This window comes from Paraburkholderia sartisoli (assembly GCF_900107685.1).
GTDB lineage: Bacteria > Pseudomonadota > Gammaproteobacteria > Burkholderiales > Burkholderiaceae > Paraburkholderia > Paraburkholderia sartisoli.
Genome location: NZ_FNRQ01000001.1, coordinates 1,491,539 through 1,549,209, shown reverse-complemented (window position 1 = coordinate 1,549,209; position 57,671 = coordinate 1,491,539). Strand labels below are relative to the sequence as shown.

42 protein-coding genes (2 of these 42 running past the window's edge) are annotated in these 57,671 nt (G+C 61.2%); 11 read left to right on the top strand and 31 right to left on the bottom strand.

Annotated elements, in window-relative coordinates; genetic code table 11:
- Positions 1–1,356, top strand: the 3' portion of a protein-coding gene (locus tag BLV45_RS06965) for a DUF1254 domain-containing protein (protein ID WP_090530772.1). It extends 39 nt beyond the left edge of the window; the window shows 1,356 of its 1,395 coding nt (coding positions 40–1,395); its start codon lies beyond the left edge, outside the window; the stop codon is at positions 1,354–1,356.
- A 587-nt stretch (positions 1,357–1,943) separates the two neighbouring features.
- Complete coding sequence (locus BLV45_RS06960; protein WP_176954081.1) at positions 1,944–2,321, top strand: hypothetical protein; 378 nt, start codon at positions 1,944–1,946, stop codon at positions 2,319–2,321.
- A gap of 528 nt (positions 2,322–2,849) precedes the next feature.
- Here the strand turns inward: BLV45_RS06960 and BLV45_RS06955 are convergent.
- Positions 2,850–4,097, bottom strand: a complete 1,248-nt coding sequence (locus BLV45_RS06955; RefSeq protein ID WP_090530766.1) for a type II toxin-antitoxin system HipA family toxin — start codon at positions 4,095–4,097, stop codon at positions 2,850–2,852.
- Complete coding sequence (locus BLV45_RS27790) at positions 4,090–4,677, bottom strand: helix-turn-helix domain-containing protein (protein WP_245753130.1); 588 nt, start codon at positions 4,675–4,677, stop codon at positions 4,090–4,092. The genes BLV45_RS06955 and BLV45_RS27790 overlap by 8 nt, the downstream gene beginning before the upstream one ends.
- Before the next feature lie 1,040 nt (positions 4,678–5,717).
- Here BLV45_RS27790 and BLV45_RS06945 point away from each other — a divergent pair.
- The 3 genes from BLV45_RS06945 to BLV45_RS06935 all read left to right on the top strand — a co-directional run bounded on the left by BLV45_RS06945 (position 5,718) and on the right by BLV45_RS06935 (position 9,525).
- Positions 5,718–7,004, top strand: a complete 1,287-nt coding sequence (locus BLV45_RS06945) for an XRE family transcriptional regulator (protein WP_090530760.1) — start codon at positions 5,718–5,720, stop codon at positions 7,002–7,004.
- 13 nt (positions 7,005–7,017) lie between these two features.
- Positions 7,018–8,175, top strand: coding sequence for a beta family protein (locus BLV45_RS06940; protein ID WP_090530759.1), 1,158 nt, complete (start codon positions 7,018–7,020; stop codon positions 8,173–8,175).
- 198 nt (positions 8,176–8,373) lie between these two features.
- Positions 8,374–9,525 (top strand): hypothetical protein, encoded by a 1,152-nt coding sequence (locus BLV45_RS06935; RefSeq protein WP_176954080.1) that lies wholly within the window; start codon positions 8,374–8,376, stop codon positions 9,523–9,525.
- A 265-nt stretch (positions 9,526–9,790) separates the two neighbouring features.
- Here BLV45_RS06935 and BLV45_RS06930 read toward each other — a convergent pair whose 3' ends face one another.
- The 6 genes from BLV45_RS06930 to guaA form a co-directional block, all read right to left on the bottom strand.
- Positions 9,791–11,665, bottom strand: a complete 1,875-nt coding sequence (locus tag BLV45_RS06930; protein WP_090530753.1) for a UvrD-helicase domain-containing protein — start codon at positions 11,663–11,665, stop codon at positions 9,791–9,793.
- Positions 11,662–13,959, bottom strand: coding sequence for an ATP-dependent nuclease (locus BLV45_RS06925; RefSeq protein WP_090530751.1), 2,298 nt, complete (start codon positions 13,957–13,959; stop codon positions 11,662–11,664). The genes BLV45_RS06930 and BLV45_RS06925 overlap by 4 nt, the downstream gene beginning before the upstream one ends.
- Before the next feature lie 172 nt (positions 13,960–14,131).
- Positions 14,132–18,217, bottom strand: coding sequence for a P-loop NTPase fold protein (locus BLV45_RS06920; RefSeq protein ID WP_090530748.1), 4,086 nt, complete (start codon positions 18,215–18,217; stop codon positions 14,132–14,134).
- Positions 18,218–18,266: 49 nt separating this feature from the next.
- Positions 18,267–23,894 carry a DUF3320 domain-containing protein gene (locus BLV45_RS06915; RefSeq protein ID WP_090530745.1) on the bottom strand — a complete coding sequence of 1,876 codons (5,628 nt, stop codon included), beginning with the start codon at positions 23,892–23,894 and terminating at the stop codon, positions 18,267–18,269.
- Between the two features lie 515 nt (positions 23,895–24,409).
- On the bottom strand, positions 24,410–25,672 hold the full coding sequence (locus tag BLV45_RS06910) for a tyrosine-type recombinase/integrase (RefSeq protein WP_090530740.1): 1,263 nt from the start codon (positions 25,670–25,672) through the stop codon (positions 24,410–24,412).
- Between the two features lie 326 nt (positions 25,673–25,998).
- The gene (gene guaA, locus BLV45_RS06905; protein WP_090530737.1) at positions 25,999–27,582 is read right to left on the bottom strand and encodes a glutamine-hydrolyzing GMP synthase; all 1,584 of its coding nucleotides are present in this window, start codon (positions 27,580–27,582) and stop codon (positions 25,999–26,001) included.
- On the opposite strand from guaA, the gene BLV45_RS27435 reads away from it, so the two are divergent.
- A complete protein-coding gene (locus BLV45_RS27435) occupies positions 27,577–27,729 on the top strand; it encodes a hypothetical protein (protein ID WP_176954079.1) in 153 nt (50 codons plus the stop codon). The genes guaA and BLV45_RS27435 overlap by 6 nt on opposite strands.
- 71 nt (positions 27,730–27,800) lie before the next feature.
- Here BLV45_RS27435 and BLV45_RS06900 read toward each other — a convergent pair whose 3' ends face one another.
- Positions 27,801–28,520: a hypothetical protein gene (locus BLV45_RS06900; protein WP_090530734.1), complete on the bottom strand. Its 720-nt coding sequence runs from the start codon at positions 28,518–28,520 to the stop codon at positions 27,801–27,803.
- A 14-nt stretch (positions 28,521–28,534) separates the two neighbouring features.
- Positions 28,535–29,995, bottom strand: a complete 1,461-nt coding sequence (gene guaB / locus BLV45_RS06895) for an IMP dehydrogenase (protein ID WP_090530731.1) — start codon at positions 29,993–29,995, stop codon at positions 28,535–28,537.
- 318 nt (positions 29,996–30,313) lie between these two features.
- Here guaB and BLV45_RS06890 point away from each other — a divergent pair, with 318 nt between their 5' ends.
- Entirely contained in the window at positions 30,314–31,288 is a 975-nt protein-coding gene (locus tag BLV45_RS06890; RefSeq protein WP_090530728.1) for a DMT family transporter, read from the top strand.
- 107 nt (positions 31,289–31,395) lie between these two features.
- Here BLV45_RS06890 and BLV45_RS06885 read toward each other — a convergent pair whose 3' ends face one another.
- On the bottom strand, positions 31,396–31,719 hold the full coding sequence (locus tag BLV45_RS06885; RefSeq protein WP_176954096.1) for an RnfH family protein: 324 nt from the start codon (positions 31,717–31,719) through the stop codon (positions 31,396–31,398).
- A gap of 5 nt (positions 31,720–31,724) precedes the next feature.
- Positions 31,725–32,162 carry a type II toxin-antitoxin system RatA family toxin gene (locus BLV45_RS06880; RefSeq protein WP_090530722.1) on the bottom strand — a complete coding sequence of 146 codons (438 nt, stop codon included), beginning with the start codon at positions 32,160–32,162 and terminating at the stop codon, positions 31,725–31,727.
- A gap of 100 nt (positions 32,163–32,262) precedes the next feature.
- Between BLV45_RS06880 and smpB the strand changes: the two genes are divergently transcribed.
- A complete protein-coding gene (smpB, locus tag BLV45_RS06875; RefSeq protein WP_090530719.1) occupies positions 32,263–32,709 on the top strand; it encodes an SsrA-binding protein SmpB in 447 nt (148 codons plus the stop codon).
- 158 nt (positions 32,710–32,867) lie between these two features.
- On the opposite strand, the gene BLV45_RS06870 is transcribed toward smpB, so the two are convergent.
- The 3 genes from BLV45_RS06870 to ppsA form a co-directional block, all read right to left on the bottom strand.
- The gene (locus BLV45_RS06870; RefSeq protein WP_090530716.1) at positions 32,868–33,788 is read right to left on the bottom strand and encodes an SPFH domain-containing protein; all 921 of its coding nucleotides are present in this window, start codon (positions 33,786–33,788) and stop codon (positions 32,868–32,870) included.
- 61 nt (positions 33,789–33,849) lie between these two features.
- Positions 33,850–34,293: an NfeD family protein gene (locus BLV45_RS06865; protein ID WP_090530713.1), complete on the bottom strand. Its 444-nt coding sequence runs from the start codon at positions 34,291–34,293 to the stop codon at positions 33,850–33,852.
- Between the two features lie 87 nt (positions 34,294–34,380).
- A complete protein-coding gene (gene ppsA / locus BLV45_RS06860; RefSeq protein WP_090530710.1) occupies positions 34,381–36,786 on the bottom strand; it encodes a phosphoenolpyruvate synthase in 2,406 nt (801 codons plus the stop codon).
- 483 nt (positions 36,787–37,269) lie between these two features.
- Here ppsA and ppsR point away from each other — a divergent pair, with 483 nt between their 5' ends.
- On the top strand, positions 37,270–38,085 hold the full coding sequence (ppsR, locus tag BLV45_RS06855; protein WP_090530707.1) for a posphoenolpyruvate synthetase regulatory kinase/phosphorylase PpsR: 816 nt from the start codon (positions 37,270–37,272) through the stop codon (positions 38,083–38,085).
- Positions 38,086–38,134: 49 nt separating this feature from the next.
- On the opposite strand, the gene BLV45_RS06850 is transcribed toward ppsR, so the two are convergent.
- The 16 genes from BLV45_RS06850 to rpsB all read right to left on the bottom strand — a co-directional run bounded on the left by BLV45_RS06850 (position 38,135) and on the right by rpsB (position 54,188).
- Positions 38,135–38,917 carry a TrmH family RNA methyltransferase gene (locus tag BLV45_RS06850; protein ID WP_090530704.1) on the bottom strand — a complete coding sequence of 261 codons (783 nt, stop codon included), beginning with the start codon at positions 38,915–38,917 and terminating at the stop codon, positions 38,135–38,137.
- A 54-nt stretch (positions 38,918–38,971) separates the two neighbouring features.
- Positions 38,972–39,730: a ribonuclease HII gene (gene rnhB / locus BLV45_RS06845; protein WP_090530701.1), complete on the bottom strand. Its 759-nt coding sequence runs from the start codon at positions 39,728–39,730 to the stop codon at positions 38,972–38,974.
- Positions 39,727–40,896, bottom strand: a complete 1,170-nt coding sequence (lpxB, locus tag BLV45_RS06840; RefSeq protein WP_090530698.1) for a lipid-A-disaccharide synthase — start codon at positions 40,894–40,896, stop codon at positions 39,727–39,729. Before lpxB ends, rnhB begins: the two co-directional genes overlap by 4 nt.
- Before the next feature lie 3 nt (positions 40,897–40,899).
- Positions 40,900–41,688, bottom strand: a complete 789-nt coding sequence (gene lpxA, locus BLV45_RS06835; RefSeq protein WP_090530695.1) for an acyl-ACP--UDP-N-acetylglucosamine O-acyltransferase — start codon at positions 41,686–41,688, stop codon at positions 40,900–40,902.
- Between the two features lie 48 nt (positions 41,689–41,736).
- Positions 41,737–42,201, bottom strand: coding sequence for a 3-hydroxyacyl-ACP dehydratase FabZ (gene fabZ / locus BLV45_RS06830; RefSeq protein ID WP_090530692.1), 465 nt, complete (start codon positions 42,199–42,201; stop codon positions 41,737–41,739).
- 238 nt (positions 42,202–42,439) lie between these two features.
- Positions 42,440–43,516 (bottom strand): UDP-3-O-(3-hydroxymyristoyl)glucosamine N-acyltransferase, encoded by a 1,077-nt coding sequence (lpxD, locus tag BLV45_RS06825; protein WP_090530690.1) that lies wholly within the window; start codon positions 43,514–43,516, stop codon positions 42,440–42,442.
- 20 nt (positions 43,517–43,536) lie between these two features.
- Positions 43,537–44,064, bottom strand: coding sequence for an OmpH family outer membrane protein (locus BLV45_RS06820; protein ID WP_090531245.1), 528 nt, complete (start codon positions 44,062–44,064; stop codon positions 43,537–43,539).
- A 52-nt stretch (positions 44,065–44,116) separates the two neighbouring features.
- A complete protein-coding gene (gene bamA / locus BLV45_RS06815) occupies positions 44,117–46,429 on the bottom strand; it encodes an outer membrane protein assembly factor BamA (RefSeq protein ID WP_090530687.1) in 2,313 nt (770 codons plus the stop codon).
- Positions 46,430–46,496: 67 nt separating this feature from the next.
- Positions 46,497–47,885, bottom strand: coding sequence for an RIP metalloprotease RseP (gene rseP, locus BLV45_RS06810; protein WP_090530684.1), 1,389 nt, complete (start codon positions 47,883–47,885; stop codon positions 46,497–46,499).
- A 7-nt stretch (positions 47,886–47,892) separates the two neighbouring features.
- Positions 47,893–49,095: a 1-deoxy-D-xylulose-5-phosphate reductoisomerase gene (locus tag BLV45_RS06805; RefSeq protein WP_090530681.1), complete on the bottom strand. Its 1,203-nt coding sequence runs from the start codon at positions 49,093–49,095 to the stop codon at positions 47,893–47,895.
- A 10-nt stretch (positions 49,096–49,105) separates the two neighbouring features.
- Complete coding sequence (locus tag BLV45_RS06800) at positions 49,106–49,927, bottom strand: phosphatidate cytidylyltransferase (RefSeq protein ID WP_090530679.1); 822 nt, start codon at positions 49,925–49,927, stop codon at positions 49,106–49,108.
- Positions 49,921–50,703 (bottom strand): polyprenyl diphosphate synthase, encoded by a 783-nt coding sequence (gene uppS, locus BLV45_RS06795; protein WP_090530675.1) that lies wholly within the window; start codon positions 50,701–50,703, stop codon positions 49,921–49,923. The genes BLV45_RS06800 and uppS overlap by 7 nt, the downstream gene beginning before the upstream one ends.
- Before the next feature lie 64 nt (positions 50,704–50,767).
- Positions 50,768–51,328: a ribosome recycling factor gene (gene frr / locus BLV45_RS06790; RefSeq protein WP_090530672.1), complete on the bottom strand. Its 561-nt coding sequence runs from the start codon at positions 51,326–51,328 to the stop codon at positions 50,768–50,770.
- A 97-nt stretch (positions 51,329–51,425) separates the two neighbouring features.
- Positions 51,426–52,139 carry a UMP kinase gene (pyrH, locus tag BLV45_RS06785; protein ID WP_090530669.1) on the bottom strand — a complete coding sequence of 238 codons (714 nt, stop codon included), beginning with the start codon at positions 52,137–52,139 and terminating at the stop codon, positions 51,426–51,428.
- A 222-nt stretch (positions 52,140–52,361) separates the two neighbouring features.
- The gene (gene tsf, locus BLV45_RS06780) at positions 52,362–53,243 is read right to left on the bottom strand and encodes a translation elongation factor Ts (RefSeq protein ID WP_090530666.1); all 882 of its coding nucleotides are present in this window, start codon (positions 53,241–53,243) and stop codon (positions 52,362–52,364) included.
- A 192-nt stretch (positions 53,244–53,435) separates the two neighbouring features.
- Positions 53,436–54,188 (bottom strand): 30S ribosomal protein S2, encoded by a 753-nt coding sequence (rpsB, locus tag BLV45_RS06775; RefSeq protein WP_090530663.1) that lies wholly within the window; start codon positions 54,186–54,188, stop codon positions 53,436–53,438.
- A 416-nt stretch (positions 54,189–54,604) separates the two neighbouring features.
- On the opposite strand from rpsB, the gene map reads away from it, so the two are divergent.
- Entirely contained in the window at positions 54,605–55,414 is an 810-nt protein-coding gene (map, locus tag BLV45_RS06770) for a type I methionyl aminopeptidase (protein ID WP_090530660.1), read from the top strand.
- 31 nt (positions 55,415–55,445) lie between these two features.
- Positions 55,446–57,671: the 5' portion of a [protein-PII] uridylyltransferase gene (locus BLV45_RS06765; protein ID WP_090530657.1), read on the top strand. Its footprint extends 351 nt past the window's final position; 2,226 of the gene's 2,577 nt are visible here — the first part of the coding sequence; it begins with the start codon at positions 55,446–55,448; the stop codon falls past the right edge of the window.

Genomic DNA, 57,671 nt, shown 5'->3' with positions numbered 1-57,671 from the left:
AATTTCATGGCGGCCAGGGGCGAAACACAATCCGTTCAGGATCGTGTCGCGATCGGGCGCGCCGTGCAAGCTGTCGTCTGGGGCATGCCCGCGGTCAATACCGACCTCATGTTGCAGGCCGCTCTTAAGGCGGGCGCAAAGGAAAACGAAATTGTCTACTGGTCGCGCCCGGTGGACTGGCACAACCAGACTCTTACTCCTAATCCAGACGCGATTTACTTCATGCCTTTCTTCAATACGAAGCAAGGCCCGGTCGTGCTCGAAGTCCCGCCGGCTGGCCAGGACGGCTCGATCACCGGCAACATCGACGATCTCTGGCAGATGCCTCTCGAGGATGCCGGCCCTTCCGGGGCGGACAAGGGTGCGGGCGGCAAGTACCTGATACTGCCTCCCGCCTGGCACGGCCGCATTCCAGCCGGATACATCGTGCTCCGCTCGCCGACCTACAGTGGCTATGCATTGATCCGCTCCACCCTGCGTAGCCACAGTGACACCGATGTTGCGAAAGCCGTCGCCTATGGCAAGCGGCTCAAACTGTATGCATTCGCGAGCACGTCCTCACCGACCCGGTTTGTGGACGCCGCGGATGTCCTGTTTGATTCGACCATTCCCTACGACGTCCGCTATTTCCAGTCCCTCGACCGTATTGTTCAGCGCGAACCATGGCTCGAGCGGGACAAGGTCATGATCGACCAGCTCAAGTCAATCGGCATCGAGAAGGGAAAACCGTTCGCGCCCGACGCCAACAGCGTCGAGAAACTCAACGAGGGTGCTCGCGAGGCCCACGAATGGATCGAACATCGATCGGAGCGAGCCTACCCGCCGTATTTCCCCAATACGCATTGGGTCGTTCCCGCAGCGTCGGAATTGGTGCAAGACGCTTCGAAAGGCTATACAGCGCAGAATATCTACCCCGTCGATGCGCGCGCGATCGTCTATTCGATGGGCTATGTCGGCATCAAACGCCTTGGGGCGGGCCAGTTCTATCTGATGTCATGGCAGGACAGGAACGGAGATGCTCTTGACGGTGGCCAGCGCTATCGACTGACCGTACCGCCCAACGCGCCCATGCGCCAGTACTGGTCAGCCACGGCCTACAGCCGTGCGACGCATGCGCTGATCAAGGACTTGCCGCGTGCCAGCCGTTCGTCGCAGGCGGCGGATATGGAAAAGAATCCTGACGGTTCTGTCGATGTCTACTTTGGACCGGAATCTCCGGCTGGACACGAAAAAAACTGGGTACCGACCAGGACAGGGGAACGGTTTGAATTGCTGTTCCGGCTGTACGGTCCAACGCAGCCTCTTTTCGACAAAACATGGGCTCTACCTGACCTTGTGAAGATTACCGCTCAGTGAGCGTGGACTGGACGAATACGATTTCAGCACGGTCGCTTATATCGGGAATCCTGCTGCCAGGAAGCCAGATGGACTTCTGACTCGGGCTGGCAAATCACGGGAGTTCACGACGCGCTTCTTCGGTTCACAAAAAAACGTATTCGCCATGAGTGAGACGCTGTCGGAACCGAGCCAGGCAGCTGCAGAGCGGACGAGTTACGTGCTGAAGTTAAAGGACGTTCCTGTCGATGGATTCCGGTCGATCAATGTTTGCATACCGAAGGATATTTCGAAAACGAATTCCGGCGATTTCAGCAAAACGTAGAAGCTGCCGGCTAGCGAGACGCTCAAATAACCCATTTCCGCAGATTGCTAACGATAAGGAGTGGACTCGATGCTGAAACGTGACCGCATCACCATGGCGATTGCCCTTGCAATCACGGGCTCTGATCATCCATGCGCAACAGGTTCCGGCACTGCGGACGGCGTCGGAGGTAACGGGTACACCACCCGGAACAGTCATGACGAAGGAATACGTGGCCGCCGTCGGGCGCGTCGCGTATATCTGAGGCTGGCCGCTCGTCAATAATTTCAACCGGTCGCTGGGGATGAAGGATTTGCCTGAACCCGGAAGAGTAGACGGTGTCGTGCCAGCCTCGCCACCTGATCACATCTCGATGCTGACCCCGCGAGTCTTCCAGGACGACACGCCCGAGGACGGGGCGGTAATTCAGCCCTTGCTCCGGCAAATCACGGTGTATCCGTTGAACCCGTTCACAGGAAAGATGCAGACCACGAACTGGAAGAACACACCTTCCTTCCCCGCGCCCGATGCGGGCGGCAAAAGCGAGGTCAAATGGGTGGTTCCCGAGAAATTCTTCGACGAGTTGCCGGGCGTGATGAAGATGACCCCGCCGTTGTCTGGTGAAGAATCCCTTTATGACATGATCGATTCAGTACTGACGGCGGCGTGCAAAGACCCTTAGTTGAAGGCAGCGCTCACACAAGCTGCCGTGGTGACAGAGGCAGACGTCATCGCGCCGCTTTTCGAATTTCACGACAACGGCCGACCAGTGGGCCAGGGCTGGACGCCACCTCCAAACATCCGCTTTACCGTCAATGTGCGGCGCACACTCGGCTCACCGCCTCCGGAATCGTGGAAAATTCGTTTCTATATCAATGACTTACAACGAGAAGGATGGCAAAGAAAGTTTTCGGCGTCAATCGTAAGTCATTGATTTTATTTGAATTTTTTTATCGCCCATTCCACTCGATTGTCAATCGAGTGGCTGGAGCCTTTTGGGGACGGCGTTTCCGCCTGGTCATGTGGCGTCGATACCATCAGCGGTATCGAAAATCCTGCCCGGCAGGTGACGGTTGTCGTCGGAACGCATCGGCGGATCAGAGCCCGCCTTGTTTGAAAAATCGCGAACACTGGCCGTCTCAGAACGATTTGTGAGCGCGATACCGTCATTGATGCCGTCAGGCTCGTTCGAAAGCGACCCTCGATACCGTCACAACTGCAATGCCGCACCAAGATCGTCGTGCTCGAAGGCGCTTGCCATGCGTGCGATCTCTGCGCGCCTGCAACCGACTTCCTGAGCAACCGCCTGCCATGTCCGGGTCACGCCAGCCACCTCCCGGATCGTGGCGCGAGCCTGTTTCATGGACAAACCGAAAAACTCCGCCGCATTCTCAAGGAGCTTGACCGAACACGTTCCCTCGTCGAGATCGATGTTAGTCGTCAGGATGCGCGCCTTGACGTCGGTTGGCGTCGGATTGAGGTCATAGGCCGGTGACAACACCCAGCCATCGCGACCGGTCCAGAGGAAACCGTGGTTGCGCAAATGGTCATCGACATTGGAAACCAGCACGTTGAATGTCACGCGGCGATACAACTGTGCAGCATCGGCCCGTGCCTTCGCACCATGTTGTGTCAGTGCATCAACCAGTTCGGGGTAGCTGCCGCGTTGGCCGTCTCGCGATCCCGTCATCGACATGGCCGAGAGAAAAGGAATGCGAATGCTCCCCGCGCGATCGAAGCGACGCGACAACAGCACAGGCTTACCCGCTACCTGAAGCAGTTCGTGACGCGGGGTGGAAATGCCGGTGCGTTCAGCCAGGCGCAGGGCGACTTCCTCCCAGGCCTCGATGCTGTATTCGTCGGTCTCCTTCGGGAATTTGGCAATCGACAAATGCCCGTGCTGGTCGATGACCGATGCCTTCGGACGCGCGCCACCAAGTGACGATCCAGGAGCGAAGATCAGTTGCAGATCCTCATCGGTTTCCTCGTCCCGCAGGATGCGCTCGGTGATTTGAAGCAGCCGCCCCAATTCGATCAGCGCGGGGACACCGGCGGGCACGGGCGCCTGGAATTCGTCTTCTCCGCTCCAGCGGAATCGCAGCGCGCCCAGGCGCGTTTCATCCGCTACGCCCAGCAAATAATCCAGCTCACCAAGCGTGCAGACGCGCCGTCCTTCCCGTTCGGCTTGCCGACGCTCCGCGCGCTGCATGAGGCGGCGTCCCCAGGTATCCGGCGCCGAGTCGCCGATCGAACCAAAGATGGATTGATCTGGCGGTGGTGGGAAGACGCCGCGTGTCAACGCCAGCGCCGGCTCGATCGAAAAGCGCTCGTCGTGGTCCAGCCAGGTCTCGTCATATTCGAACGTGACCGTTTCTTCCCGTCGCGATGCATGGCGTCTGAGTAGCCCAACTGGACGTGGCGTGCCGTCGAGATCGATATGTACTTCCACATCAGCCATGGTCGCCCTTCCCTTTACCGCGGAGCAACCGGACACGTTGAGGCAACGCCGCGGCTGCAAGCGACTGCCCCACCGGATCGTGGGCAGCGTCAGCAACGTCCTGCAGTCTGCTCAAAAGTCCGAGCGCCAGCAGCACGGCGGCATAAATGCCCATACTCACGCCGGGATCCCCCGCCTCGACGCGCTGCAAAGTCGCTCTCGACGTGAAGGCCCGCTCGGCGATGACCGCCATGGTCAGCCGGCGGCGACGACGTGCGTCGTGAATATCGGCACCCAATTTGCGCAGTGCCCTACGGACGCCGGCAGACGGCGCATGGGGAGTCGGCATTTTGCTACCTTCATGATACGTTATAGCCTTTAATGTACCACGAAGATGGCATTTTTCATGATTGTCCACAGAACCGCTGAGCGCGACGCGGACACTGACGGAAATGACCTTGAATGAAATCGTATGATCATGAGCCACTGCACTGGGCTTGTTTGAAAATATAGAACTGTTCAAGACTACCGAGAGCTTGATCCAAAAAATCTTCGATTGGCATCTTACAATCCAGCGTTGGTTTGCCCACGCCTGCGGCAATAACTGAAAACTCCGTATCGTCCACCGCTCAAGGCTTGCAGCAATTCAATTCACACTTGCGGTCGCATCACCAACGGATGGTATCGACGCGAAATCGAGAGGCCAGAATTTCGATACCGTCCGCCATCCCATGAAAGTTGTTGCTTGCAGGCGGGTTTTGATGAAAACCGGCAGGCTTATTTATGATTCGCGTAGTGAATCGAAAACATGAAAAAAGCCCGCATATTGCGGGCTTAGGTGTCGTTACTGCCTGTCGGTTCCTGTCATTGCCACACAACGCACCCAAACAGGGACTACTCCCACTCGATTCTAAATCGGGGCCTTGGGGCCAACGTCGGCGGGGGGTTGGGACGATCCGTACACAGATGATACCGTAAAGCGTACGGTCACACGCCCTGCTCTGGCGGCTTACAGTATGGAAGCCATATCGAGCCGAAATACTCTCTCAGCGCGGCCCATCTGTCCAAGACGGTCTGTCAGCGTCCACGCATCGACCGATAAACCCATGCGTCGAACCTAACTGCACCGACAAAACACTTCCCGCTATCGTAAATGACGGTATCGCGAAGGGCAAATTGCCCCTAGAGACCGATACCGTCACCTGATACCGTCGAAGTAGTGAATCGGCCTTAGGGTGCCACGATGTGGACTGCTTCATCGACATTGTCGAAGTACGTCGCGTGGCCCAGCGGTTTCCGTAAAGCGCTCCGACAGCACCGCAGCGTACGCCGGAAAAGTGGACCGCGGCGGCGCTTCAGCCCAAGCCCAAGATCACTGGTTTTTCAATCGAGCCTGCCACGCCAAGCATTCTTAAACCCAGTGGACATTGGCTTTTACGGGTTCGTATGCGGTAGTTCCACCGCATATATCATCACCGCGCAACAGCGTTTCGAACCCATAGGCAGATTTACTCCTGATTCCCGCGCGGCGAGAATTCGACCACTTGCGCTCGCCGAGCGTGGCGATGTTCGTCGTCCTCTGCCAGATGCAACGAGCGAGGCACGATTGCACCCAACAAATTTGTTGGGTAAAATCCCTGCATGTCTTCGCAAGCTCTTATCACCAACGACCGCCATGCCCGGGAAGTCACGGGGCTCATCGAGGAGATGTCGCGCGCGACCTCGTCCGAGCAAGTCCTCAAGTCGGTGGTCAGCGGCCTCCCCCCAGAGGTGATGGCGGGTGTCCAGCGCGCCTTGACCGCGGAGCGTGCAGAGCTCACGGCGATGCTGGATGCTTACCTGGAAGCTAAACGTGGCAATCTGGCGCTCCTTAAGGCGCGGGCTCAAAACGATTTGGGCGAGATGCTTATTGTGGCCCGGATTGCCAAGGGCTGGTCCCAAAAGGATCTCGCGCGGCAGATTGGCCTACGCGAACAGGCCATCCAGCGCTACGAAGCGGATCGCTACCGCTCCATCAGCCTGGCCGGCTTCGTCCGTGTGGCCAGGGCTCTCAAACTGAATCTTTCCGCCGATATCTGTCCCGATGCTACCGCACCCTGGATGTCACTGCCTTCGCTGGATGTTTCTGCCGAACAGGCTCAGAAGGTGTTGAAACATGCGCGGGAGAATGGCTGGCTGGAAAACACCGACTCCGATGAGAACGCCCTGAGTCAATTGGTGCGCTATGTCGCAGAGCACGTGGGAAGCCATGGAAAGCCCTCGCTGTTCCGAACCGGCCTAGTTGTCGAGCACCACGCCGATGACTGGTCGCTGCTTTGCTGGAAGGCACAGGTCACACGTCGGGCCAAAGCGACTATCGACTCCCGGAAGCTCAAATACCGCCCCCTCGACATGTCATGGTTAAAAGACCTTCCCGGCTTGAGCGCAATCGAGGACGGTCCGCTTCTTGCCCGAGACCTGCTGCTGGCTCACGGCATCGTGGTCGTCGTCGAGCGCCACGTTCCAGGCATGAAGGTCGACGGGGCGGCGTTTCTGGTCGATGACATTCCGGTGATCGGCCTGACGCTTCGCCGAGACGCACTGGACAACTTCTGGTTCACGCTGTTGCACGAGGTAGCGCACGTGATCCTCCACTATCGAACAGGCCTAGCTGCTGGCTTTTTTGACAACATCGAAACACAGGAAGTCGACGAGATGGAGGCGGAAGCCGACCAGTTCGCCGGTAGCCTGCTCATCCCGCAGGAGCTCTGGTTGCGCTCGCCCGCGCGTATTGCCAAGACGGCCGACACCATCGAGCGCTTCGCACAACGCCTCGGCATCTCTCCCGCTGTGGTCTTTGGGCGTATCCGGATGGAACGGCAGAATTACGCAATATTTTCAGACAAGATTGGTTCAGGTCAGGTTCGTAAGCTGTTTTTCCAACAGTAGTCGGAGGTTCTGAATGCATGAGGGTTCGAAGGTCCTGTATTGCCCCGCATTGCGCCTAAAAGCTGGCGAACTGGCTGGCGTAAGGGAGCTTGACGACGGAGTCGCGCGGCACGTCCTGCCCCGCTTTATCGTCCCGCCAGCGGCCGATCGTGGCGATACGCCCCAGCAGCGGCTCTTCGACTCCGAGTGTTGCGTGCCGGACGTGGGTGGTCTCCTGAGCGGTCACTGGCTAGGCCGGCGGGCATTCATCGACTTCTCTTATCTCATTCCCGAATGCGGGGCTGCACAGAGCGAAGCATGGTTGCCTCCGATCTTCGCCCGCACCAAGTCGCTCCACGTCCGGGCGATTCCCTTCGTGCCGGCAGACAAGCTGGGCCCCGAACTGATCGCCGCCGTAAAGAGTGTTTTGCCCGCCGACGAGACGCTCAAGCTCGGGATAAGCGTGCGATCCGGCGACCTGGAAGATCCTCAGCTCGGGGAAACGTTCCGCACGATCCTCAGTGAACTGTCTCTGGATTTCCGCGAGTGTGCTGTCTTCGCCGACTTCACAGACGCGGACTTTTCCGAGTTCCAATTGGTGAGTCCGATTATCGGTTTTGCACTGGAGGCGTTGCAGGATCTCGGCCCCTGGCAGCTTATCGTCTTTCAGGGCACTCACTATCCTGAAAAAAACCCCGCCACCCAGGCTGGCCAGACGGTGGCGTGGCCCCGCAACGAATGGCATGCCTGGCACAACGCCGTGAAGTTCGACGCCAATACAGCCGAGCACCTGATCTTCGGCGATTACGCCGCAGACAGCGCAAAGATGAATTTCAAGAAAGCGCGTGCTCAAGCGATTCGCCACTATCGCTACGCGACGCCGACGGACTGGCTAATCGTGCGCGGCGGCAATGGTGGCGGCGATTCGCGCATCATGACCGACGTCTGCCAAAGGATCGTCGACAGCGGCCACTTCGCAGGGGCCGACTTTTCGTTGGTGGATCGGTACATCCGCGATAACGCCACTGATGGTACCAACCCGGGCAATCCGCAGATCTGGCGTCAGGTCAACACGACCCATCACATCACGCAAGTCGTAACCGACGTTGCGAAGGTCCGGGGCATTCATATCGCGCCGTTGCCCGCAGAGCCCACAATACTCCAGGCACCCTTGTTTGCGTCAGGCGAGTAAGTCAATTGGCGTGCGCGTCGTTAGACTTCTGCGCGCCCACAAGCACAAAGCGCCGTTCAACACTCACGCGTTCCACTGAGATCGCGGCTGGACCACACCAAGGTGATTCGACATGCGAAGAGGCGTTTGATGTCCAATGCCCCGATCCCACCCTCACCCAATCGCGACCAGCTATTTCAGGAGGTATGGACTACCCCCATGGTGCACGTCGGCAGTAAATACGGCATTTCGGGAACAGATGTGCGACGTGTATGTGACGCATTCCGGATACCCGTCCCACAGCCCGGACATTGGACACGCGTCGATCTCGGACATACGATTCAACGGCCTGAACTGCCTGCGATGTCAGAACAAGAAATCCTGGCTGCCATATCGGCAGTCAAAGCAATAATCGACCGGCCCAAACGGCTCGTCGAGGTGCGTGCCGACAAGCGAATTCAAAAGGACAACGAAGTCGCCGCCGACGCTGCCCCCAAGCAAAAAGATTGGCATCGTGCCATCAAACAGTTACGCGAGCAAATGGACAAAGGGGTCACTCGCGCTGACCATCTAAAAAAACGATATGACTGGGAACAGAGCCATCCCGGAAAGCAATACCAGCACAAAGGCGAAGTCGTCTACGGAAGCTGGGAATCCTTTTGTGATACGGGGCAGTTACTGGTGACCTCGCATCGCAAGCTCGCCGCGCGTTTATCCATGGACACCTATCAGCGAGGACTGTTGATTCTCAACATCATCTGCCACGGAGCAGAGCTTGAGGGATACACGGTTCAGATGGCAAAGAACAATGAACGCCTGGAACTGTCAAAGGGGGGAGCTCGCGTCGAAGTTCGCATTACCGAAAAATTAACTCAAGGTACCCGGTATCGCATCAATAGCTGGGACAAGTCTCGTGAGCCAGTGCGTACGCTAACACCAACCGGAACGCTCACACTGTTTGTTGAACAGCAAGGCCTGGGCCAAACCGAGTTGTCGGACACCAAAGACCGGCCGCTCGAACAGCAGTGGAAACGAATTCTTGCAGCCATCGAGCATCGGCACCAAGGCTCCCTGGCAAACGTCGCGGAATGGGCAGAGCAGAAGCAAAAATGGAGAGAGGCCGAAATCCAGCGCGAGGAGGCTGCAAAGAGCATTGCGGAGGAAAAACGGAAACAGGAATCCTTATTTTCCGAAATCGAAAACTGGCAGCGCGCGGAACTGATCCGAGCTTACCTCGCCTCCCTTGATAGCAAACTGGAAAGTCAAGCCCAATTAGACACCGGATACATCACCTGGAGAGCATGGGCTGCAGAAGTTGCAGACAAGCTCGACCCGGTACTTCATCGCATCGGCAAGGCGTCCAAGACATGACGCTCAACTGAGCTGCTCCCCAGCTTAACCGTATCCCAGAAGAAATGCGCCGAGGCAGGCATCGTTGGGAGAGCCTCCGGCCCGCTTTCATACAGTGTGACCGTCGGGCGCCGCCAGTGGTAGCCGCTTTGGCTTATCATTCGATAGCCCGCAGTCCAAGTCTGCTCTTGCCACGACCAGAGGTTGCGCCATTGGACAATCGGGCGACCGCATATCCAACAGTATCGTCCGCCGAAGACCGGGCAAGTCGAGTAATTCTAGGCGATTAACCGAGCTGCTCGACTCCATGAAGCGAAGCATCCGGAAACAGTCTAGCCTCGACCACGGCGGCGCGTGCCGCTGCCACGTCAGTGGCGAACAGCACGACCGCCAGGTCCTTCACCGCACGTGAGCAGCAGACATAAAATAACCGCCTCGTGCGGTCAAGCACCGACTCCTTTCTCTCGGCGATATTCGCTTCGTCGGTGTCGGACAGGGGCGTATAGCCGAGATATTTGCCGTAGGAGTATTGGTTGTAAGAGGCCTCCTCGTCGTCAAGTACCACGAGCACGCGCTCGAACTGCGCGCCCTTGACGCCATGATGGGTTGCGAATGGCGACTCTTCTAGGATATATCTACGATGCGCCCAGAGTTCGCCGACATTGCATTCAAGAAACGCGGCAACGTTGCCAAATCCTGCCGACCCGTCGTCGACCGGGTCATCCATGAGGTGCGCGGAGAAGCGGTCGTCGAGCCCCACCAGTTCGGTGCCCCGGACGTGCCGAAGGACGTCGCGGACCGTCGCCACTGATCCGTCGGCTACCAGTATGGCAAGTTGCTCGATTGCGTGCCGAAGAGCAGCGAGGACGGGAGCCACTGCCTGCCCTCGCAACCGTTCTGCTTCCAGGCGGGGACTGTCTGCGCGGAGGATCGAGATGATCGTGAACTGGTCATTTGCACGTGATGCGACGATCAGCGGCAGCAGTTGCTGAACGAACGGCCGAAGTGGCCAGGCTGAACCGTCGGCAATGCCTTCACTCAAGCTCTGTGGCGCGCGATCGTTTAGCGCCGAATAAAGCGCAGCAAAACCGAGCCGCCTAGCGGCCATGCGATGCACAAGCACCAGTAACCGGACATCGCCGTCGCGCATATCACTGGTCCACAGATCGTCGCCGGTCTGCGCGGCCAGCCATGCCCGTACTGCACCGAGACGTGCAGTCCTATGATCATCGCTTGGCAGGATGAATACGTTGACCGTGCCGACCACGGGCTGCTCCTGCTCATCGGCGATCACGGTGCGCCCACGGGTCTGGACGAGACCGTCGCCCGCCGCACGCACCGCGTTAACCACGCTCAGGACCGAGGTCGGACAGCGAAAGTTTTCCGGCTTGGTTATCTCGGCCCAGCCGGGTAGCGGCTCGATCGCACCGGCTCCGTGCCCGTAGATCTTCTGCATCGGATCGCCGAAGAAACCGACGCAGAGGGGGTGCTCGCCGGCGATCTGCCGAAGCGCTTCGATAACAACAGGCTGTGTGTCCTGACTCTCGTCGACGAAAATATAGGGAAACCTCCGCGCCACGATCTCGCGTAGCAAAGGATGCCTCTCGACGCAGGCCGGGGTCAATTTGAGGATGTCATCGTGGCCGAGGATGCCCTCGGAGTACCGGCTGCCCGTTCCATAGATGAATTTCTCGACCCGACCGACCTCCTCGCGTTCGGCTTCGAGGCTGGCGATCTCGTGATCAAGCTTCGTCTTGGTCGCGGCCCGTGTACCAGGTCTGTCGTAATGAACGCGCTTCTCGACGATCTTCTCCTCAATACGGCTGACGACCCAGGCAGCGATGTCTGACTGGAACGCGCGAACGACCGACCACAGGAAGCTGTGGATGGTCGAGATATGAAATAGCGGGGTCATACCGACGTCTGCGGAGATCTCACCAACCGCGACTTCAGTGTATGTGATGCAGGCGATCTGCTGGCCCGCGCGCCGCAGCGCCTTTCCGCGCGTTTCGCCGAGATGCGCGAGCGTCTTGATCAGCGATGTGGTCTTTCCCGACCCCGCGCCTGCCACCATCACGAATGAGCGCGGCGGCACTTGAGCGAGACAGTCGCGGACATCGATGTCGGCCTGAGTGTCGGGACTACCGATGCGGCTCGTCATGCCACCACCACGGCGATGACTGGATCACCAACCGTTTGCTGCCCGTGACCGTCGTCATCGGGCTCAGCCGGCGGGGCGATCTCGCCCTCGAGCCAGCGCAGCCCTTCAGCGATATAGGCCGGTACCGACCATTGCATCGGGTCCTCGGCCAACAGAGCCAGGGCAAAATCGGTCTTGCTGAAGCTCTTCGCCTGGACCCGCCGATGAATGCGTCGGGTTAGCTCAGTCAAGTCCTTGTTGTCGGGCCTGGCGATGCGAAGCTGCAGCGGCTTACGCGCGATATCCTGGCACCAGGCGAGATTCTCGAGGGCGAATGCCTCTTCGAGCGTGCGACCGGCCAAAGCTTGTGTCTCACCTGCCCAGGTCACGTTGGTGCGGCACTGATAGGCGACGCGCACGATCGCCTCGCTGTGCTCGCTCCGTGCCTGAGTCTTCTGGTCGTCTGTCGCCTCCCAAAGCATGGCCACCGTGTCGCATTTCGGCAACCATTGCTGAAGGGTCTGGTTCGAGGTCATAGCGCCGGGATGACCCGCGATGCATACCTTGCCGGGCTTGCCTTCCGCGCCAGCTTCAGCGTCCTCGTCGTCATCCTCTTCCTCGGGCTCAGCCCCTTGATCCCCCGCCTCCACCGGGGCCATGGCGTTCGCGCCGTTCTCTTCGACGTCAGCAGCGGGCGCCGGTGGCCCGAAGACGCTGTCCAGGTCCGTGATGATGAGTGTCGTGAGTCCGAGGAACTCGATCAATGCCTGAAAGCGATAGCCGAAGGCGCCGCCGATCTCGAGAACAGTCAGATATGTCGACTGCAGACGCGGCGCCGAATTGGCGATCATCTGGGGCAGCAGCAGTCGTTCGACATTGCCTTCCACGAGCACCGCACCATCTGCGAAGAACAGGTCGCAGTGGGTAAGTTTGAGATAGCGCTCGAGGAACGTCCGGACATCCCGGTCGGTAGCGTCGTAGAACACCGACATGTTCAGCACGGTCGAGGTCGAAACATGCTCGGCGCGGCTGCGGCGGAAGTAGCGAATTGGCCGGAAGCCGCGCTCGTACAGAATGTGCGTCGAATGGGTCGTGACAACGACCTGGCTTGTGTAGTGTGTACGATCCTCCATGCCCAAGGCGAGGATGGACATCACCTTGCGGATGAAGGCCTGCTGAAGCTGGGCGTGCAGATGGGCTTCAGGCTCCTCAATGAAGATGAGGTGCACAGGCGGCCTGTTATCCTCGATCGCAAGCCATTGGGCATGAAGGTCAAGGAGTTCGACCACCATGAAGATCAGGTTCTTGAAGCCGAGACCGTTGTAGCTGTCGGGCAGCGTCGGCGGCTCCGGTGCACCGTCGTCCGGGCCAAGCGCATAGTGCACCCGCGCGCCGTGCGGGCTGCTCATGATGGACGCCGGATCGAGCGCCGAGCGGATCACGAGCCGCGGATTGCTGAGACCGGGATAACCGAGTTGCGCCAGACGCTGCAGGGTCGGCTCAAACACCCGCTCGAGATGCTGGTTCAGCGAGACCTCAGACTCGGCGAGCGCCCGCAGCGCCACAAGATCCTCGCCCTTCTGCTCGAGGTTGCGTTCATAGAAGCGGCTCAGCACGCGCGAGAGGGTCTCGGCCCGCGCGCTGCCCGGCGCGTCAGCAAGATGCCGCTGCGCATGGAGGAAGTCGATGCGCAGCAGGCCATTGAGAATGTCGCGCCCGCTGCGATCACGCCCGGTGAGAGGCACCGGGGCATAATCCTGCTGCGCGACCATGTTCGCGTCAAACCGGATGGGGTCGAGCACGTAGTGGCGAAGCGCATATTCGTCGTTCAACCGATCGCGCAGATAGTCCCGCAAATTGCGCGGCGAGGGATCAAATTCGAGACCCTCTCCTCCCGCAACAGCCTCGAGTGCACGTCGCCGCGCCTCGGCATACCGCGCGCGGGTCGCCTCGGAATCGATGGGTGCGAACACCACCCGCATCCCCACCAGCGAACCTTCCCATGCCAGGCTGGGCAGCAGATCAACCACCCGGTGGATGTCGTCAGCATTGATCTCAAACCAGATATCGGCCTCGATCGTTGGCAGGGCCGCATTGGCATCACCCTCGCCATACGCCACGATCTGCGACCACCGATCAGCGCTGAAATCATGGACGCTGAATTTCCCCCGCTCAGTGAAGAGCTGCAGCGCATGGCCGACAGACGTCTTTCCACTGTTATTCGCGCCGACAAAAATCGAGATGTCCGAAGCGAGATCAATTACGACGTTGCGCAGACGTCGAAAATTGCGCAAGGCTAGCTTCTTTAGGTGCATCCTACCCCCTAGTTAAACGCACGCCATGTTTTTGTCTTGCGTAAGACCTCATGTTATCGGTGAAAGCACGAATTTGCGACTAGGCGCGCATCTGCCATCTCTAGCAACGCGTCCCAACTCCACCGGGCGCAGATATCCTCGACATCATCACAGGCGTACTCGGTCAGGTTCTTCAGGCATCGACCGCAACCAGCTTCTCAAGGCGTTTCAGGTCCTTTGCCTGCCCAAACGCGGCCTTGATGATGTCGAACTCGTCCCTAGTTAAAGCAGCAGGCCTGAAGTCGGACAAGGCGGCCTGCCCAATCAAATTCTCGCAATACCGGCAGATATTGCCCTGAATCGCATTGCTGCTTGCCGCGCTGAAACTCCTCATGAGTCTGTGTGCCAATTTCGACCGAGCATCGGCGTCCTGCAGCGTCTTCGATATCACATCGACGTCGTCGAATATCATGCCCGCGGTCTTCTCCACGTTCGGAAGTGCAATCACCTTTGGCACGACATCGATAAAAAATCCGGCGTGTAACTGCAGGGCGCTTCGTGCCGCCTGTCGCCACAGCCGACTGCGTTGCTCATCTGGCAGATCCGCTGCCTCTAGTTGGGCCGACAACAACGCAGCCCCCGCATCGCCCTGCACTTCGAGCCAAATCCTTAACCCGACGTCCGCCTCGCTGGCTGAGTTCAGCGAGCCGCCAGACAACAGCAGCCGCAAGGTCTCGGTGCAAGCCGATGCCGACATACCCGTTGACACCGACGTCCAGACATGCGCCAGTGCATCGAGATGCTCTGAGTTGTTAGCATCCAACGTCACCGCCAGCGCATGTGCCTGGACGGGCGTCAGCTCCGGATACTCTCGGAAGAAGTGGGGACCCTGCAGGGGAGCCTGCTTCCACACCACGCACATCGTTTCAATAAAACGTGGTTTCTGGCCGTCCGGCACAACGCTCCGTCGAAACATATCGGACAGAGACTCCAGAATATCGACGTTGGTCGCAGCAGGGTAGCTCACCACAAACGCGCAAGCATCATTGAAAATCGACGCAGGATCGTACGGATTCGTTTCGTCTGCCCGCAATGTCCAATTCCCGGTCATCGCCTTGTGGAGCATGGCGTAGTGCGCGGGCTGCGTTTTTGCCTGATTGAAAAGTTGCTGCAGTTGGCCGCCGAAGGTGGCGGCCGACGCATACCTCAGGACCGGAGCGATGATCGGGAAAACGGCCACCAGATAACCGTTTGGATTAGCGAATCGCGCTGCCAGTTGAGGCAAGAGGCTGTTCAGATAGCCCTGCAACGGCCCAGCGCTCCAAGCATGCTCAGGGGTCGATTCAACGACGAGTGCGAGCCGATGACAGGCATTGTCATCAATACGATCAGAACTGACCGTCACATTCATAGCAGCAATCATCGCGCTTTGCACCGCGCCGGTCTGGGACTCAAACCGGGACGCAAGAAGACGCACGCAAGGCTCCGGCAACGTCGACAGCACGCGCGACGCCCACTTCGACATCACCCGCTCTTCCACCACATCAGCTCGAGGCAACACGATTCTTACGACCTCGCAGGCAGCTTCGGCAGAATCAGGGGTGGCACTCCAATGCTCGATCAATACCGCAACCGCGCTCAACGCACTCTCGTCGAGCGACTGCAGTTTCGCCCCAATCGCCGTACAAACGGGTTGCAGCACATCGGCCGATGCGATGGGCGGTACGTCATTGCCCGACGCAATCAGTCGGTTCGCCCATGCAGCAATGAAACTCGACGCCTGCGCATCACTCGCCCGATGAAGCTCAGTTACGCCGAGCATCCACGCCACCTGGACGATGGTGATCTCTGACATGCCAATATAACGAGTAAGAACGCCCCATAACGTTTGGCGCGACTCCTCTCCGGCCATCATCAGCGCACCTGCAATCGATTTCACGCGCTCCAGCGCCGCATTCAGATCGAATGATGCGCTACCCGCCCGCTCCAGTTCATCGGCCAATACGGTGAGATACCGGATACCCAAAAGTTTGGCGATCTGACCGCCATCGGCAGATAGCCATGCCTCCAGTTCGGCATAGGGCAGTTGGATCGACTTCTCACCACTCACCCGTATAACGCGCTCAAGCAACCAATCACACAACCGCCGCTCTGCGTCAGATTCAAGACCGTGTGCGGCCCGAACGGATAGTGCCAATGGCACAACTTGACGTGCCATCTCAACGGCCTCGTCAAGACTTGGCGTCTGCATGGACTCGAGTTGCAGCGAGACGGGCTGTTCCGACTTCAGCACATCCACGACCAAGCGCGATGCGATGGCCCGCTGATCCGAGCCGGTGGCATCCACAAGCAACTTCACAATCCGTTGAACGCCGACCCTTGAACGCAGATCGATACTGTCATCGAGATCACGACACAATTCACCCAGCAGTTGGCCTTTCGATGGCGCAGGGACACGCTCGATCAGGTCTGCGATTACTTTGGCGGCATTGTTGCGACGCGCCTCTGTCTCCAGTCGTGTCCCGTCTCGCATCTGATACAGGGTGCGTGCCTGATCTTGTGACAAGGCCGACGAATCGCCATTGCGCCTCATCGCCTCAAGGACACCGGCCGTATCACCCGACACAAATGCCCCGTAAATCGACGAGATCTTAGCTCCCAGCCGCCGGGTAATGGGGTCCTCGGACAGCAGGAGGAGGCTTTGCATCGGATCCGCCCATCGAATGCCGCCGAGACTCGCGATGAACTGCCGCAATGGGCGATGCTCTGATCTCAGTTCGATTTTTTCGCCCGCAGCATCCTGCCCGACGAGGTATTTTTCAATCAGCCGCGTTCTTGACGACGCTGGCAGATGATCGAGCGACCGCCCTCTCACGATGACATCCGTAAAGGCATCGAGAAATGTTGGATCTTCCTGAAGGTCACCATAAAACCCGGGGAAGCTGACCTTCATCGCACACAAGGCTCCCAAAGAAATCGGATGATTTGTGACGGCCCCATCGTGCAACCCGCCGGGACGATCGCTACCAACACCCTCGTGCTCGCGGCGCACAGCAATCCACCAGGCTTGCGCGAATGCATTCACGATTTGCAGCGCATTTCTTGGATCTTGCACGCCAACATGGATCATCCTATCAACCAAGGACTCCAAAGGCACGCCGCGGGCCTGGAGATCTCCAGTCACCTCAGTCAGGCTCTTCAGTTTCGATAGCGCGAATTCGCGCATGTCGTTGCGAGGCGGTGGCGGGATTTCCAACCGGAACTGGAAAATACGATCCAAGTAGCGTCGCGCGTCCGATTGATTAAACACAGTCGCCGGCAAATCGCCTGAGCGGCGCCCCCTCGCCAAGGCATCGGCTACACGTGATTCATCACAGGAAATCACAAATACCAGCCCGAGCCCCTTGGGTAATCTCCCCGCCGGGATTTCCATGAACGTGCGGATTGCATCGAGACCCAGCACCATCTCGTCGGCCGACAGCCGATCAAGGTCGTCCACAAAGATGATCAGTCGCTCGCAGGTTCGACCATTTGTGCCGTTAGGCATCCGGCTCTGGCCATCCTTATAGCGACCGAGTTGCTCGAGCAACATGTCTTCATACTGCTCCGACGTCGTGCTGGGTAACGCAATCCTAGTTTGTGCACGATTCGCTTTTACTTCGGCAGGTTTGACGTGGTGAATAACATATCCAGAAAGTGCGGTCGCGCACGCGACCAGGATTGTCTGCGCAGGGCCCTCCAGATGAAGCAGCCATTTCGCCAGAAACAATACGGCGAAAAGGAAGGCAAAAACAATGACGAGCGCGGGAAGCGGTATGAGCCATGCACGCAACGTTTCCCCGGTCACCGCGCGCCACGACTTCGGCTGCTCGGTGGTCTCGCTGATCTGCCGGAAGAGCCGATCCTGCAGGCTGTCCTCCTCCCCTCCGAGTTCCAAGAACACGTGCCGAAGCAATGCACGCTTGATGTCGTGGTCACGACCGCCGAAGCGCCATGCATTAAAAGTAATGCAATGGAAACGCTCAGAACGACGCCGACCATCCTGCTTCACCGCATCGCTCGCCAGATCCGCCCGATAAAGCTCCTTGATACTGCTCTTCCCTGTTCCCCAACCGCCAAGCAAACCGATGCTGAATGGCGTTTGATTCCGATCGGATTCGATCATGCTTCTCAGCGCCAAGGCAAAGTGCCGGTGCCCAAAAGCGTCCTGATCGTTCTGTGAAATTTCTCTATCGAGAATCGACGGCATAACGTCGTGAATGGGCAACCGGTCGTTCATGTCTTATTGAGGGGGCGGGTATTAGATGTATCGCTAGTTGTTCGGCAGGTCACACCGCCCGCCTCGATTCATCCGTGGCAGTCAACACTCCCGAGATTTCCTTCAATTGCCGTCGAGCGATCATGCTGTCGACGGCCTGCTCAAGGACGCTTCTAACCTGACCGCTTGTGTTGCGGATACCAAACCCACGTGACACCGCCTGAACGACCTGCTCCCGCGTGGCGCCAAAGCTCCTCTCAATCAGTTGAAGAGTGGCGACTTCGATTTCCGCCGGCGGTAGCATATCGGCTCGACGAAGGGCAATCGCATTGACCCCCGAACGATCACGAGGCACCGGGACATGGTTCGGCGTCGACAGGAACTCTCCGGAACGCGTAATACGGCCCATCGTTACCGCAACATCAATGGATCGCCCGACCACATCTTCAATCCGGACACCGGCCCGCTTCAAACCCCACGCTTCCCGCATCCGGGTAATGACGTGGTCGCGATGCACGGGCCCCTCCACCTGAACTGCCTGAACCACCAACTCCGTCAACGCGCCCTGTGGCGCTTCGTGCAACTCGCCGGTGAGATGGTGCGGCCGCAGCAAGGTCACTTCTTCGTAGGGTGCGAAACCGGCAGCGTCCTCCTTGTCCGTTACCGTCTCCCGCTCTACATAAGGTGCCTCGATATCCAGTTGCTCGGCGAGCGCAGCATCTTCCCGCAACTCATCGAACTCAGACTTGAGCGCTTCAATGCGACGAATCAGAACGTCCAATTGTTCGATCGGGCGCTGGAACCAGTCAGTGCTCCATATCCGGTGGATGGTCCAGCCGTGCTCCTCCAGGATGGCCTGCCGCAGCCGATCGCGATCCCGAGCCGAGCGGGCACTGTGGTATGCAGCACCATCGCATTCGATACCCAGTAGAAATCGCCCGGGGCGTTCGGCATCGACGACAGCCAGATCGATGAAGAAGCCAGCCAAACCTACTTGTGCCTGGACTTCGTAACCTCTCGCCCGCAATGCGTTGGCCACCTGCTCCTCAAACACGCTGTGATGATCGCGCCCCTTGACCTCCGCCATCGGCAGGCGCCCCGTGCGGGCATACTGGAGAAAAATCCGGAACGCATTAACCCCAGCCCGCTCCGACGCATAGGCCGGATCAATGTCTTCATCCGTCATGGACGCAAACACGTCGCATCGCTGCTTGGCGCGGCTAATCAAAACATTCAGGCGTCGCTCACCACCTGCCGTACCCAGTGGGCCAAACCGCATCGGCACTCGGCCGTTAGGCACGGATCGGCCATAGCCGACCGAGATAAAGATGACATCGCGCTCATCGCCCTGAACGTTTTCCAGATTCTTGACGAAGAACGGTTCTGAACGATGCGCCTTGAAGAACTCCTCAACGTCCGGTGACAGCTCGCGGCGCAGAAGTTCGAGTTCGTCAATGATGGCGCGGCGCTGGGCAGCGGAGAAAGCCGCTACTCCCAAGGAGAGCTTCGGATAGGTGTGCGCATGAGCAATGATCGCCCGTGCCACTGCTTTCGCCTCGATCAGGTTATTGCGCTTGTTGCCCGCATCGAACAAACCTTCGTGGACGTGATGGAATCGCAGGCCCCTACCACCCTGTGCCGTGTAAGGGCTAGGCACGATGTAAAGTTTGTTCTCATAGAACTGACGATTGCTGACCGCAATCAGTGACTGGTGACGGCTCCGATAGTGCCAGCGCAACATCCGGGCAGGCAGGCCACGAGCTGCAAACAGTCCAAGGATGCTCTCAATATCTGCGACTGCGGTCGCGCCTTCGTCATCCTCGTCTTCGTTGCTCGAGGTCATCTTGGCAAAGAAGGCGGTGGGCGGTAACTGCTTGGGGTCACCAACGACGACAACCTGCCTTGATCGCGCGATTGCACCCAAAGCATCAACGGGCTGAATCTGACTGGCTTCGTCCATCACCAGCAAGTCGAACTCCATACTTCCCGGCACGAGAAACTGCGCAACAGATAGCGGGCTCATCATGAAAACTGGCTTGAGCGCTCGTAAAGCTGGTCCAGCCCGCTCCACAAGCTTGCGCAACGAAATGTGCCCCTTCTTTTTCTGAATTTCGCCCCGAAGTACTCCAAGCGGCCCGAGCGCGCCACCATCGCGAGGTGGAACGCTCTGGTAATGCGCCTGTACCACTTCCGAGCTCGCGGCAATAATCCGCTGCCGATCCAGCGAGGCAAACTCCTGCACAAGACGTCCATGCGTAGCCCCATCGAACCGGGCGAGATCTGGTTGGAGACGAACCATGCGCGCATAAGTTGCCTCGAAATAGGCCATCTCAAATGCCGTGGCCAATGCTTCCGGCGCAAGTCGGCCGTCATCCAAACGAGCAACCAGATCACCGCAACCCTGAGTCCGGGCCCGTGCCGAGCGATCCCGATAGTTCACCCACCGGAAGAGCTGTTCGTGTTCCTCGCTCCAGCGCCGCAGGCGCCAAACAATAACTTCAAGCCGTGCATCCGGAATCGTGCCGCCAATGGACGCTTCCAGGTCCAATTGGAGTTCGTCAGCCAACGCCTTGAGGCTGCTTTGGATAAGCGCTTGGGATTCCGTCAGCACTCTGGCACGAGATACCAAATGCTCTCGCTCGCTGATCCGACCGGCTAGAGCCCGGATGTCTGGGTTCTGTGCGATCCAGTCCGCGGCGGATTTGAGCACGGTCCAGTTGGACTGTTCTGCCTGCCACGCACTGTCGAAGGCTGCCTGCCCCAAAGTTAAACCTTCGCGCACGGCCTGACGATCGCGTTGACCAGCGGCCAGAGTTTCCAGTAGAGAACGGGTTTTACCGGCATCAGAGACTGACACGGAGAATAGCGCGCCGGCGGCTAAATGCGCGCTCGTATATCGCACTGCGAGTTGGAGCAGGCAACTCAAATCGGCACGCTCCACCGCTGCCACGTCGCCGAATACCGGCCCTCGAACCGCCCCCAAGTCTTCCCAGACTTCTCTTAGTCCGTGTTCGATCTGCAGGCAAACGGACGACAGTTGCTTGGCGCGCGCCGCCACTTCCGTTTTTTCCGGGCTGCGCGCGGCGATCAGCCGGGGCTCGGCACCTAACCCTTTCAGAGACCGCATCCACTCGACCAACGCCAATAGCGGTGCTGACTGCGATCTGGCACCACGCCAATCGTCGCCAAACGCGCTGCGTCCAAAAGCATCTTCGGCGTCGATGATCTTCTTCGCGTCCTGTCCCTTGGCCAAGGTATCCAGCAATCCCAGCACCATGGGTAGGGGCTGATTTGGGGTTGCCAGAACCGATTCGACCAACCGACGGGCTGCACGCCATTCACCGCTTAAATGACGGAAGACGCTTGTGCCGCGTGATGCCAAGGTTGCACGCGCGGGAGCTAAGCTGAGGGACCACGCCATCTCGGTCAACTGCGCCCCAATGGCGATCTTGGCGGCATCGAGGTCGACCACGGCTTGCGCGAGTTCACCGGCCCGCTCAATCCCATCACTCCATAGGTCCGACGCGAAGGTTTCCGGGCTGGCGGGCGGCGCCGATCCCACACGCTCACCGATGCGCGCCAGCATCTGGAAGTCTTCAAACGAGGCCCCTGCCTCCCGCCCCAGTTGGCGAGCGAGCGCCGCCGCTTCGCCCAGCAAACGAGGAAGTTCTTCGGCTAGCCGGGCGAGGCGCTGGAACTGCTCCTCATTGAAGGTCTCGGGAAGCTCCGTGAAGGCACGGAGCGTGTCGCCCACGTCGATGTCCCATGCATTCCCGACAACTCGGCCAGCCAAAGCCTCTCGTCGTGCTGCATACCGTTGCCCAAGCTCGAGCAAATGCAGGATGGGATCGGGATTCTGCCAGGCATCCTGCCCCATGGCCGACGCGGAGAGAGTGGGTGCCACCGCGATGCGCTGGAGCAGTTCCACCATCGAAGGAATGTCAGACAGCCGAAGTGGCGGCGCGAGTTCCAGAAGCTCCGCTGCAACCGCGAACTGCTGCTGCTCCGCCACGACCCGATGCAGCAACTGCTGAACGCGTGCGACCAGACGCTCGGCATCCATCGGTGAAATCGCAGCCAGCCCCACACCCACCCAGGCGTGATCAGTTGGCCGACCAATTTCAATCACACGGCTAGCCAAATCAGCCAGCAAACTCTGGCGCGCCGCGAAACCATCTTTGCCCCACTCCTCCGGGGTCTCCAGTTGAATGTCGTTGGGACGTTCACCCTGTTCGCGAAGACGAACCAAATGCCCAATCACCTGGAACGGAGATAGCTCCGATTTCGAATCGACGGCGTGCAGATTCTTGGCATGGGCGTTGAGGCTGTCGCGCGCCTCGGTCAGACGTGCGAACAGGCTTCCCGGATCCGCAACCTTAGGAGCGCCCAATTCCCATGTTCGCCGAAGCTCGTCAAGCACCGCGCGCTTGTTGGCTTTGTTACTGTGCAGCTCCAGGCATGCGTCGCCGACGCCTTTATCATCGAGACGGCGTTTCACAACATCCAGTGCAGCCATTTTTTCGGCCACAAAGAGTACACTCTTCCCGTCCTTGACCGCAGCAGCAATGATGTTGGCGATCGTCTGACTTTTACCAGTACCCGGCGGCCCCTGGATGACCAGGTTCTTACCCCGTCGCACTTCATGGATTGCCAACGCCTGCGAACTGTCGCAATCAAGGATATGAAGCATTTCCGATGGCGGAATCAGCCCATCAATATTGGCGTCCTCATGCGCAAGGTCCTTGCCGTCGGCAAAACCATCTGCCAACAGTGAGCGAATCAGCGGACGGTCAGCGATCGTGGCACCCTTGGGCCAAACCGTTTGATCCAGGTCCCGGTACATCAAGAACTTGGCGAAGGAGAAAAAACCCACCGACATATGGTCGGGGAGCACTTCCCACGTGTCCTTGGTCTCAACGCTCTTTCGAACCAGCTCCATATAACTGAGTGGTTCAAACGTATCATTCGCCTCAAAAGCTGGCATGCGAAGCGCATGCACTCGATCGAGATAAGCTTCGAGCGACAGGTTCGACGCAAAGTCCTCCTGCCTGACCTTCAGATTGAAGCGTTCGCCCGCGTTGCCGCGATCCAGCTGAACGGGGATCAGTAGAAGCGGCGCATACCGGATGTTCTCCGCGTTATTCGGATCGACCCACTTCAGGGCACCGATCGCCAGGAAAAGCACGTTGACGCCTTGCTCTTCCTCCAACGTACGTGCATCCAGATAAAGTTCCAGCAGGCGCTTCTGGAGACCCTTGCTGGTCAAACGCGTTTGCAGACGCGTGTCGGCATGCCGGCGCAAAACACCCCGTTCGTCGGCGCTGTTATCTTCGGGCTGCGCCAATTCATCGATCTCGTCGAGCTCAGCGGGCGCCTTGTCCGAAGCGTCTTCTACTGAGGCTTCGTCAGCCCCCTCCCGCACCAGATCCCCGGTTTCCGCAGCGCGCCCTGCCAGGAACGTGAAAGTTTTCCCCTCTCGGACCAGCAGCCGAAAAATCTCACTCGCTTTCTCATCGATAATCTCGATGGAGCGACCTCCCCGAGCACCTCGGGGCATATTAAGTAGGCGATTGCGCGCTGATAAATCGAGTAACTCGATGCGGGCTCGCTCCAGTTTTTCAACAAGCGGCAAGTTACTCTGAAAAATGGACTGATCTTCACCGGCCGCAGACGCGGCTTGCCCCCGTACTGATTCCATGAATCCCCCGGTCCTTTTTGCCTTCTTGTTATTCGAAGGCCCCTTTTCGACGAAGACTATAACTCTTCTCTGAGAACGAAACGCCAGTGATCCCAGAAAAATTGCGACGGGGACATCTTGAACCATACGAATGAAGCGGGTACGGGTTCACACCGTCTCCGATTCATCCCCTCATGCTGATGCTCCGACTGGCATGATGAGTGTGAAGAAAAGCCGCAGCGTGCGGCTTTTCTTCACTTGGCCAACTTTCCGCTACTACTGAATTGTCCAAAATTTCCGTCGGTACACGCATCGTGGACAGCAGGAACTGTTGTACGAGCTTGCCCACGACCGAGAACCCGATTCTGGAAGCCCCGGCATGCAATTCCGACGCTGACGGGTAACGCTCAGAAAGGTCGGCCAGGGTTTAAGTCCTTGAGCGCGCGTATGGCGCCCCAAGGACTGAGCTCAACCCTGCTGATCAGCACGCGCCGGTAATTCGGCAATCTAACGGAGCATAGGAAGGACGCCCGGCGTCACAGCGCGCGGGCGATGACTGTCGGCATCGCCATATCAGAAGGCAGTAGATTCGGCCTATGTCCGCCTCCCTGCACCCACGCATCGACCATATCCGCCCACTCCTGGAGCATATGCCGACGCTGCACGGCGTACTCGGCCTTGTTGTACACAGCTCGCGAAGATCGCCCTTCTCCGCCATGCGCAAGAGACCGCTCAATCCAGTCGCCATTGAAACCTGCTTCATTAAGCAGCGTCGAGCCGGTTCGCCTCAAATCGTGAACGGTGAATGGCTCCAAAGGCAGTCCGGCTGTTTTTGCCCGTTCGGCAACGAGCTGCGTGACGCGATTTAACGTGGCCTTGGACATGCACCGATCCGCAGAATAGCGGGAAGGCAGCACATATCGGGAGCCTGCTGCGCAGGTATGCAACGCCACCATGATGTCGATCGACTGGCGGGACAAATATACGTTGTGGGCTCGGCGCGCTTTCATCCGGGACTTAGGTATAGTCCACACCGCGGCTTCGAAATCGACCTCATCCCACGTTGCCTCGATCAATTCGCTCTTGCGCACCATCGTCAGCAAAATGAGACGCAAGGCGAGCCGGATCGTCGGGTATGTCGCCACCTGCTCCAACTGTCGATGCATGAGCCGAATTTCCAACGGCGACAGGACCCGGTCCTTCGGCACAAACGTGGCGATCGACGCGATGCCAACGTCATCTGCCGGATTCTCGACTTTCTCGCCGTGCAGATTCGCGTAGGCATAAATCTGCTTGATGATATCGCGAAGCTGGACTGCGGTAGCCGGCGCTCCCCGCTCCTTGACCCGCATGCAAAGCGCCCGCAGATCATCCGCTGTGACCTCGCAAAGCAGCCTTCCCTTGAAGGCCGGCAGGACGTCGCGCACAACGATGCCCCTGCGCACGGACCGCGTCGTATCCGCCATTCGAGCTCCGTCAAGCCAGTTGTCGGCCCATTCACCCAAAGTCTTCGCCACCGCGCGCCGCTGCTTTTCCCGCTGTTTCTCCACTGCCGGCGACCTGCCCTCACGAACCGCACGACGGGCGTCCAGCAGCTTTTCCCGCGCCAACGCCAGCGAGATGCCCCCTCGACCATAGCGGCCGATGGTCAGCGTTTCCCGCCGCCCGTTAACGCGGTAGTCGTATCGAAAAGAAATGGTGCCCGCCGGAGAGACTGCGACATACATGCCGTCGCGGTCGGCAATCTTGTACAAGACTGTACAGGGCTTGAGGTTGCGAAGTGCAAATTCGGTGAGCATCGATTCTCGTTCTCGTGGTTGGTACAACTTTTACCGTCATCAACCACGAGCCCTAGATGTGCCCGCAAACCCGCACCACGCCTAGCTTTTTGGAAAAAAATCTACCGTCACGCCCGAATTGCGCTGTCGGTAGATTATCGAGTTCGGATAATGAATGAGATGGATACCGTCTGTTTTGCCGTCATCTTGTGACGCAGACATCCTTGGCTGCCTTTGGAATCGCCGAAAAATCCTTTTATATTCAACGACTTGAAATCCGCGCTCAAGCAAGTAAAGATTTCTCGCTAAATTTCAAGTCATTGATTTTATTTGGAATTTTTTACCGCCTACTCCCACTCGATCGTCGCCGGCGGCTTCCCTGAAATATCGTAAACAACCCGATTGATCCCGCGAACCTCATTGATGATCCGGTTCGAGACGTGCCCCAGCAGTTCATGCGGCAGATGCGCCCAGTGCGCGGTCATAAAATCCAGCGTCTGCACAGCGCGCAGCGCCACGACATACTCATAAGTCCGCCCGTCGCCCATCACGCCCACGCTCTTCACCGGCAGAAACACCGCGAACGCCTGGCTTGTCAGGTCGTACCACGACTTGCCCGTGTCCTTGTCGATGAACGTGCGCAGCGTTTCGATGAAAATCGCATCCGCGCGGCGCAGCAGGTCGGCGAAATCGCGGCGCACTTCACCGAGAATCCGCACGCCCAGACCCGGACCCGGGAACGGATGGCGATACACCATCGAAGCCGGCAGACCGAGTTTCACGCCCAGTTCCCGCACTTCGTCCTTGAAGAGTTCGCGCAGCGGCTCGAGCAGCTTCAAGTTGAGCGTTTCCGGCAGGCCGCCCACGTTGTGGTGGCTCTTGATCGTGTGCGCCGCCTTCTTGCCCTTGCCCGCTGATTCGATCACGTCCGGATAGATCGTGCCCTGCGCGAGCCATTTCGCGTCGGTGAGCTTGCCGGCTTCGGCCTGGAACACCTCGACGAACTCCGCGCCGATGATCTTGCGCTTCGCCTCCGGATCGGTCACGCCGGCCAGCTTCGACAGGAACGCTTCGCTCGCGTCGACGTGAATCACCTTCACGCCGAGGTGATCGGCAAACGTCGCCATCACCTGTTCGGCTTCGTTCAGACGCAGCAGACCGTGATCGACGAACACACAGGTCAGCTGGTCACCGATCGCACGATGCAGCAGCGCCGCGGCCACCGACGAGTCCACGCCACCCGACAACCCCAGGATCACATGCTCGCTGCCGACCTGCTCGCGGATTTTTTCGACGGCTTCGTCGACGTAGTGACCCATTTCCCAGTCCGGCTTCGCGTCGCAGATGCCAAGCACGAAACGCTCGAGCATCGCGCGCCCCTGCACTGTGTGCGTGACTTCCGGGTGCCATTGCAGGCCGTAGAAATGACGCGCCTCGTCGGCCATGGCGGCCACCGGACACGATTCCGTCGATGCCATCAGCTTGAATCCCGGCGGCATTTCAAGCACCTTGTCGCCGTGGCTCATCCAGACCTTGAGCATCCCGTGGCCTTCGGCCGTGCGGAAATCCTCGATGCCGTCCAGAAAGCTCGTATGGTTGCGCGCCCGCACTTCGGCGTAACCGAATTCGCGCAGATGGCCGTTGTCGACCTTGCCGCCGAGCTGTTCGGCCATCGTCTGCATGCCGTAACAGATGCCAAGCACCGGCACGCCCAGATCGAACACGGCTTGCGGCGCGCGGGGGGTGTCTTCATCGACGACCGAGTTCGGCCCGCCAGACAGGATCACGCCCTTCGGCGCGAATTCGCGGATGAATTCGTCGCTGACGTCGTAAGGATGGATTTCCGACAGCACGTGCGCCTCGCGGATACGTCGTGCGATCAGTTGAGTGACTTGCGAACCGAAGTCGAGGATCAGGATCTTGTCATGCATGGCAGCGGACTGAATCAAAAAGTGAACGGATACGGAACGCCGCACCGGAAAGTTTCCGGCGCGGCGGTGAATTCAATGCCAGCCGGTGAGCTGCGCGAAGCGAGCCGTCGCAGGTCATGGCGAAAAGACGTGGTGAAGCCGATGTGACGGTGAGCGGGACAGGCAGCCGCGATCCGTAAGCGTGAGCAGATGATGCGAGAGACGCAGGCGCTCGCACGTCAACCATGAAACGGTGGACGCGGCGCGCCTGGCGTATCGGCCGCGGCATCACGGGCTTCATCGCGGGCGGTCTCCGTGGTGCGGGTCTCAACCGTCGCTGAGCCGGGTTGATGTCCAGCCGTGAAAGACGGCTCAGTGGGCAAGCCGGTTGCGGGACTGACCGAACGCGACGTCGCCGTCGCCTGCTCCGTCCCGTACACGCGCGGCTCGCTATCCACGCCGCGATTCAGCTCGCGATCCGCCTGCCGCGTGTTCGCGGTTTCCTTGCCGATGCGTTTCTGCTCGCGCCCGGCAGCCGCGACTTCGGCCACTCGCGCCCGCTCACGCCGACGCACCACACCCGCAAGACGCACGCCGCCCAGACCGATGATCACCAGCACGAGCGCGACGACCGCCGACACCAGTTGACCAAACGCCGTCAGCGAAGGCTTGTGCAGGCCAACCAGCCAGACCAGCATCAGCACGCCAGTCAGCCAGTTGACGTGTCCGACGACACGCGCCACCGCACGCGTCATCGCACCATCGATCGCGGCGTGAAACGCGAGCCACGCGAGACCGAGAAGCGCCAGACCGAACGCCTGCCCGACGAGTGTGGGATCGACCTGCACCAGTTGCAGCGCGTTGTACAGCGAGGTCCACGGCGTGAGCAGAAACAGCAGCCCAAACGCCAGCAGCAACAACGCGTCGATGACGAGTACAGCGCGCAGCAATGGCTTCATCGGCGTCTGGTCCTTTAGTCCACGTGGTAGTTGGGTGCTTCCTTCGTGATCTGCACGTCGTGGACGTGCGATTCACGCATGCCCGCCGCCGTGATCTGGACGAACTCGGCCTTGTCGTGCAGCTCGCCGATCGTCTTGCAGCCGCAGTAACCCATGCTGGCGCGCACGCCGCCGATCAGCTGGAACAGGATCGCGTTGACCGAGCCCTTGTACGCGACGCGGCCTTCGATGCCTTCCGGCACGAGCTTGTCGATGTTCGCGGAGTTGTCCTGGAAGTAACGGTCTGCCGCACCGTCCTTCATCGCGCCGACCGAGCCCATGCCACGGTACGACTTGTACTGGCGACCCTGATACAGGAACACGTCGCCCGGCGATTCCTCGGTGCCGGCGAGCATGCTGCCCATCATGACCGCGTCCGCGCCTGCCGCGAGCGCCTTGCTGACGTCGCCCGAGAAGCGCACGCCGCCATCGGAGATGACCGGCACGCCCGTGCCGCGCAACGCTTCCGACACGTTCGAGACGGCCGAGATCTGCGGCACGCCCACGCCCGCGACGATCCGCGTCGTGCAGATCGAGCCCGGGCCGATGCCGACCTTGACGCCGTCCGCGCCGTATTCGACGAGCGCCTTCGCCGCTTCGGCGGTTGCGATGTTGCCGCCGATCACCTCGACGTGCGGGAAGTTCTTCTTGACCCAGCGAACGCGCTCCAGCACGCCCTTGCTGTGACCGTGCGCCGTATCGACGACGATCACGTCGACGCCCGCCGCCACCAGCAGCTGGACGCGCTCTTCGTTATCCGCGCCGACACCGACCGCCGCACCCGCGCGCAGCTTGCCGTGCTCGTCCTTGCAGGCGTCCGGGTGTTCGGTCTGCTTCGTGATGTCCTTGACGGTCATCAGGCCGCGCAGTTCGAACGAATCGTTGATCACCAGCACGCGTTCCAGGCGATGGCTGTGCATCAGCGCCTTCGCTTCGGCGAGCGGCGTGCCTTCCTTGACCGTGACGAGACGCTCGCGCGGCGTCATGATCGTGCGGACCGGCTCGTCGAGACGGGTTTCGAAACGCAGGTCGCGGTTCGTGACGATACCGATCAGCTGTGCGCCCTCGACCACCGGAAAGCCGGAAATACCATGCTGTTGCGACAGCGCGATCACGTCGCGCACCTGCATCTGCGGCGGCACGGTGATCGGATCGCGCACGACGCCGGATTCGAACCGCTTGACCTTCGCGACTTCGCGGGCCTGCTCGGCCGGCGTGAGATTCTTGTGAATGATGCCGACGCCACCCATCTGCGCCATCGCGATGGCAAGGCGGGCTTCGGTGACGGTGTCCATGGCGGCGGACACGAGCGGCATGTTCAGGGAGATGTTGCGGGTCAGCCGGGTTTTGAGGCTGGTGTCGCGCGGCAGAACGTCAGAGAAAGCCGGGACGAGGAGCACGTCATCGAACGTGAGTGCTTTTTGGATCAGACGCATGGCAAATCCTATGGGCGCAAAAGCGAATTATACGCGATACCTCCCTGGTTTTCACTGCGCGAACAGCAGCTTAGCGAATTTTCGGTGACTTTTTCCACCTTCGATGGCGCGCGGATTTCGGTTCGCCGTTCGGCTCGCGTTCGATCGGGTTTCGTTTGCTCGTTCGGCTACACCGGCTCCATTAAGTGCCCCAGTCCCGATTTCCCGGTTGACGGTTCCGGCCCCGTTCATACGGCCGGAATGCAGGATTGAACAAGACGACACCCCGCCTCGCCGTGTTAACCTGCGCGCCTTCCCAGTATTTCGTTTGAGGTAGCAATGCGGCGCGGTGTGGCATATGGCGTGATGGCCGGGGCGTTATGGGGCGTGGTTTTCCTCGCCCCAAGGCTGCTCGCGGATTTCTCCCCGCTCCTGCTGGGCGCGGGGCGCTACGTGATGTACGGCGTCGTTTCCGTGCTCGCGGCGCTGCCTTCCGCACGCTCGCTGCTGCGCCGCCTGACACGGCAGGACGTGCGGGCGCTCGTCACGCTCGCGCTGGTGGGCAACATCCTCTATTACGTGCTGCTGGCAAGCGCCGTGCATCTGGTCGGCATTTCACCCTCTTCGCTGATCGTCGGCGTGCTGCCGGTGACCGTCACGCTGCTGGGACGCGGCGATCACGGCGCCGTGCGGCTTTCGCGGCTCGTGCTGCCGCTCGCGATGGTCGTCGCGGGCATCGCGTGCATCAACGTCGACGTGTTTACCGTCGACGGCGACAGCACCCGCAGCGCGATGACGAAAGTCGCCGGCCTCGCCTGCGCGACCGGCGCGCTCGCGTGCTGGACCTGGTTTGCCGTCGAAAACACCCGTTATCTGCGCCGCAACCCGCATTTCAGCGGCAACGAATGGTCCGTGCTGTGGGGCGTGGTCACCGGCGCGCTCGCCGCGATCATGTGGGGCGTGATCGCCGCGCTGCCCGCGGGCGCCGCACCGACGCCGGTCGCCGACAGTCGCTGGCACCTCTTCTGGGGCATCAATCTGATGCTCGCAATCGGTGCGTCGTGGCTCGGTAACGGGCTGTGGAACGCCGCATCGAAGCGGTTGCCGCTCACGCTGTCGGGCCAGATGATCGTGTTCGAGACGCTCTTCGCGCTGCTCTACGGCTTTGTCTACGATCACCGCATGCCACGGCCGCTCGAGATGGCGGCCATTGCACTACTGGTGGCGGGCGTGAGCTGGTCGGTGCGCCAGCACGCCAGCGACGACCCGGATGACACGCCGATCGAGGAAAAGGCGCAGGTATCGGCGCATTGAAGGCGGCCGCCCGAGAGGAAAACAGACAGATCAGCCGTTATTCGCCGTTCTGCACGCGGAAAGTGGCTCGCGAAACACAGCAGCAGCAATACAGCTCAGGCCGTGCGTTACCGCGAATCCTTGTTGAGCCACCTGCGCCCTTCGATCGAACCTGCCTTGCGGGTTTTCTGCACGCGCCGCTGACGCGCTTCTTTCGGGTCGGCGATCAGCGGGCGGTAGATTTCCACGCGATCATGCTGTGCGAGCACGGTGTCGAGCGGCTTCAACCTGCCGAACACGCCCGTTTTCAGGGTACTGATATCGATTTCCGGATGGCGTTCGCGGATCCCGCTCGCGTCGATGGCCTCGCGCACCGTCGAGCCCTCGGGCAGATCCACCGCGATCAGCGTCTGCACACCGGGCAGCGCGTAGCAGACTTCGATCGACAGCATCGCGCTCATGCCTTACCGTAGCGCTGGTCGGCGCGCTTCACGAACGATTCGACGAACGTGTTCGCGATGTGACTGAACACCGGCCCGATGATTTTCTCGATGATGATGTTCGAGAATTCGTAGTGCAGCGCGAATTCGATCTTGCAGGCGTCCGCGCGCAATGGCGTGAAGCGCCAGAAACCGGTGAATTTCTTGAACGGGCCGTCCGCGAATTCCATATCGATGCGCGTGGGCCGCTGCTGGGTGTTGTGGGTGGCAAAATGCTGCTTGATGCCCTTGAAATTGATGTCGATTTTCGCCTCCATCCCGTTTTCGTCCTGGCGACGGATTTCGACACCACCGCACCACGGGAGGAAATTGGGGTAATCGGCCACGTCGGTGACGAGGTCGAACATCTGTTCCGCCGAATGGCGGATCAACACGGTTTTCTGGACATCTGCCATAAATTGCGCGACAAGTGGCAACGGTGGACAAGCGCCGCGGGCTTTCCTTGCCCCGCTTTGCTAAAATCGTGATTTTAAACGAGTTGGGCACTTTCCATTCATGAGCATTATCGACAACAGAAAAGCGTTCTTCGACTATTTCATCGAAGAACGCTACGAAGCGGGGCTCGTGCTCGAAGGATGGGAGGTCAAGTCGCTGCGCGCCGGGCGCGGCCAGATCAAGGAAGGCTACGTCGTGATCCGTAACGGCGAGCTCTTTTTGATCGGTGCGCACATCAGCCCGCTGCCGGAAGCTTCGACCCATATCAATCCCGATCCCGTCCGCACCCGCAAGCTGCTGCTGCACAGCGAGGAGATCAGCAAACTGATCGGCAAGGTCGAGCAGCGCGGCTTCACGCTCGTGCCGCTGAACTTCCATTACAAGGGCGGCCGCGTGAAGTGCGAGATTGGCCTCGCGAAGGGCAAGAAAATGCACGACAAACGCGACGTCGAGAAAAAGCGCGACTGGGAGCGCGAAAAAGCGCGACTGATGCGCACGCCGACCTGATTCGCTTCGGTCTCGCGTACAAAAAGAAAAGGCTCGCTGAAATCCCAGCGGGCCTTTTTTGATTCATCGCGGGTTTCAAGCCGCGATCGACGTCTGCAAGCTCGCTGCGACATCGCCGCCGGTGCGGCGAGGCCCAGCAAACAACCCATCGCGAGGTGTCAGCCAGCCTTGCCGCGATTCACGATCGTCAGCGCGGATGCGATCATCGTGCTCATATCCGACAGGTTGCCCGGCACGATCAGCGTGTTGCCCTGCTTCGCGAGGTTGCCGAACGCGCTCACGTACTGCTCGGCCACCTTCAGGTTCACCGCTTCCATGCCACCCGTCGACTGGATCGCCGCCGCGATCTTCTGGATCGCCTGCGCGTTCGCCTCGGCCACCGCCAGAATCGCGGCGGCCTGGCCCTGCGCCTGGTTGATCGCCGCCTGGCGCTCGCCTTCCGACTTCTGGATCGACGCCTCGCGCCCGCCGGATGCAATATTGATCTGCTCCTGCTTGCGCCCTTCGGACGCCGCGATCAGCGCGCGCTTTTCACGCTCGGCGGTGATCTGCGCCTGCATCGCGTGGAGAATTTCCTTGGGCGGCGTCAGGTCCTTGATTTCGTAGCGCAGCACTTTCACGCCCCAGTTGGCCGCGGCCTCGTCGAGCGAAGACACGATGCTGTGGTTGATGAAGTCGCGTTCCTCGAACGTCTTGTCCAGTTCGAGCTTGCCGATCACGGAGCGCAGCGTGGTCTGCGACAGCTGCGTGATCGCGAACACGAAGTTGCTCGACCCATACGACGCCTTCATCGGATCGGTCACCTGGAAGTACAGCACGCCGTCGACCTGCAACTGCGTGTTGTCACGCGTGATACAGACCTGGCTCGGCACTTCGAGCGGAATTTCCTTGAGGATGTGCTTGTACGCGATGCGGTCGACGAACGGCAGCACGATCGTCAAGCCGGGCGTGAGCGTCGCGTGATAGCGGCCGAGCCGCTCCAGCACCCACGCGTGCTGCTGCGGCACGATCTTGATGGTTTTCCCGGCGATCACAATCACGATCACCAGCAGGATTGCCCCGACGATAGTTACGTCCATCGTGTTACCCCTTCTTATGGTTCGATGCGTTATTCGTCCGTGCCCGTGTTCCTTGACGAACTCAGGCCTGCACGGACTGCTTTTTTGCCGCCACGATCAGGCAGCTTCCTCGCAGCGCGGTGATCTCGTAGAGCCGCGCGTCCTCGGGTTCGCCTGGCGCCAGCTCGACATCCCACTGCGCGCCGCGATAGTTCGTGCGCGCACGCCGGTCTTGCCAGCCGGACACGCTCAAGGTCTCGCCGATGTCCAGATTCACGTCGGGATTGTGCAGCGCGTCCTTGCGCACTTTCTTGCCAAAGCGCGAGCGGCGCAGGACAAACACGGCCGCCGCCGCGACAAGCGCCGCGATGGCAAGCTGCGAATCGAGTCCGAGCCCCGCCCAGTGCGCAAGACCGGCCGCGACGAAGCCCAGCGCGATCATCAGCATATAGAAGGTGCCACTGAACAACTCCAGCACGACGAGCACCCCCGCACCCACCCACCAGAACATTCCACCTGTTGTCACGTCGACCTCCAGAAAGCAAAACACCCCGGCTATACCGGGGTGTTTATAGCACGAACCTGGTGCGTTATTCCGTGCCTTGCAACATGTTTACTTTGCCGATGACTTCGCCAGCGCCTGCCACGTTTCGATGACCGTGTCCGGATTCAGCGATATCGACGCAATACCTTCGTCCGTCAGCCATTGCGCGAAGTCCGGGTGATCCGAAGGACCCTGGCCGCAAATGCCGACGTACTTGCCCAGACGCAGACAGGTTTCGATCGCGCGCTTCAGCATGAACTTGACCGCCGGGTCGCGTTCGTCGAAATCGACCGCCAGCAGTTCCATGCCGGAATCGCGGTCGAGGCCGAGCGTGAGCTGCGTCAGGTCGTTCGAGCCGATCGAGAAACCGTCGAAGAATTGCAGGAATTCCTCGGCGAGAATCGCGTTCGACGGCACTTCGCACATCATGATGAGACGCAGGTTCTTCTCACCCCGCTTCAGGCCGAACTTCGACAGCAGCCCGACCACGCGTTCCGCCTGCTTCAGCGTACGCACGAACGGCACCATGATCTCGACGTTGTCGAGGCCCATTTCCTCGCGCACCTTCTTGAGCGCGAAGCATTCCATCTGGAACGCTTCGGCGAAGTCTTCCGCGATGTAACGCGACGCGCCGCGGAAACCGAGCATCGGGTTTTCCTCGTCCGGCTCGTAGCGCGAACCGCCGATCAGCTTCTTGTACTCGTTCGACTTGAAGTCCGACAGACGCACGATGACGGGCTTCGGATAGAACGCCGCGGCGATCGTCGCAATGCCTTCGGTCAGCTTGTCGACGTAGAACGCGCGCGGCGACGCGTGACCGCGCGCGACGCTTTCCACGGCCTTCTTCAGATCCGTATCGATGTTCGGATATTCGAGGATCGCCTTCGGGTGCACGCCGATGTTGTTGTTGATGATGAATTCAAGCCGCGCCAGACCGACGCCGGCGTTCGGCAACTGCGAGAAATCGAACGCGAGCTGCGGGTTGCCGACGTTCATCATGATCTTGACCGGGATCTCAGGCAGCTCGCCGCGCTGGATTTCGGTCACTTCGGTTTCGAGCAGACCGTCGTAGATCTTGCCTTCGTCGCCTTCCGCGCACGACACCGTGACGAGCGCGCCGTCTTTCAGCAGGTCGGTTGCGTCGCCGCAGCCCACGACCGCCGGCACGCCGAGCTCACGCGCGATGATCGCCGCATGGCACGTACGTCCGCCGCGATTCGTCACGATCGCCGCCGCGCGCTTCATGACCGGCTCCCAGTTCGGGTCGGTCATGTCCGCGACGAGCACGTCGCCTGGCTGCACGCGTTCCATTTCCGACGGATCGTGAATCACGCGCACCGGACCCGCGCCGATCTTCTGGCCGATCGCGCGACCCGTCGCGATCACCTGCGACTGGCCCTTCAGCTTGAAGCGCTGCTCGACCTTGCCCGCGGCCTGGCTCTTCACCGTTTCCGGACGCGCCTGCAGGATGAATATCTTGCCGTCGCGGCCGTCCTTGCCCCACTCGATGTCCATCGGACGCTGGTAGTGCTTTTCGATGATGACGGCGTATTTCGCAAGCTCGATCACGTCTTCGTCGGTGATCGAGAAGCGGTTGCGCTGCTCGTGCGACACGTCGACGGTTTTCACGCGGCCCTGCTCGCCGGCCTTCGTGAATTCCATCTTGATCAGCTTCGAGCCGATCGAGCGGCGGATGATCGGATACTTGCCTTGCGCAAGCGTGGTCTTGAACACGTAGAACTCATCCGGGTTCACGGCGCCCTGCACGACCGTTTCGCCGAGACCGTAGCTCGACGTGATGAACACGGCGTCCTTGAAGCCCGATTCGGTGTCCAGCGTGAACATCACGCCCGCGGCGCCGACGTCCGAGCGCACCATGCGCTGCACACCCGCCGACAACGCGACTTCGGCGTGCGTGAAACCCTTGTGGACGCGATAGGAAATAGCGCGGTCGTTATACAGCGACGCGAACACGTGCTTCATGCGGTCGAGCACGTCGTCGATGCCGACCACGTTGAGGTAGCTTTCCTGCTGGCCGGCGAACGAAGCGTCCGGCAGGTCTTCCGCCGTCGCCGACGAGCGGACCGCGAACGAAAGCTCTTCGGGCGAGCTGTTCTGAAGGGTGTCGAAGCTCGCGCGGATTTCCGCCTCGAGACGCGGCTGCAGCGGCGCGTCGACGATCCATTGACGGATTTCCTTGCCTGCTTCAGCGAGGGCCTTCACGTCGTCGATGTCGAGCGTCTCCAGACGCTTTGCGATGCGTTCGGTGAGGCTGTTGTGATGCAGGAACTCGCGGAATGCGAGCGCCGTCGTGGCGAAACCGGTCGGCACACGCACACCGGCTTCGGCGAGCTGACTGATCATCTCGCCGAGCGAGGCGTTCTTGCCGCCCACGATCTCCACGTCGGTCATCCGCAACTGCTCGAACGGAACTACATACGCCTGATCCTTTGTGACATTAACTGCGTTAGTCATACAAGCCCCTAAGTGTGAAAGAAATTCACGGCTGTGCAAGTGGGCCCGGACGCGGCCGCCTGTAAGAAGCGGTGACGCGTCTTGCACAACCTGTTGGAGAAGCAATCGCACGAAGGATCACACGAAGGATCGTTGATGCGCGAGGAAGCAGAAATTTCCGCGAATTTGACGCCATTCAACGTGTAATGCAGACGAAATGCCCGGCATCGACACGGATTGGCTGCAATTGCTTATCCAACAGGTTGCCGCTATTCTACCGTGCCGACTCCTGAAATGTGACGGTCGGCGCAGAATAGCGCCTCGAACCGCGTCCCGGACTGCCCGGCGGGCCTTTACGAGGTCCGCACCCGCAGCCGGAATGCGTTTGGTGGCCATACGGCGCGCTGCTGCGACGCCGCCGCGCGAAGCCGAACCACGCGCGGTGAATCAGGCAGCGCTGTTTCTTTCGAGCGTGCTTCTCCGCTCACGTTCCCTCTTCCTGCGATGCCGCCCACCGTATTCATCGTCTCCGACGGTACCGGGATCACTGCCGAAACCTTCGCGCATTCGATCCTTTCCCAGTTCGACCAGAAATTCCGTCTGGTCCGCGTGCCTTTTGTCGATTCGGCGGAAAAAGCCTACGCCACGCTCGAAAAGATCAACGAGGCCGGCCAGCACGAAGGCCGCCGGCCGATCGTGTTCACGACGCTCGTCGACAGCGCGTCGAACGACATCGTCAAGGATTGCAATGCGCTCGTGCTCGACATGTTCCAGACCTTCGTCGAACCGCTCGAACAGGAACTGGAACTGAAGTCGAGCCACGCGATGGGCCGCGGGCACCAGAACGCCGACACCGAGGAATACAAGAACCGGATCGAGGCCATCAACTTCTCGCTCGCGCACGACGACGGCCAGTCGAACCGCAATCTCGTCGATGCCGACGTGATCCTGGTCGGCGTGTCGCGCAGCGGCAAGACGCCAACGAGCCTCTATCTCGCGATGCAATACGGCGTGAAAGCGGCGAACTATCCGCTGATCCCGGAAGACTTCGAGCGCGGCAAACTGCCTACGCCGCTACTCGAGCATCGTCAGAAGATGTTTGGGCTGTCGATCGATCCGCAGCGGCTGTCGGAGATCCGCAACGAGCGGCGTCCGGGCAGCAAGTACGCGGCGCTCGCGAACTGCCGCTACGAAATCAACGAAGCAGAATCGATGATGCGGCGTGAGGGGATCAAGTGGCTGTCGTCGACACACAAGTCGATCGAGGAAATCGCGACGACGATCCTGCAGGAAATCAGGCTCGACCGTTCGTCGTATTGACTGCGGATTGTGGATGCCAGCGCGCGACGCGCGCTGGCCGCGAGCAGGATCACGCGCCGCGCTGCTGGCGGCACTGCTCGAAGAGACACACGGCGGCGGCCGCCGCCACGTTCAGCGACTCCATGCCGCCCGGCTGCGGAATCGTCACCCGATGCGTGACCACGTCGCGCCACGCCTGCGACACGCCGGCGCCTTCGTTGCCGAACACCCACGCATGCGGGCCAGACAGATCGCAATCGTAGATGGCCCGGGCGCCGTGCGAATCGGTGATCGTGACCGGCACGTCGAGCCGTTCGATCAGCGTACCGGCTTCGACGTCCTCGTGAATCTCCAGCAGAAAATGCGCGCCCATGCCTGAGCGCAATACCTTCGACGACCACGCGTACGCTGTTCCCGGCGCGCAGAACACGTGCGTCACGCCCGCGGCCGCGGCGCTGCGCAGGATCGAGCCGACGTTGCCCGCGTCCTGAACGCCGTCGAGCACGACGCAGGTCCGCGTGACCCTGTCCGGCAGCGGCACGTCGATCTTCTCGACGAGCAGCAGGATGCCCACGCCGTGCACCACGTTCGAAAGCTGGCCGAAGAGCGCATCCGGCAGCGTGACGACGCGCTGCGCGTCGATGCGCGAGACGATCGCCTGCGCTTCTTCATGACGCAACGCGCCTTCGGTGACGACGCACATCTCCGGCTGGCCCGCGACATCGAGATACGCGCTCGCGAGGTGAAAGCCCTCGAGCAACGCGTGCGCGCTGCGCCGCTGCTGGTGCGTCGAGCCGGCCAGCGCTTTCAGGCGTTTGTAGAGCGGGTTGTCCCGCGAGGTGATGGCTTTCACAGGGGGTTGCGAAGGTTCGGGTAGTCAGGGCGCCGCTTCGGCCGAAGCGTCTTTTCAGAACGCGGGAGCGCCGTCGCCGAAAGCGTTGCTGGAGGCGTCATCGAGCGGCGACGGCAACACGACGGGCACGTTGCCCGGCGGCTTGACCCGCAGGCCCAGCCGGGCATGCGCCTCGCGTACGGGCGCGAACGAGCGACGATGGTGTTCGCACGGACCGTGTTCGAAGAGCGCGGCCAGATGCTGTGGCGTGCCATAGCCGGAATGCGCGTCGAAGCCGTACACAGGATAGGCCTGATGCAAGTCGAGCAACAGGCGGTCACGGGTGACTTTCGCCAGAATCGACGCAGCCGAGATGCACTTCACGAGCGCGTCGCCACCGATGATCGCCTCGCTGCGGATGCTCAGCACCGGACAGCGGTTGCCGTCGATCTTGACGAGCGTCGGCGTCACGGCGAGCCCTTCGACGGCACGCTTCATCGCGAGCATGGTGGCGTGCAGGATGTTGATCGAATCGATTTCCTCGACCGAAGCCGATGCGACGCAGAACGCCAGCGCGCGATCGACGATCTTGTCGTACAGCTCCTCGCGCTTTTTTGCCGTGAGCGCCTTCGAATCGTCGAGGCCGCGGATCATCGGCTTTGCCGGATCGAAAATCACCGCCGCGGCCACCACGGGGCCCGCCAGCGGACCCCGGCCGGCTTCATCCACGCCGCAGATGATCTCGACGTCCGAATCGAAGTTCAACCCGCGCTGGCGCGCCGCCACGGACCCGCCCGCGGTCGGCTTCCGGCGCGGCGAGCGCGCGCCGGTCACCGCCGCTCCTTGCGGGTTTCGATGATGCCCGTCACCACTTCCGCGGCGCGCCGGGCCGTGTTCTGCTTCAGCACGTGATGCATTTCCGTGAAAATTTCCGTGAGCGTACGGCGGTTGGCTTCGTCGTTCAGCTGCGTCAGCGTGGCGTCGGCCAGCGCTTCAGGCGTCGCGAAATGCTGGAGAATCTCCGGCACCACGAAACGCCCTGCCAGAATGTTCGGCAGGCCGACGTACGGCAGATAACCCTGCCGCCGCATGATCTGTCCCGTCAGCCACGGCACCTTGTACGAGATCACCATCGGCTTCTTGAGCAGCGCGGCTTCCAGTGTCACCGTGCCGCTTTTGACGAGAATCGCATCGGCGGCGGTCATGACAGTCTGCGACTGGCCGTCGGTGATCGTCAAGGCGAGGTCCGGATGGGCGTCTACAAGCGGCTTCAGCAGTTCGCGCAGCGCCGGCGTCGCCGCCGGCATCACGAAACGCGCGCCGGGCTCGCGCTGCTGCATCAATTCCATTGCGTCGAAGAACGTCGGCCCGATCAGGTCGATCTCCGAGCGCCGGCTGCCCGGCAGCACGGCGATCACCGGCCCGCTTTCCGCGAGCCCCAGCGTGCGGCGCGCGCCCAGCGTGTCGGGCACGAGCGGAATCTCGTCCGCGAGCGGATGGCCCACGTACGACGCGGCGACGCCCGCCTTTTCAAGCAGCGCCGTCTCGAACGGAAACACGCACAGCATGTGGTCGACCGCTTTCGCGATCTTCTTGATCCGGCCGCCGCGCCACGCCCAGATCGACGGGCACACGAAATGGATGGTCGGAATGCCCGCGTCACGCAGCGGATGTTCGAGTCCGAAGTTGAAATCAGGGGCGTCGACACCGATGAACGCGTCGGGCGGATCGGCCAGCAACTGGCGCTTCAGCTCGTTGCGAATGCCGAGAATCTCGGGAATATGCCGGAGCGCCTCGACATAGCCGCGCACCGTGAGTTTTTCCATCGGCCAGTGCGCGTCGAAGCCCGTCGCGATCATGCGCGGGCCGCCAATCCCGTAATACTGCGTCGATTCGGGCAGACGCGCCGACAGGCCGTCTAGCAGCGACGCCGCGAGCAGATCGCCCGACGGCTCGCCGGTCACCATTGCAAGCCGCAGCGGGCGGGGTTGAAGCGCCATCGGCTAGCGGATGATGCCGCGTTGCGACGCTTCGACGAAGGCCACCAGCGCCTCGACCGGAGCGTCGCCGTCGCCGCCGGCGGTGGCGAGTTCACGCAACTGGATCTTCGCCTCTTCAAGCGAAAGACCGTTCTTGTACAGCACGCGATAGGCCGTGCGCAGCGCGGAGATCGCGTCGGCGGAAAAGCCGCGGCGACGCAGCCCCTCGACGTTGATGCCATGCGGCTCCGCCTTGTTGCCGGCCGCGATCACGAATGGCGGAATGTCCTGCACGAGCGCCGACGCGCCGCCGAGCATCGAATGCGCGCCGATGCGCACGAACTGATGCACGCCCGACATGCCGCCGATGATCGCGTGGTCGCCGATCGTCACGTGGCCGGCCATCTGCGCGTTGCTCGACAGGATGACGTTGCTGCCCACGCGGCAATCGTGGCCGATGTGGACGTACGCCATGATCCAGTTGTCGTCGCCAAGCGACGTGGTGCCGGTGTCCTGCACCGTGCCCGTATGGATCGTCGTGAACTCGCGGATCATGTTGCGGTTGCCGATCTCGAGCTTCGTCGGTTCGTCCTTGTACTTCATGTCCTGCGGACGGCCACCCACCGATGCGTAATGACCGATGCGGTTGTCTTCGCCGATGGTGGTGTGACCTTCGATCACACTGTGCGAACCGACCGTGGTCCGCGCGCCGATCGTCACGTGCGCGCCGACGACGGCATAGGGACCGATTTCAACTGACTCGTCGAGCTGCGCGCCCGGCTCGATGATCGCAGTAGGATGAATCCTGCTCATGCGCCCTCGCTTGTGATTCGTTGCGTTGTCGGGATGCTGCGCGGCCGCTTACTGGCCATCGTCCGTCGTGCGGACCGCACACATCAGGTCGGCTTCCGCCGCCACCTGACCCTCCACCTCGGCGCGCGCCTTGAACTTCCAGATGCCGCGCATGTGCCGCTCGAACGTGACGTTCAGGATCAGCTGGTCGCCCGGTTCGACCACGCGCTTGAAACGCGCGTTGTCGATGCCGACGAACAGATACAGCGTGTTGGCCGGATCATGCGGCTCTTCAGAGAAGGTCAGCAGCGCAGCCGTCTGCGCAAGCGCTTCCAGAATCAGCACACCCGGCATCACCGGACGACTCGGGAAGTGACCCATGAAGTACGGCTCGTTGATCGACACGTTCTTCAGCCCCTTGATGCTCTTGTGCGGCTCGAGTTCGAGCACCCGGTCGACCAGCAGGATCGGATAGCGATGCGGCAGCAGCGTGAGAATCTTGTGGATGTCGAGATTGATTTTTTCGGTGTTCATGGTGTTTCTGCTCACGCGTGGATGGCGCGATGATGACTGCGGATGCTTGCGCAGGCAGGTTGATAACGCGTGCGGCCGTCGTTTGATGTAACCGGCCGGACAGGGTCTCTCGCCGGCCGGTCACGACAACGGCGCTTACGCCGTGCTCGTACACTGTGTTGCCTGTGTGCTTCGTGCTGCACGGGCGTTTCCGCCCGTGCCCCGCGTAACGCGGTCCTCGTAACGAATCGGGGTGCTGCTATGCCTTCTCGCCTGCCGCTGCGCCCGCTCCGGCTTCCAGCGCCTTGATGCGGTCGCGCAGCTTGTCGATGTTGCGCAGCAGTGCGGCGCTTTTGTTCCATGACGCATGATCGACGGCCGGAAACGCGCTCGTGTACATGCCGGGCTTCAGCAGCGACTTCGACACGCCCGACTTCGCCGTAACGATCACGTAGTCGACCAGCGTCACGTGGCCGGCAATACCGACCGCGCCACCGATCATGCAGTGGCGCCCGATCGTCGTGCTGCCCGCGATGCCCGCGCAGCCCGCGATGACCGTATACGCGCCCACCTTGCAGTTATGGCCGATCTGGACGAGATTGTCGATCTTCACGCATTCTTCGATGATCGTATCGGCCATCGCGCCGCGATCGATCGTCGTATTCGCGCCGATTTCGACGTCCGGCCCGATCGACACGCCACCAACCTGCGGAATCTTCACCCAGTTGCCCGTGCGGGCATCGCCGTCGCCGGTGAAATCGGGGGCAAAGCCAAAACCGTCCGAGCCGATCACGGCTCCGGCATGAATGATGACGCGCGGGCCGATCCGGCAGCCATGGTAGACCGACACGTTCGGGTACAGATGCGAGCCGTCGCCGACCTGCGTACCGCGGCCAATCACCACATTGGCGTCGAGCCGCACGTTTTCGCCGATGACGGCACCCGCTTCCACCGTCACGTTCGGGCCGATCACGGCGCTTGCCGCGACTTTCGCCGAGGGATCGATCGTGGCGCTGGCGTGAACGCCCGGCGTGCGCTTCGGCGCGGCGAGGTCGATGAACGCCTGGGCGATGCGCGCGAAGTAAGCGTACGGGTTGGGCGTGACGATGAAGTTACGGTTCGAGCCGGGCGCGAGTTTCGCGAGGTCTTCGGCGTTGATCAGCACGGCGCCCGCGCGGGTCGTCTCGACCTGCGACAGATACTTCGGGTTCGCGAGGAACGCCAGCTGCTCCGGACCCGCCTGATCGAGCGGCGCGAGGCTGCCGACGCGATGCGCCGGGTCGCCGACTACCTTGCCGCCGAACTGCCGGGCGATATCCTCGAGCGTAAATGCCATGCGTGTACTGCTCCTGCTGTTCAGTTTGCGCTGGACGCCGCGAGCGCCTTCAGCACCTGATCCGTGATATCGATACGCGGGCTGACATACACCGCTTCCTGCACGATCAGGTCGTAGTGCTGCGCCTCGGCGATCTGCTTGATCACCTTGTTCGCGCGATCCAGCACCGCCGCCAGTTCCTCGTTACGACGCTGGTTCAGGTCTTCGCGGAATTCACGCTGCTTGCGCTGGAAATCCGTGTCGAGCTGCGACAGATCGCGCTGCTTCTGCGCGCGATCCGCCGGCGACAGCGACGAGCCGTTCTTGTCGAGCGAATCGGACATCGACTTCAGACGCGCCGCCATATCCTGCAGGTCCTTGTCGCGCTTCGCGAACTCGGCCTCGAGCTTGACCTGCGCCGCCTTTGCAGCCGTGGATTCGCGCAGGATACGATCGGAATTGACCGCCGCGATCCTTGCTTCCTGCGCGTGCGCCACGGCGCTCACGCCCAGCGACATGACCAGCGCCAGCGCGCACATCACACGTTTCGAAAACATACCGGTTAGCAAAGTCATCCTCTCGATACTGTAGGTAATCCAGGGTGGCGCCAGGACCGCGCGATCAGAACGCCGTCCCGATCTGGAACTGGAATTTCTGGTACTGGTCGCCTTCATGCTTCTGCAACGGGAAACCCAGACTCAGCTTGAGCGGCCCGATCGGCGAGATCCACGCGAGACCCACACCGTAGCCGTAACGCAGGCCGTTCGCGCCATTCGAGTTGGCGGCGTTGCTTGCGTCCGCCCAGACGTTGCCGGCGTCGAGGAACGTGAACACGCGCAGCGTGCGATCGTAGCCGGTACCCGGCAGCGGGAACGTCAATTCGATGTTGCCGACCACCATCTTCGAACCGCCGATCGGGTCGCCCGTCGTCTTGTCACGCGGACCCAGCGAACTCGGTTCATAACCCCGCACCGAGCCGATACCGCCCGCGTAGTAGTTCTTGAAGATCGGGTACGGCTTGCCGCCGAGGCCATTACCGTAGCCGCCCTGCAGGTTGAACCCAAGCACGAAACCGCGCGAGAACGAGTAATAGTACTGCGCCTGGAGGTCGGCCTTGTAATACTGCGTGCCGCCGATCGGCGTGCCGTACTCGGCGTTCGCCTGCGTGAAGTAGCCGCGGCTCGGGACAAGCGCGCTGTCGCGCGCGTCTCGCGACCAGCCGACCGTGAGCGGTACGTTGTTCGAAACGCGGCCGAAGTCGTTCACGTACTGCTGATACGACGCCGGCGTGTTCGCATCGACGTCGAGCGTGTTCTGTTCGAGGCCCGCGCCGAAGTAGACCGTATCCACTTCCGAGAACGGGATACCGAACTTCAGGTCACCGCCCATCGTGACGATCTTGAAGCTCGAATCCGTCGAGTAATACAGCGGCTCGTACGTACGGTAGTAGACGTCGGTGATGCGCTTGATGCCGTCGACCGTGAAGTACGGGTCAACCTGCGTGACTGTCAGCGTGCGGTACGTTTTTGCCGTGTTCACGTTGACCGAAAGACTCGTACCCGAACCGAACACGTTGTCCTGCGACACGCCGGCCGACAGCACGACCTTGTCGGTCGACGAGAAGCCCGCGCCCAGTGTGATCGCGCCGGTCGGCTTTTCGGCCACCTTGACGTCGACGTCCACCTGGTCGGGCGTGCCTTCCACCGGCGTCGTCGTGACGTCCACATCGGTGAAGTAGCCAAGACGGTTGATACGGTCTTTCGACAGCGCGAGGCGGTTCGAATCGAACCACGAGCTTTCGAGCTGACGCATTTCGCGACGCACGACTTCGTCGCGCGTACGCGTGTTGCCCACGACGTTGATCCGGCGCACATACACGCGGCGGCTCGGGTCGACCTGCAGCGTGAGGTCGACCTTGTGGTGTTCCTGGTCGATCTGCGGCAGCGCGTTCACCGTGGCGAACGCGTAGCCGTACTCGCCGAGCTTGTCGACGATCGCCTTCGTCGTGGCCTGCAGTTTTTCAGCCGAGAAACGGTCACCGGCCTTGATCTTGATCAGCTTGTTGAGCTCGGCTTCGCGGTCCAGCAGATTGCCCGCGAGCTTGATGCTCGAGATCGTGTACGGCTCGCCTTCGTGCAGCGCGACCGTCAGGTACATGTCCTTCTTGTCCGGCGAGATCGACACCTGGGTCGACTCGATGCTGAACTCGAGGTAGCCGCGATTCAGGTAATACGAGCGGACGTTTTCGAGGTCGCCGGTGAGCTTTTCCTTCGCGTACAGGTCGTTCTTCGTGTACCACGAGAACCAGTTCGGCGTGGACAGCTGCATTTCATCGCGCAGCGTACCGGTGCTGAACGCCTTGTTGCCGATGAAGTTGATCTGGCGGATCTTGGCGCTCGGACCTTCGACGACCGAGAACAGCACCGCGACGCGGTTGCGGTCGATCGGCGTGATCGTCGTGGTGACCTCGGCGGCGTAGAAACCGCGCGTCAGGTACTGGCGCTTCAGTTCCTGCTCGGCCTTGTCGACGAGCGCCTTGTCGTAATAGCGGCCCTGCGACAGCCCGACGGCGCGCAGCGCCTTCGCCAGGTTGTCCTTTTCGAATTCGTGAATACCGGAGAAATCGATCGTGCCGATGGCCGGACGCTCCACCACCTGCACGATGACGACGTTGCCCTCGGTGGCGATCTTCACGTCGTTGAAGAAGCCCGTTGCGTAGAGCGCGCGGATGGCTTCGGATGCCTTGTCGTCGTTGAACGTATCGCCCTGCTTGATCGGCAGATACGAAAACACGGTACCGGGTTCGACGCGCTGCAACCCCTCGATCCGAATGTCCTGCACCACGAAAGGTGTCGTCGCGTGAGCCACCAGCCCATGCGCGGCAAATGCCGCGGCTACAACTGTCTTTGGAACAAAGCGATGAGGTTTAAACAACGTGCTTCCCCAGTGTGTATAGCTGCATCAGGTCGGGCGGTCGCCATCGTGAACGCCACCAGACACTTTAAAAATGGATTAAACGAGCAAGATCGTTGAAGAGCGCGATCGCCGACAGTGCGACGATGCAAACCAGCCCCGCTCTCTGCAGAACAAGCTGCCAGCGATCGGATACCGCTTTGCCGGTTACAGCTTCAACCAAATAATATAACAGATGACCCCCGTCCAATACCGGAATTGGCAAGAGGTTTAACACGCCGAGACTGATGCTGACGAGCGCGAGGAACGACAAAAACGCAGTTGGACCAAGGCGCGCGCTCTTTCCCGCGTAGTCGGCGATCGTCACGGGACCGGACAGGTTCTTCAGCGACGCCTCGCCGGTGATCATCCTTCCGAACATGCGAAGCGAGTACACCGAGATGTCCCAGGTGCGGTGCGCGCCCAGTTTGACGCTCTCGAGCGGCCCATAGCGCACGTCGACGGACGGCACCTGCGTGGCGAGCGCCGCGCCGATGCGGCCAATGTTCTGGCCGGTGGCGTCGTCGCGCGTCAGCACCGGCACGACGCTCAGGTCGCGCCGCGCGCCCGTCGGGTTGCCCTGCGTGCCGTGCCCGATCTGCAGCGTGATCGACTTGCCCGCATGGGCCTTGACGTAAGCGATGAAAGCGGTCGCGCTGGCAACCCGCTTGCCGTCGGCTGCGAGAACCGTGTCGCCTGCCACCAGACCGGCTTTCTGCGCCGCGCTGCCCGGTTCGACACTCGCCACCGTCAGCGTGCCACCGCCCGGCTCGAAGCCGAGACGGGTCATGAAATCGTCGTCGACGTCGCTATCGGCAAAGTCCCGTAGATCCAGCGCGAAATCGAACGTGCCGCGCCCATCCTTCGCGCCCAGCACGACACGTCGGTGGTCGAACGCGGCGCCCAGCAGCTTCCAGCGCAAATCCGACCACGAGCGAACCGGATCGGTCTCGCTGCCGTTTTCGTCGCGAATCGATACGACTGTTTCGCCGCCATCGAAACCCGCGCGCGCGGCCAGCGTATTCGCCGCCGGCGCCGCGACGACCGCGGCGGGCTCGGTCACGCCGCTCGCGAACACCACCGCGAAGAGCACGATCGCCAGCAGGAAATTCGCGACGGGACCGGCCACGACAATCGCAAACCGCTTCGCGACGGATTGCCGGTTGAACGCTTGCGGCAGGTCTTCAGCCGGGATCGTGGCGCCTTCTTCACGCTCGTCGAGCATCTTCACGTAGCCGCCCAGCGGCAGCGCGGCGATCGTCCACTCGGTGCCCGTCTTTTTGCTGACCCACTGAACGAGCGGTTTGCCAAAGCCGATCGAGAATCGCAGCACCTTCACGCCGCACAGACGCGCGACGCTGTAGTGGCCGTATTCATGCACGACAACGAGCACGCCGATCGCAACGGCGAAAGCGACCAGTTCGATCAGCAGATTCATGAACGCCTCACTGGACGACGCGTTCCGGGTGGACGCCCGCGGGCAGCCGGTCGATAAAGGCCGTGGCGGCACGGCGCGCGGCGGCGTCGGCTTCGATCACGTCTTCGAGGGCGGCGGCGCTGCGGTTCGACAAGCCGTTCAGCACGGCGTCGACCACCTGCGCGATGGCCATGAAGCCGATCCGGCGCGACAGGAACGCGTCGACCGCGATCTCGTTCGCCGCGTTCAGCGCCGCACTCGCGATACCGCCTTCGGCCAGCGCCTTCATGGCAAGCGCGAGGCACGGGAAGCGCGCGTAATCCGGCCGCTCGAACGACAGCGACGCGACCTGCACGAGATCGAGTTGCGCGACGCCGGAATCGACCCGATCCGGGAACGCCAGCGCATGCGCGATCGGCGTGCGCATGTCGGGATTGCCGAGCTGGGCGAGCACCGAGCCGTCCGCGTACGACACCATCGAATGGATCACGCTTTGCGGGTGAATCAGCACCTCGATATGTTCGCCTGGCAGATTGAAGAGCCAGTGCGCCTCGATGACTTCGAGGCCCTTGTTCATCATCGTCGCCGAGTCGACCGAAATCTTCCGGCCCATGACCCAGTTCGGATGCGCGCAGGCTTCGTCCGGCGTGACGCCGACGAGCGTCGACGGTTCGCGCGTGCGGAACGGGCCGCCCGACGCGGTCAGGATGATCTTCGACACGCCGCCGTGCAGCGCCGCCTCACGCGGCAGGCACTGGAAAACCGCGTTGTGTTCGCTGTCGACCGGCAGCAGGATCGCGCCGTTGTCGCGCACCGCGTCCATGAAGATCGCGCCCGACATCACCAGCGCTTCCTTGTTGGCAAGCAGGATTCGCTTGCCGGCGCGCGCCGCCGCCAGACTCGGCGCGAGACCCGCCGCGCCGACGATCGCCGCGATCACCGTATCGCAGCCATCGCTCTTCGATACGTCGACGAGCGCCTGCGGGCCGTACGTGACTTCGGTCTTGCAGCCGGCCTCGCGCAGCTTCGTCGCGACGTGTGCGGCCGTGGCCGCATCGCCGACGACGGCCACTTCGGGCGAAAAACGCAGGCACTGCTCGACGAGCTTGTCGCCGTTGCGGTGCGCGCTCAGCGCGTAGACCGAGAAACGCCCGGGATGACGCGCAACGACGTCAAGCGTGCTGTCTCCAATCGAGCCCGTGGAACCGAGCAGAGTTAATCGTTTTTGCATGTCTCTTTCTCTAGCCGAGCAGCAGCATCGCAAGCGGCAGCACCGGCAATAATGCGTCGATGCGGTCGAGGACGCCGCCGTGTCCCGGCAGCAGGCCACTGGAATCCTTCACGCCAGCCTGGCGCTTCAGCATCGACTCGAACAGGTCGCCGACGACGCTGAATATCACCAGCACGGTCAGCGTAATGAGCGCCCGCAGGGCGCCGTGGCGCTCCAGCAGCGCCGAATACAGGGTCGGCTCGAACGCATGGACGGCGACGGCCGCGATGGCCACGACCAGCACGGCAACCCAGCCGCCCAGCGCGCCTTCCCAGGTCTTTCCCGGGCTGATGGCAGGTGCGAGTTTATGCCTGCCGAATGCCTTACCGGAGAAGTATGCGCCGATATCGGCCAGCCACACCACTAGCAGCAGGGAAAGCACGAACGGCACGCCGGCCATGCGGGCCGCGACCAGCGCATGCCAGCAGGCGACGAATACCAGCAGGCCCGCGACCAGCAGGAAACCGCGCCAGGCGCCCTGCGCGAGCGCCGGCTTGCGCAGCAGGACGAACGGCCCGACGAGCACCCAGAAAACCGAAGCCGCCTGAAACAGCGGCCGGGGCTGCTCGACACCCGTGCCGAGCTTCGTGCTCGCGACGAGCGCCACGGCGGCCACCAGCGCATAAACGACCGGACTGGCGCCGCCCAGCTTCAGGAGGCGCGCCCATTCCCAGGCGGCGAAGACGACGACGAACGCGATCAGCGCGCCAAACGCGCCCACCGGAGCAAGGAAGGTGACCGGCAGAAAGACAGCCAGCAGGACGATCGCCGTGATGACACGGGTTTTTAGCATGGAAGCGAATCGACGTTCTGCGATTGCGGTTCGAGCTGCGCGCTCGTGCGGCCGAAGCGGCGTTCGCGCTCCGTATAGGATTCGATGGCGTGACCGAGCGCGTCGGCATCGAAATCCGGCCAGAAAGTATCGGTGAAATAGAACTCGGTGTACGCGAGCTGCCACAGCAGGAAGTTGCTGATGCGCTGCTCGCCGCCGGTACGGATGAAGAGATCCGGTTCCGGCGCGTAGGCCATCGCCAGATGTTCGGCGAACGCTTCTTCGGTCACGTCAACAGCGCGACCCGCCGCGACCGACTGTTCGACGAGCTTGCGGGTGGCCTGCATGATGTCCCAACGCCCGCCGTAATTGGCGGCGATGGTCAGCGTCAGGCGGGTATTGCGGGCGGTTTTCGTCTCCGCGCGACGGATCAGGTCCTGAATGCGCGTATCGAACATCGTGAGGTCGCCGACCACGCGCAGACGGATGCCATTCGCGTGCAGTTTGCCGATTTCACGCTCCAGCGCGGTCACGAAGAGGCGCATCAGGAACGACACTTCGTCGTTCGGACGACGCCAGTTTTCGGAGCTGAACGCGAACAGCGTCAGATATTCGACGCCGCGGCGGGCACACGCCTCGACGGTGGCCCGCACCGCGTCGACGCCGCGGGTGTGGCCCGCCACGCGCGGCAGCCGGCGCTGCGTCGCCCAACGGCCATTGCCGTCCATGATGATCGCGATATGTCGCGGCACCGTCGCGACATCAGGCACGCGAACGGTAGAGCTGGTATAGGTCATGGCCGTCGGGACAAAGACTGCAAAAAATGAAGTAAGACCGTGAGGAGACTGGAGCCGGACGGCTTCAGACCGTCATGATCTCGGCTTCCTTGGTCGTCACGAGCTTGTCGATTTCCGCGACGAACCGGTCCGTCAGCTTCTGGACGTCGTCACCGGCACGACGCTCGTCGTCTTCGGAGATTTCCTTGTCTTTCACGAGCTTCTTCAACTGCTCGTTCGCGTCACGGCGCAGGTTGCGCACCGCGATCTTGGCTGTTTCCGCCTCGCTCTTGACGACCTTCGTCAGCTCGCGACGGCGTTCCTCGGTCAGCGCGGGCATCGGGACGCGGATCACGTCGCCCTGCGTGGCCGGGTTCAGGCCCAGGTCCGATTCGCGGATCGCCTTCTCGACGACCTGCACCATCTTCTTTTCCCACGGCTGCACGCCGATCGTACGCGCGTCGATCAGCGTCAGGTTCGCGACCTGCGAGATCGGCACCGGCGAGCCGTAATAATCGACCTGGATGTGGTCCAGCAGCCCCGTATGGGCGCGGCCCGTACGGACTTTCGACAGATCGTTCCTGAACGCTTCGATCGTACGCTGCATTTTCTGGTCAGCGCCCTTCTTGATGTCAGCCACAGACATGATTAAACCTCCGAACCTTTAAATCAGTGCAGGCCGGCCGGCACGCATGAGCGGCGACCAGGGCCCGCGTTCAAGCCCACTTTACGTGGAAGGGAGTTTACACGTGGACAAGTGTGCCTTCGTCCTCGCCTTGTACGATGCGCTTGAGCGCGCCCGGCTTGACGATCGAAAACACACGGATCGGCAGCTTCTGGTCGCGGCACAGCGCGAACGCAGTCGCGTCCATGACCTGCAGATTGCGGCCGATCGCCTCGTCGAAACTGATCGTGGTATAGCGGGTCGCGCTCGCATCCTTTTTCGGATCGGCCGAATAGACGCCGTCGACTTTCGTCGCCTTCAGCACGACTTCCGCGCCGATTTCCGAGCCGCGCAGCGCAGCGGCTGTGTCCGTCGTGAAGAACGGGTTGCCTGTGCCGGCCGCGAAAATCACGACCTTGCCCTCTTCCAGCTGCCGAATGGCGCGCGGGCGGATGTACGGTTCGACGACCTGGTCCATGCGCAGCGCGGACTGCACGCGCGCCTCGATACCGGCGTGACGCATTGCGTCCTGCAGCGCCAGCGCGTTCATCATCGTGGCGAGCATCCCCATGTAATCGGCCGTCGCACGGTCCATACCGGCCGCGCCGCCCGCGACGCCCCGGAAAATATTGCCGCCACCAATCACAACCGCCAGCTGCGTACCGAGTTGCACGACCTCGGCCACGTCCGCCACCATTCTTTCGATCGTCAGGCGGTTGATGCCGAACGCATCGTCGCCCATGAGAGCTTCGCCGGAGAGTTTGAGGAGGACGCGTTTATAGGCAGTGGGCATAGAGATATCCGGATCGCGCTGAAGAGGACGACAACAACATGGAACTGTAGGGGTGAAATGCTGATTCGGGCAAGCGCCGCCAGAATATCGGGCCCGAAGGCCCGGCCCGGGCGGCTGCCGTGCGGGGATCAACCCGCGAAACAGCCCGCGTCTGACCGCGTGGCGCTGCCGGCCGCGGCAGGGTCTTGCCCCGCCGCGGGTCAAACGTTACTGCGATACGGCTTATTGCTGCTTTGCAGCAGCGACCTGCGCGGCCACTTCGGCAGCGAAGTCGTCCTGCTTCTTCTCGATGCCTTCGCCGACGACGAACAGCGCGAACTTCTGCACGCTCGTGTTCGCGGCCTTCAGCATCTGTTCGATCGTCTGCTTGTCGTTCTTGACGAACGGCTGGTTCAGAAGCGAGACCTCCTTCAGATACTTCTGGACGCTGCCATCGACCATCTTCGCGACGATTTCAGCCGGCTTGCCCGATTCGGCGGCCTTCTGTTCGGCGATGCTGCGTTCCTTGGCGATCAGGTCGGCCGGCACTTCGTCCGACGACAGCGAGACCGGCTTCATCGCGGCGATGTGCATCGCGACGTCCTTGCCGACCTGCTCCTCGGCGCCCGTGTACTCGACCAGCACGCCGATGCGCGTGCCGTGCAGGTATGCGGCCAGCTTGTTAGCCGTTTCGAAGCGCACGAAACGGCGGATCGACAGGTTTTCACCGATCTTGCCGACCAGCGCGAGGCGCACCGCGTCGACCGTCGAGCCTTCCAGCGGCAGCGCCGACAGGGCGGCGACGTCAGCCGGGTTTTGCGTCGCGACCAGCTGGGCAACGGTGTTCGAGAAAGCGAGGAAGTCGTCGTTCTTCGAAACGAAGTCGGTTTCGCAGTTCAGTTCGACGATCGCGCCTGCGCCGCCGCCGATGAACGAAGCGATCACGCCTTCAGCCGTCACGCGCGATGCTGCCTTGCTGGCCTTGTTGCCGAGCTTCACGCGCAGCAGTTCTTCAGCACGGGCCATGTCGCCATCGGCTTCCGTCAGCGCCTTCTTGCATTCCATCATCGGCGCATCGGTCTTCGCGCGCAGTTCTGCAACCATGCTTGCGGTAATTGCCGCCATCATTCGCTCCTTGAGTCTGTCTTTCACACGCCGCCCGCATTTCGATGCCGGCGGCAAGAATTCGTTTCCGCTGCGGCGCGAAAAATTTGCCGCGCCGCGTGCCGGGCCCTCTGCCCGACCTGCATTCCCTGTCGCGGCTTAAAAAAAGGGGGCCTGTAGAAAGCCCCCTTTTTTGCCGGACACGGGGCAGTTTTACGCTTCCCCGTTGACCTCGACGAACTCGTCGCCTTCGCCACCGCGAGCGGCCTGCACCACTTCGTTGACCGCGTTCGCACGGCCTTCGAGGATCGCGTCAGCCACGCCTGCCGTGTACAGGACGACAGCCTTGCTGGCGTCGTCGTTACCCGGAATCACGTAGTCGATGCCTTCCGGCGAGTGGTTCGTGTCGACCACGGCGATGACCGGCACGCCAAGCTTGTTCGCTTCGGTGACAGCAATCTTGTGGTAGCCGACGTCGACGACGAAAATCGCGTCCGGAATGCCGCCCATGTCCTTCACGCCGCCAATCGACTTTTGCAGCTTCTGGATTTCGCGTTCGAACAGGAGCGCTTCTTTCTTGCTCATGCGCTCGGTTTCGCCCGCTTCAACGGCTGCTTCCATGTCCTTCAGGCGCTTGATCGACACCTTCAGCGTCTTGAAGTTGGTCAGCATGCCGCCGAGCCAGCGGGCGTTGACGTAAGGCATGCCAGCGCGCTTTGCCTCTTCCGCGATCGTGTCGCGCGATTGACGCTTCGTGCCGACAAACAGGATCGTGCCGCGATTCGCCGCCAGCTGACGCACGTACTTCAGTGCGTCGTTGTACATCGGCAGCGTCTTTTCGAGGTTGATGATGTGAATCTTGTTGCGATGGCCGAAAATGAAGGGGGCCATCTTCGGGTTCCAGAAGCGCGTCTGGTGACCAAAGTGGACACCGGCTTCCAGCATTTGACGCATGGTAACTGCCATGAAAATCTCCGCGAGGGTTAGGGTCTTAAGCCGGCCGCCGTATCCGCCGCGCCGCGCCCGCCTCTGCGGGAACCTGACGCCGCGAACACCCTGGGTGCGCCGGCTTGCGAGTCTGCTGCCTTTACTTCTCTCCTGCTTCTCTTCCACATCCATCGTCCGGGCCCAGTAGCAACACGGAAAACCCTGAACGACTTAGCCAAAGATTATAGCACGTGACTATCGGTCGACTCAACCCGCGCGGTTGCCCCTGAAACGCGCGAGCGGTTGCACCTTCCAGCGCCGGAGACCCCGCTGCCACACCAGCCGACACCCCCCGCCAGAACCTGGCCGGACGGCCGGAGCGCCGTCGCAAAAGGCTGCGGCAGGCCCCATATGGTGCGATAATCCCGCAATAAATTGCATTTCAGGCCCGACTCATGGCTATTACGCTCAAAAACGAAGACGATATCGCGCAGATGCGCATCGCCGGCAAGCTCGCAAGCGAGGTGCTCGACTACATCACGCCGTACGTCAAGGCAGGCGTGACAACGGGTGAGCTCGACCGCCTGTGCCACGAATACATGCTGAACACACAGGGCACGATTCCGGCGCCGCTCAACTATCAGCCGCCCGGCTATCCGCCCTACCCGAAAGCCACCTGCATTTCCGTCAACGACGTGATCTGTCACGGCATCCCGGGCGAAAAAACGCTCAAGAACGGCGACGCGCTCAATATCGACATCACCGTCATCAAGAACGGCTATTTCGGCGACACCAGCCGGATGTTCATCGTCGGCGAGGGGTCGATTCTCGCGAAGCGCCTCGTGCAGACCACGTTCGAATGCATGTGGCTCGGCATCGAGCAGGTTCGGCCCGGCGCGCATCTCGGCGATATCGGCCATGCGATCCAGCGGCACGCCGAGGCGCAGGGCTATAGCGTCGTGCGGGAATATTGCGGCCACGGCATCGGCCAGGTTTTCCACGACGACCCGCAGATCCTGCATTACGGACGCCCCGGCACCGGCATCGAACTGCAAAAAGGCATGATTTTCACGATCGAGCCGATGATCAACGCCGGTCGGCGCGACATCCGCACGATGCCTGACCAGTGGACCGTGAAAACGAAAGACCGCAGCCTGTCGGCACAATGGGAGCACACGATCCTCGTCACGGAAACCGGCTATGAGGTGCTGACGGTCTCCGCCGGCACGCCTGCCCGCCCCGCTCTCGCCGCCGCCACCGCCTGAGCGGTCCTTCGATCTCCTGCTCCGGTCGCCCATGAGTGTTCCCGCTGTCGTGCTAACCCATGCTTCGTCGCTACGGGCGGACTACAAGGTGGCCAAAGCTTTGTTACTGGAGCGTTTCCGGTCAGCGGCCAACGTCGATTCGCTGATGCGCGCGCTCGCGCGCCTCACCGACAGCGCGCTGGTCGGCGCCTGGAATGCCTGCGAGCTGCCCGGGTCGCTGGCGCTTGTCGCCGTGGGTGGCTTCGGTCGCGGCGAGCTGGCGCCTCATTCGGATATCGACATTCTCGTCCTCCTGCCGGACGAACCCATTGCGCATCTGGAAGCCCGCATCGAGCGCTTCATCGGACTCGCGTGGGACCTGGGCCTCGAACTCGGCAGCAGCGTGCGTACGGTTTCGCAATGCCTCGACGAAGCGGCCAACGACATCACGGTCCGCACCGCGCTGCTCGAAGCACGCCGGATTACGGGCAGCGCGGCGCTCTTCGAAGACTTCTCGCAGCGCTACCGCGCCGCCCTCGATCCGCTCGCGTTTTTCCAGGCGAAGGTGCTGGAGATGCGTCAGCGTCACGCCCGGTACCAGGACACGCCGTACGCACTCGAGCCGAACATCAAGGAAAGCCCCGGTGGCCTGCGCGACCTGCAACTGATCCTGTGGGTCACGCAGGCGGCGCAATTTGGCAGCAGCTGGCGCGAGCTGGATGCGCGCGGCCTGATCACCGGGCGCGAAGCACGCGAGCTGCGTCGTAACGAAGGTTTCCTGAAAACACTGCGGGCCCGTTTGCACATCATTGCCGGGCGTCGCCAGGACATCCTGGTGTTCGACCTGCAGAATCCGGTCGCGGAGAGCTTCGGTTACAAGGCGACAGCGACGAAGCGCGCCAGCGAGCAGTTGATGCGCCGCTACTACTGGGCGGCCAAGGCCGTCACGCAGCTTGCGACGATTCTGATCCAGAACATCGAGGCGCAGCTTTTTCCGAAAACAAGCAACGTCACCCGGGTTTTGTCCGATCGTTTCGTCGAGAAACAGGGCATGCTGGAAATTGCGACTGACGACGTCTTCGAGCGTGAGCCGAACGCGATCCTCGAGGCTTTTCTGTTGTACGAGAAAACGCCTGGCGTGAAGGGCCTGTCCGCCCGCACGCTGCGCGCGCTCTACAACGCGCGCGAGATGATGGACCAGCACTGGCGGCGGGATCCCGAAAACCGGCGGCTCTTCCTCGATATCCTGAAGCAGCCGGAAGGCGTGACGCATGCATTGCGCCTGATGAACCAGACCAGTGTGCTGGGGCGCTATCTGCTGAACTTCCGGCGCATCGTCGGACAGATGCAGCACGACCTGTATCACGTCTACACGGTCGACCAGCATATCCTGATGGTGCTGCGCAACCTGCGCCGTTTCTCCGTCGCCGAACACGCGCACGAGTATCCGTTCTGCAGCCAGCTGATCGCTAACTTCGAGCGGCCCTACGTGCTTTACGTGGCCGCGCTGTTCCACGATATCGCGAAGGGGCGCGGCGGCGACCATTCGACGCTCGGCATGGCCGACGCACGCCGCTTCTGCCGCGAGCACGGCATCGAGGGTGACGACGGCAAGCTGGTCGTGTGGCTGGTCCAGCAGCATCTGACCATGAGCCAGGTCGCGCAGAAACAGGACACGAGCGACCCGGAAGTAATCAAGGCGTTCGCCGGGCTCGTCGGTTCCGAACGGTGGCTGACCGCGCTTTACCTGCTGACCGTTTCCGACATTCGTGGCACGAGCCCCAAAGTATGGAACGCCTGGAAAGGCAAGTTGCTCGAGGACCTGTACCGGGCCACGCTGGCCGTGCTCGGTGGAGCGCGTCCCGATGCGAATTCCGAGCTGAAATCGCGGCAGGAGCAGGCGCTTGCGCTGCTGCGTCTCGAAACCGTTCCGGAAAACGCCCAGCGGGCGCTGTGGGACAAGCTCGATGTGGGCTATTTCCTGCGTCACGACGCGGCTGATATCGCGTGGCAGACGCGCGTGCTGTACCGGCACGTCGAAACGCCCACGCCCATCGTCCGGGCCCGGCCTTCGCCGATCGGTGAAGCGCTTCAGGTGCTCGTGTACGTGAAGGATCGCCCGGACCTGTTCGCAGCGATCTGTGCGTATTTCGACCGCAATGCGCTGTCGGTGCTGGATTCGCGGGTCAGCACGACGCGCCACGGATACGCACTCGACAACTTCCTCGTCGCGCACACCGAGGAAGACGTGCATTATCGGGACATAGCCAATCTGGTG

Coding starts and splice junctions, on each gene's coding strand:
- BLV45_RS06935 (WP_176954080.1), top strand. CDS start 8,374: ATGGTGCACGTCGGCAGTAAATACGGCATTTCGGGAACAGATGTGCGA.
- BLV45_RS06925 (WP_090530751.1), bottom strand. CDS start 13,959: ATGCACCTAAAGAAGCTAGCCTTGCGCAATTTTCGACGTCTGCGCAAC.
- BLV45_RS06960 (WP_176954081.1), top strand. CDS start 1,944: ATGAAGGATTTGCCTGAACCCGGAAGAGTAGACGGTGTCGTGCCAGCC.
- guaB (WP_090530731.1), bottom strand. CDS start 29,995: ATGCGTCTGATCCAAAAAGCACTCACGTTCGATGACGTGCTCCTCGTC.
- lpxA (WP_090530695.1), bottom strand. CDS start 41,688: ATGAGCAGGATTCATCCTACTGCGATCATCGAGCCGGGCGCGCAGCTC.
- tsf (WP_090530666.1), bottom strand. CDS start 53,243: ATGGCGGCAATTACCGCAAGCATGGTTGCAGAACTGCGCGCGAAGACC.
- BLV45_RS06885 (WP_176954096.1), bottom strand. CDS start 31,719: ATGCTGTCGATCGAAGTCTGCTACGCGCTGCCCGGTGTGCAGACGCTG.
- BLV45_RS27435 (WP_176954079.1), top strand. CDS start 27,577: ATGCATGGCAGCGGACTGAATCAAAAAGTGAACGGATACGGAACGCCG.
- fabZ (WP_090530692.1), bottom strand. CDS start 42,201: ATGAACACCGAAAAAATCAATCTCGACATCCACAAGATTCTCACGCTG.
- pyrH (WP_090530669.1), bottom strand. CDS start 52,139: ATGCCCACTGCCTATAAACGCGTCCTCCTCAAACTCTCCGGCGAAGCT.
- BLV45_RS06910 (WP_090530740.1), bottom strand. CDS start 25,672: ATGCTCACCGAATTTGCACTTCGCAACCTCAAGCCCTGTACAGTCTTG.
- BLV45_RS06890 (WP_090530728.1), top strand. CDS start 30,314: ATGCGGCGCGGTGTGGCATATGGCGTGATGGCCGGGGCGTTATGGGGC.
- rseP (WP_090530684.1), bottom strand. CDS start 47,885: ATGAATCTGCTGATCGAACTGGTCGCTTTCGCCGTTGCGATCGGCGTG.
- guaA (WP_090530737.1), bottom strand. CDS start 27,582: ATGCATGACAAGATCCTGATCCTCGACTTCGGTTCGCAAGTCACTCAA.
- ppsR (WP_090530707.1), top strand. CDS start 37,270: ATGCCGCCCACCGTATTCATCGTCTCCGACGGTACCGGGATCACTGCC.
- BLV45_RS06945 (WP_090530760.1), top strand. CDS start 5,718: ATGTCTTCGCAAGCTCTTATCACCAACGACCGCCATGCCCGGGAAGTC.
- BLV45_RS06915 (WP_090530745.1), bottom strand. CDS start 23,894: ATGGAATCAGTACGGGGGCAAGCCGCGTCTGCGGCCGGTGAAGATCAG.
- BLV45_RS06800 (WP_090530679.1), bottom strand. CDS start 49,927: ATGCTAAAAACCCGTGTCATCACGGCGATCGTCCTGCTGGCTGTCTTT.
- BLV45_RS06940 (WP_090530759.1), top strand. CDS start 7,018: ATGCATGAGGGTTCGAAGGTCCTGTATTGCCCCGCATTGCGCCTAAAA.
- lpxB (WP_090530698.1), bottom strand. CDS start 40,896: ATGGCGCTTCAACCCCGCCCGCTGCGGCTTGCAATGGTGACCGGCGAG.
- BLV45_RS06880 (WP_090530722.1), bottom strand. CDS start 32,162: ATGGCAGATGTCCAGAAAACCGTGTTGATCCGCCATTCGGCGGAACAG.
- uppS (WP_090530675.1), bottom strand. CDS start 50,703: ATGACCTATACCAGCTCTACCGTTCGCGTGCCTGATGTCGCGACGGTG.
- BLV45_RS06805 (WP_090530681.1), bottom strand. CDS start 49,095: ATGCAAAAACGATTAACTCTGCTCGGTTCCACGGGCTCGATTGGAGAC.
- BLV45_RS06870 (WP_090530716.1), bottom strand. CDS start 33,788: ATGGACGTAACTATCGTCGGGGCAATCCTGCTGGTGATCGTGATTGTG.
- lpxD (WP_090530690.1), bottom strand. CDS start 43,516: ATGGCATTTACGCTCGAGGATATCGCCCGGCAGTTCGGCGGCAAGGTA.
- frr (WP_090530672.1), bottom strand. CDS start 51,328: ATGTCTGTGGCTGACATCAAGAAGGGCGCTGACCAGAAAATGCAGCGT.
- map (WP_090530660.1), top strand. CDS start 54,605: ATGGCTATTACGCTCAAAAACGAAGACGATATCGCGCAGATGCGCATC.
- ppsA (WP_090530710.1), bottom strand. CDS start 36,786: ATGACTAACGCAGTTAATGTCACAAAGGATCAGGCGTATGTAGTTCCG.
- BLV45_RS06955 (WP_090530766.1), bottom strand. CDS start 4,097: ATGGCTGATGTGGAAGTACATATCGATCTCGACGGCACGCCACGTCCA.
- BLV45_RS06900 (WP_090530734.1), bottom strand. CDS start 28,520: ATGAAGCCATTGCTGCGCGCTGTACTCGTCATCGACGCGTTGTTGCTG.
- rpsB (WP_090530663.1), bottom strand. CDS start 54,188: ATGGCAGTTACCATGCGTCAAATGCTGGAAGCCGGTGTCCACTTTGGT.
- BLV45_RS06920 (WP_090530748.1), bottom strand. CDS start 18,217: ATGAACGACCGGTTGCCCATTCACGACGTTATGCCGTCGATTCTCGAT.
- smpB (WP_090530719.1), top strand. CDS start 32,263: ATGAGCATTATCGACAACAGAAAAGCGTTCTTCGACTATTTCATCGAA.
- BLV45_RS06930 (WP_090530753.1), bottom strand. CDS start 11,665: ATGACGAGCCGCATCGGTAGTCCCGACACTCAGGCCGACATCGATGTC.